General features: G+C 59.0%; 46 protein-coding genes and 1 pseudogene (1 of these 47 cut by a window edge). 29 read left to right on the forward strand and 18 right to left on the reverse strand.

The features are described 5' to 3' along the window. A protein-coding gene (locus EXE44_RS06880; protein WP_137716524.1) for an ABC transporter ATP-binding protein crosses the window boundary here: on the forward strand, positions 1-263 show its end. The gene continues 904 nt to the left of window position 1, outside the view; 263 of the gene's 1,167 nt are visible here — the last part of the coding sequence; its start codon lies off the left edge, out of view; the stop codon is at positions 261-263. A 58-nt stretch (positions 264-321) separates the two neighbouring features. Here EXE44_RS06880 and EXE44_RS20690 read toward each other — a convergent pair whose 3' ends face one another. Continuing rightward, positions 322-471 carry a hypothetical protein gene (locus tag EXE44_RS20690; protein ID WP_199241188.1) on the reverse strand — a complete coding sequence of 50 codons (150 nt, stop codon included), beginning with the start codon at positions 469-471 and terminating at the stop codon, positions 322-324. A 242-nt stretch (positions 472-713) separates the two neighbouring features. On the opposite strand from EXE44_RS20690, the gene EXE44_RS06885 reads away from it, so the two are divergent. Further along, the gene (locus tag EXE44_RS06885; protein WP_137716525.1) at positions 714-2,426 is read left to right on the forward strand and encodes an L-lactate permease; all 1,713 of its coding nucleotides are present in this window, start codon (positions 714-716) and stop codon (positions 2,424-2,426) included. A gap of 188 nt (positions 2,427-2,614) precedes the next feature. After that, on the forward strand, positions 2,615-3,211 hold the full coding sequence (locus EXE44_RS06890; RefSeq protein ID WP_137716526.1) for a hypothetical protein: 597 nt from the start codon (positions 2,615-2,617) through the stop codon (positions 3,209-3,211). A gap of 394 nt (positions 3,212-3,605) precedes the next feature. Here the strand turns inward: EXE44_RS06890 and EXE44_RS06895 are convergent, their stop codons facing one another. After that, positions 3,606-4,745, reverse strand: coding sequence for a DUF1616 domain-containing protein (locus EXE44_RS06895; protein ID WP_137716527.1), 1,140 nt, complete (start codon positions 4,743-4,745; stop codon positions 3,606-3,608). A 298-nt stretch (positions 4,746-5,043) separates the two neighbouring features. Between EXE44_RS06895 and EXE44_RS06900 the strand changes: the two genes are divergently transcribed. Next, positions 5,044-5,514, forward strand: coding sequence for a hypothetical protein (locus EXE44_RS06900; RefSeq protein WP_137716528.1), 471 nt, complete (start codon positions 5,044-5,046; stop codon positions 5,512-5,514). Positions 5,515-5,623: 109 nt separating this feature from the next. Then, complete coding sequence (locus EXE44_RS06905; RefSeq protein ID WP_137707032.1) at positions 5,624-5,851, forward strand: hypothetical protein; 228 nt, start codon at positions 5,624-5,626, stop codon at positions 5,849-5,851. A gap of 160 nt (positions 5,852-6,011) precedes the next feature. On the opposite strand, the gene EXE44_RS06910 is transcribed toward EXE44_RS06905, so the two are convergent. The 5 genes from EXE44_RS06910 to EXE44_RS06930 form a co-directional block, all read right to left on the reverse strand. Beyond that, a complete protein-coding gene (locus EXE44_RS06910; RefSeq protein ID WP_241991804.1) occupies positions 6,012-6,245 on the reverse strand; it encodes an AbrB/MazE/SpoVT family DNA-binding domain-containing protein in 234 nt (77 codons plus the stop codon). A gap of 141 nt (positions 6,246-6,386) precedes the next feature. Then, positions 6,387-7,286, reverse strand: coding sequence for a replication factor A (locus EXE44_RS06915; protein ID WP_137716531.1), 900 nt, complete (start codon positions 7,284-7,286; stop codon positions 6,387-6,389). A 548-nt stretch (positions 7,287-7,834) separates the two neighbouring features. Next, positions 7,835-7,972: a hypothetical protein gene (locus EXE44_RS20695; RefSeq protein WP_173228622.1), complete on the reverse strand. Its 138-nt coding sequence runs from the start codon at positions 7,970-7,972 to the stop codon at positions 7,835-7,837. 61 nt (positions 7,973-8,033) lie between these two features. Further along, positions 8,034-8,612 (reverse strand): hypothetical protein, encoded by a 579-nt coding sequence (locus EXE44_RS06925; protein ID WP_137716532.1) that lies wholly within the window; start codon positions 8,610-8,612, stop codon positions 8,034-8,036. A 386-nt stretch (positions 8,613-8,998) separates the two neighbouring features. Continuing rightward, positions 8,999-10,603 carry a sensor histidine kinase gene (locus EXE44_RS06930; RefSeq protein WP_137716533.1) on the reverse strand — a complete coding sequence of 535 codons (1,605 nt, stop codon included), beginning with the start codon at positions 10,601-10,603 and terminating at the stop codon, positions 8,999-9,001. Positions 10,604-10,855: 252 nt separating this feature from the next. Here EXE44_RS06930 and EXE44_RS06935 point away from each other — a divergent pair, with 252 nt between their 5' ends. Beyond that, on the forward strand, positions 10,856-11,131 hold the full coding sequence (locus EXE44_RS06935) for a type II toxin-antitoxin system HicB family antitoxin (protein ID WP_137706972.1): 276 nt from the start codon (positions 10,856-10,858) through the stop codon (positions 11,129-11,131). Positions 11,132-11,133: 2 nt separating this feature from the next. Further along, positions 11,134-11,391: a type II toxin-antitoxin system HicA family toxin gene (locus tag EXE44_RS06940; protein ID WP_137716534.1), complete on the forward strand. Its 258-nt coding sequence runs from the start codon at positions 11,134-11,136 to the stop codon at positions 11,389-11,391. 63 nt (positions 11,392-11,454) lie between these two features. On the opposite strand, the gene EXE44_RS06945 is transcribed toward EXE44_RS06940, so the two are convergent. Together EXE44_RS06945 and EXE44_RS06950 are read right to left on the reverse strand one after the other, a co-directional pair. Then, entirely contained in the window at positions 11,455-11,736 is a 282-nt protein-coding gene (locus tag EXE44_RS06945) for a hypothetical protein (RefSeq protein ID WP_137716535.1), read from the reverse strand. Positions 11,737-11,823: 87 nt separating this feature from the next. Continuing rightward, positions 11,824-12,765, reverse strand: coding sequence for a DUF955 domain-containing protein (locus EXE44_RS06950; RefSeq protein WP_137716536.1), 942 nt, complete (start codon positions 12,763-12,765; stop codon positions 11,824-11,826). 148 nt (positions 12,766-12,913) lie between these two features. On the opposite strand from EXE44_RS06950, the gene EXE44_RS22055 reads away from it, so the two are divergent. The 3 genes from EXE44_RS22055 to EXE44_RS06965 all read left to right on the forward strand — a co-directional run bounded on the left by EXE44_RS22055 (position 12,914) and on the right by EXE44_RS06965 (position 17,280). Next, positions 12,914-13,177 (forward strand): AbrB/MazE/SpoVT family DNA-binding domain-containing protein, encoded by a 264-nt coding sequence (locus tag EXE44_RS22055; protein ID WP_137706978.1) that lies wholly within the window; start codon positions 12,914-12,916, stop codon positions 13,175-13,177. Next, the gene (locus EXE44_RS06960; RefSeq protein ID WP_137716537.1) at positions 13,178-13,624 is read left to right on the forward strand and encodes a type II toxin-antitoxin system VapC family toxin; all 447 of its coding nucleotides are present in this window, start codon (positions 13,178-13,180) and stop codon (positions 13,622-13,624) included. It abuts the gene before it with no gap. 131 nt (positions 13,625-13,755) lie between these two features. Further along, complete coding sequence (locus EXE44_RS06965; protein WP_137716538.1) at positions 13,756-17,280, forward strand: type IV secretory system conjugative DNA transfer family protein; 3,525 nt, start codon at positions 13,756-13,758, stop codon at positions 17,278-17,280. A 5-nt stretch (positions 17,281-17,285) separates the two neighbouring features. On the opposite strand, the gene EXE44_RS06970 is transcribed toward EXE44_RS06965, so the two are convergent. Continuing rightward, a complete protein-coding gene (locus EXE44_RS06970; RefSeq protein WP_137716539.1) occupies positions 17,286-18,566 on the reverse strand; it encodes a hypothetical protein in 1,281 nt (426 codons plus the stop codon). Between the two features lie 981 nt (positions 18,567-19,547). On the opposite strand from EXE44_RS06970, the gene EXE44_RS06975 reads away from it, so the two are divergent. The 8 genes from EXE44_RS06975 (at position 19,548) to EXE44_RS20700 (ending at position 29,053) form a co-directional block, all read left to right on the forward strand. Then, entirely contained in the window at positions 19,548-19,949 is a 402-nt protein-coding gene (locus EXE44_RS06975; protein ID WP_394348224.1) for a hypothetical protein, read from the forward strand. A 270-nt stretch (positions 19,950-20,219) separates the two neighbouring features. Then, on the forward strand, positions 20,220-21,611 hold the full coding sequence (locus EXE44_RS06980; RefSeq protein ID WP_241991806.1) for a hypothetical protein: 1,392 nt from the start codon (positions 20,220-20,222) through the stop codon (positions 21,609-21,611). Beyond that, entirely contained in the window at positions 21,608-22,420 is an 813-nt protein-coding gene (locus tag EXE44_RS06985) for a hypothetical protein (protein ID WP_137716541.1), read from the forward strand. Before EXE44_RS06980 ends, EXE44_RS06985 begins: the two co-directional genes overlap by 4 nt. Then, positions 22,417-23,523 carry a hypothetical protein gene (locus tag EXE44_RS06990; protein WP_137716542.1) on the forward strand — a complete coding sequence of 369 codons (1,107 nt, stop codon included), beginning with the start codon at positions 22,417-22,419 and terminating at the stop codon, positions 23,521-23,523. Before EXE44_RS06985 ends, EXE44_RS06990 begins: the two co-directional genes overlap by 4 nt. Continuing rightward, the gene (locus tag EXE44_RS06995) at positions 23,520-24,599 is read left to right on the forward strand and encodes a hypothetical protein (RefSeq protein ID WP_137716543.1); all 1,080 of its coding nucleotides are present in this window, start codon (positions 23,520-23,522) and stop codon (positions 24,597-24,599) included. Before EXE44_RS06990 ends, EXE44_RS06995 begins: the two co-directional genes overlap by 4 nt. Then, the gene (locus tag EXE44_RS07000; RefSeq protein ID WP_137716544.1) at positions 24,592-26,604 is read left to right on the forward strand and encodes a VirB4 family type IV secretion system protein; all 2,013 of its coding nucleotides are present in this window, start codon (positions 24,592-24,594) and stop codon (positions 26,602-26,604) included. The genes EXE44_RS06995 and EXE44_RS07000 overlap by 8 nt, the downstream gene beginning before the upstream one ends. 428 nt (positions 26,605-27,032) lie before the next feature. After that, positions 27,033-28,115: a geranylgeranyl reductase family protein gene (locus EXE44_RS07005; RefSeq protein WP_137716545.1), complete on the forward strand. Its 1,083-nt coding sequence runs from the start codon at positions 27,033-27,035 to the stop codon at positions 28,113-28,115. 98 nt (positions 28,116-28,213) lie between these two features. Beyond that, on the forward strand, positions 28,214-29,053 hold the full coding sequence (locus EXE44_RS20700; protein WP_199241189.1) for a hypothetical protein: 840 nt from the start codon (positions 28,214-28,216) through the stop codon (positions 29,051-29,053). 33 nt (positions 29,054-29,086) lie between these two features. Here the strand turns inward: EXE44_RS20700 and EXE44_RS07015 are convergent, their stop codons facing one another. Both EXE44_RS07015 and EXE44_RS07020 read right to left on the reverse strand, forming a co-directional pair. Continuing rightward, the gene (locus tag EXE44_RS07015) at positions 29,087-29,923 is read right to left on the reverse strand and encodes a hypothetical protein (RefSeq protein ID WP_137716546.1); all 837 of its coding nucleotides are present in this window, start codon (positions 29,921-29,923) and stop codon (positions 29,087-29,089) included. 281 nt (positions 29,924-30,204) lie between these two features. Further along, positions 30,205-31,254 carry a hypothetical protein gene (locus EXE44_RS07020; RefSeq protein WP_137716547.1) on the reverse strand — a complete coding sequence of 350 codons (1,050 nt, stop codon included), beginning with the start codon at positions 31,252-31,254 and terminating at the stop codon, positions 30,205-30,207. A gap of 841 nt (positions 31,255-32,095) precedes the next feature. Here EXE44_RS07020 and EXE44_RS07025 point away from each other — a divergent pair. Continuing rightward, positions 32,096-33,349 (forward strand): RNA-guided endonuclease TnpB family protein, encoded by a 1,254-nt coding sequence (locus EXE44_RS07025; RefSeq protein WP_137716548.1) that lies wholly within the window; start codon positions 32,096-32,098, stop codon positions 33,347-33,349. Positions 33,350-33,695: 346 nt separating this feature from the next. Here EXE44_RS07025 and EXE44_RS07030 read toward each other — a convergent pair whose 3' ends face one another. Both EXE44_RS07030 and EXE44_RS07035 read right to left on the reverse strand, forming a co-directional pair. Continuing rightward, positions 33,696-35,039 carry an alkaline phosphatase family protein gene (locus EXE44_RS07030; protein ID WP_137716549.1) on the reverse strand — a complete coding sequence of 448 codons (1,344 nt, stop codon included), beginning with the start codon at positions 35,037-35,039 and terminating at the stop codon, positions 33,696-33,698. Positions 35,040-35,449: 410 nt separating this feature from the next. Further along, a complete protein-coding gene (locus EXE44_RS07035; protein ID WP_137716550.1) occupies positions 35,450-35,887 on the reverse strand; it encodes an NUDIX domain-containing protein in 438 nt (145 codons plus the stop codon). Positions 35,888-36,032: 145 nt separating this feature from the next. Here EXE44_RS07035 and EXE44_RS07040 point away from each other — a divergent pair, with 145 nt between their 5' ends. The 7 genes from EXE44_RS07040 to EXE44_RS07070 all read left to right on the forward strand — a co-directional run bounded on the left by EXE44_RS07040 (position 36,033) and on the right by EXE44_RS07070 (position 46,398). Next, complete coding sequence (locus EXE44_RS07040) at positions 36,033-37,004, forward strand: phosphoadenosine phosphosulfate reductase family protein (protein WP_137716551.1); 972 nt, start codon at positions 36,033-36,035, stop codon at positions 37,002-37,004. Positions 37,005-38,445: 1,441 nt separating this feature from the next. Then, a complete protein-coding gene (locus EXE44_RS07045; RefSeq protein ID WP_137716552.1) occupies positions 38,446-39,477 on the forward strand; it encodes a DUF2304 family protein in 1,032 nt (343 codons plus the stop codon). 19 nt (positions 39,478-39,496) lie between these two features. After that, on the forward strand, positions 39,497-40,663 hold the full coding sequence (locus EXE44_RS07050; RefSeq protein ID WP_137716553.1) for a glycosyltransferase family 4 protein: 1,167 nt from the start codon (positions 39,497-39,499) through the stop codon (positions 40,661-40,663). 56 nt (positions 40,664-40,719) lie between these two features. Beyond that, positions 40,720-42,057 carry a sulfatase gene (locus tag EXE44_RS07055; RefSeq protein ID WP_137716554.1) on the forward strand — a complete coding sequence of 446 codons (1,338 nt, stop codon included), beginning with the start codon at positions 40,720-40,722 and terminating at the stop codon, positions 42,055-42,057. A gap of 10 nt (positions 42,058-42,067) precedes the next feature. Then, entirely contained in the window at positions 42,068-43,219 is a 1,152-nt protein-coding gene (locus EXE44_RS07060; protein WP_241988395.1) for a glycosyltransferase family 4 protein, read from the forward strand. Further along, positions 43,220-45,115, forward strand: coding sequence for a hypothetical protein (locus tag EXE44_RS07065; RefSeq protein WP_137716555.1), 1,896 nt, complete (start codon positions 43,220-43,222; stop codon positions 45,113-45,115). A 146-nt stretch (positions 45,116-45,261) separates the two neighbouring features. Further along, positions 45,262-46,398, forward strand: coding sequence for a glycosyltransferase family 4 protein (locus EXE44_RS07070; RefSeq protein WP_137694911.1), 1,137 nt, complete (start codon positions 45,262-45,264; stop codon positions 46,396-46,398). Positions 46,399-46,555: 157 nt separating this feature from the next. Here the strand turns inward: EXE44_RS07070 and EXE44_RS07075 are convergent, their stop codons facing one another. Next, on the reverse strand, positions 46,556-47,455 hold the full coding sequence (locus EXE44_RS07075) for a glycosyltransferase family 2 protein (RefSeq protein ID WP_137694910.1): 900 nt from the start codon (positions 47,453-47,455) through the stop codon (positions 46,556-46,558). A 267-nt stretch (positions 47,456-47,722) separates the two neighbouring features. Between EXE44_RS07075 and EXE44_RS21355 the strand changes: the two are divergent. After that, positions 47,723-47,974: pseudogene (locus tag EXE44_RS21355) on the forward strand (IS6 family transposase); the annotation flags it as partial. Between the two features lie 303 nt (positions 47,975-48,277). On the opposite strand, the gene EXE44_RS07080 reads toward EXE44_RS21355, so the two are convergent. Genes EXE44_RS07080 through EXE44_RS07090 form a run of 3 tightly spaced genes read right to left on the reverse strand, consistent with a single transcriptional unit; the run spans position 48,278 to position 50,804 of the window. Beyond that, a complete protein-coding gene (locus tag EXE44_RS07080) occupies positions 48,278-49,258 on the reverse strand; it encodes a lysylphosphatidylglycerol synthase transmembrane domain-containing protein (protein WP_137694909.1) in 981 nt (326 codons plus the stop codon). Beyond that, positions 49,258-49,896, reverse strand: coding sequence for a PHP domain-containing protein (locus EXE44_RS07085; RefSeq protein ID WP_137716556.1), 639 nt, complete (start codon positions 49,894-49,896; stop codon positions 49,258-49,260). Before EXE44_RS07085 ends, EXE44_RS07080 begins: the two co-directional genes overlap by 1 nt. Then, positions 49,893-50,804, reverse strand: coding sequence for a decaprenyl-phosphate phosphoribosyltransferase (locus tag EXE44_RS07090; RefSeq protein WP_137694955.1), 912 nt, complete (start codon positions 50,802-50,804; stop codon positions 49,893-49,895). The genes EXE44_RS07085 and EXE44_RS07090 overlap by 4 nt, the downstream gene beginning before the upstream one ends. Before the next feature lie 601 nt (positions 50,805-51,405). Here EXE44_RS07090 and EXE44_RS07095 point away from each other — a divergent pair. Continuing rightward, positions 51,406-52,497: an NAD(P)-dependent oxidoreductase gene (locus EXE44_RS07095; RefSeq protein WP_137716557.1), complete on the forward strand. Its 1,092-nt coding sequence runs from the start codon at positions 51,406-51,408 to the stop codon at positions 52,495-52,497. A 2-nt stretch (positions 52,498-52,499) separates the two neighbouring features. Further along, entirely contained in the window at positions 52,500-54,158 is a 1,659-nt protein-coding gene (locus EXE44_RS07100; RefSeq protein WP_137706852.1) for a glycosyltransferase family 39 protein, read from the forward strand. Positions 54,159-54,383 lie beyond the last annotated feature (225 nt).

The raw sequence follows: 54,383 nt of genomic DNA on the forward strand, positions 1-54,383 counted from the left end.
GGTACGACACCGTCTACGACGGGGCGCCCGTCGACGTCTTGGTCCGCCCCGACGACCTCCGCGCGACGCCGGCGAGCCCGGAGCTCGCCGACGGCGTCGTCACCTCCCGGCAGTACGTCGGCCCCTCGTTCGTCTACCGGGTCGAGCTCGACTCCGGCGAGGCGGTCCACTGCCTCCACAACCACGTCGAGGAGTTCGACCTCGACGAGCCGGTCTCCCTGGAGCTCACCGCGGACCACCCGCTCGCCTGGTACCCGCGCTGAGCGCGCCGCTGGCGGCGATTTCCTGTCGATAGCTGTGCCCGGAGAGCGCCGGCGGCGCTCAGAAGGTGGCGAGGAACGGCACGGCGTACGCGATCAGCAGGCCGATCAGGGTGACGGCCGCGCCGATGCCGACCTCACGGCTCCCGAACTCCTGCATTGGGGCGGTCACGCGCGCGTCCGGGTCGGGCTCGTGCGAGTGGTCGTCCATGCCCGCGACTCCGGTCGGGGGATACATAAGCCCACCTGAAGCCGACGGCGTCGGCCCGCCCCGAGCCGGGCGCACCGGGCGTCCCAAGCGTCCCTCCCATGCGGTTTCTCGACACGATATGTAACGCGCGTTCGGCCGCGGAGGACGCTCCCGTGCCCCGATCAGTTCGGGAAGTATCGTCAGAAAAGAAACTTACATATGGTTCGTTGTAGGACGCCAAGGTACGGGCAACTGACACAACTATGACAACAGTCCTCACGCTAGCGTTCGTCGGCGTCATTCCGATCGCCGTCGCGTTCGTCCTGCTCGCCGGACTGCGGTGGTCGGCCGCCCGCGCGATGGGCGTCGGGTGGCTGCTCGCGGGCGGGATCGGACTGACGTACTGGGGCATGGAGCTCGACTGGCTGGTCGCGTCGGCCGTCTACGGCGCGCTCCAGGCGGTCGACATCATCCTCATCGTCTTCGGCGCCATCCTCCTGATGAACTACCTCGAGGGGAGCGGCGCCATCGCCACCATCCGCTGGTACTTCGGCCAGATCGAAGAGGACAGACGCATCCAGGTGCTGCTCATCGGCCTCGGCTTCATGACGATCATCGAGGGCGCGGCCGGGTTCGGCACCCCCGGCGCGCTCGCCGCGCCGCTTTTCATCGGGCTCGGCTTCCCGCCGCTTGCGGCCGCGGTGTTCGGCCTGTTCTTCAACGCGCCGAACCCGCCGTTCGGCGCGGCCGGAACCCCGGTCATCGGCGGCACCGGCGCCGTCATCGAGCCGGCGCTGTCGGGCTCGATGAGCGTCGGCGAGTTCCTCTCGATGGTCTCCGCGTGGTCCGGCGTCGTCACGGGGGTGACCTACGTGTTCTGGGGGCTGCTCGGCGTGTTCTTCCTGACGTACTGGTTCGGCGACGCCGACGGCGGGCGGAGCGTCGGCGGCGCCGTCCGCGACACGCTCCCGATCGCGCCGTTCGCCCTCCTGCTCGGCGCCGTCACGGGCGGAACGCAGCTGGCCATCGCGTGGGTCGTCGGGCCCGCGCTCCCCGACATCGCGGCCGGGTTCGTCGTCCTCGGCGTCGGGCTCTTGCTCGCGAACAACGACATCTTCGTCCCCGACCGCGAATGGGACTTCCCCGACGACGCGGCGTGGAGCGACAGCTGGCTCGGCGGGCTGGACCTCGACGAGATCTCCCGCGACCAGCCGAACAAGGAGATGTCGGTGCTGCTGGCGTGGACGCCGTACCTGCTCGTCGCGCTCGCGCTGCTCGTCACGCGGTGGCCCGACCTCACCCTCGCCGGGACCGAGGTGCTCGCGTGGATCCAGGGCTTCACCGTCGGCATCGACTCGATCCTCGGCACGGAGCTCGGGTACACGCTTCAGTACCTCTACCTCCCGGGGACGATGCCGTTCATTCCCATCGCCGTCCTCACCGGCCTCATCCACGGGATGGACATCGACGAGATGGGTGCCGCGTGGCGGCGCTCGGTCGAGCAGGTCGCCCCCGCCGCGCTCACGCTGATCATCGCGGTGTCGATGACGCAGGTGATGATCCAGTCACAGACGAACACCGCGGACCTCCTCGGCATGATGGAGGCGCTCAGCCGGGCGCTCGCGATCGGCGCGGGCGGCCTGCTCCCGATGATCTCGCCGTGGATCGGCGCCATCGGCTCCTTCATGACCGGGAGTAACACCTCCTCGAACATCCTCTTCAGCGTGCTCCAGTACAACGCCGCCGAGACGGTCGAGCTCTCCCGAACGATCGTCGTCAGCCTCCAGAACGTCGGCGGCGGCCTCGGCAACATGGTCTCGGTGCTGAACGTCGCCGCGATCTGCGGCGTCGTCGGCATCACCGGCCGCGAGGGCGACCTGCTCCGCAAGGCCATCGTCCCGATGGCGTTGTTCGCGCTGTTCGCCGGGCTGTTCGGGATGCTCCTGAGCTACGTCCTCGTGCCCGGGCTGTTCTGAGCCCGCGGCGGGTCGGTTCGGGCCCGGGCGCTTCGGTTCCGACCTGCCGACACCCTCTCTGGGCGACTGGGTCAAACCGCTCACGAGGAGTTACCCGGGCCTACTCATCGGGGTGGAGAATCCCGGAAGACTCTCAGATAAATTTATTGGATAAATTTAATTATATGGTTGTCAATCACTACTTGTTGATGGACCTACCCGTTCGTGACGGCGGCACGACGTTGATAACCGGTCCGACCTTATCCGGGCGCCGACGGCTGATCCACCAAACGCTGCGCGAGTCACCCGGCCAGCCAGCTATCGTAGCGACGCGAGAACCGGCAACATCCGTTCGATCGAGGTATCAGCGGCTGACGGCGGGTTCCGAGTCTGAGCCCGTTATTGTCGACTGTGTCACAAATACTTTTGAACAACCACCGGATGACACGGCGTCGACAAAGTACGCCCAAGGCCCAGAGAATCTCACGTCTATCGGGATGAAATTCTCCGACATTCTCGAACAACGCAGGACAGATCAGCTCTCGGTCGGGCTCACGAATCTCTCGCCACTGTTAGTGTACACGTCACCTTCGGACGTATTCCAGTTCGTTAATATTCTCGTACAGAAGTCGGTCGGCACGGGCTGGCCGGTGTTCGTGACAATTGACCCCAGCGTACATGACGCCTCGACCGTCGAGCAGTTCGTTCCGCTGTTCGACGACGTGATCGAGACGCGGCGTACCGACGATGGAGATCAAGAGCTGCGGGTCCGAAAGCCGGAACCGACGAACTGGGCGGCGTTTTGACCGTGCCACGGTAGCCACCCTGCGGAACAATGAAGCTGGAATAGTCCGGACTGACCGAGTTTTTCCCGTCTCACCGGAGAGTGGCTTCCGTCTCTGTCCGCAACTGTCACTCGCCCGTGTCAGGGCTCTCACTCGGGCCGACCGCAGTGGCAACATTGGCGCCGTGGGTAGTCACGCGTGCGGTCCCTCCAACGAACACCTGAACAGTGGTCGCCAACCAACCGTTGAGGAGCACGAGGCTGGCCGCGCTCATCCACCAATGATCCACCCGAACGAGACCGTAGCCCACACCGTGAGTGCGCTACTACATAGTTGACCGAGCAGCTAGTAAGCACCACGAACTTTCTCCTTGCTTATACTCTCGCTTTGTCCGGCGCTCGCTGGGAACAGGGGCTCAGCGCCTACGTTCAGCTAACTGATTGGCCTCACTTGGACTGACAACATCAACCCAAATGTGTAGATCTCGATACGCGTTTTCTTGTGTGGGTACCTCAGGCGCACTTCCTTTGTACAGCAGATACTTCACACGGAGATTCTCTCCTGGTTGTGGCGCCTGGAATGTGTGGGGTTCGTGATGCGTAGCGTTGTGTTCAACGGTTGCTTGAAATCGGTCAATTTCTTCCCGCTCACGTACCGTTGTAGTGTTCCCCTCCTGTTCGACGGTCTGTAGCTGGATAACAACCGTATACGTCGTGCGTTCATACTCGTTATTACCGATCCCGACAACCAACTGGCTCTGTTCACCAACTGCCAGTTCATCCGGATAGCCGTCCGCTACTAATTCTCCATCATCGGATTCACTTAGCAAATAAAACTCCGTGAATTGTTCTCCCTGCGGTGGAACAGCAACGGCATACCCCACGCTACCAACAGCAAGCAACACTGAGAGCACAAGTGCGATATTAAGCGCCGCATCTGTCCGGCTGTTTGGCTCAAAGAGTTCGGCTTTCCCGGCTGCGATCCACGCCCTGTACGGAACCCGAAACTGGTCTTCAGCAGGCAACTCGTGGCGTCGCCTTGCTGCGATACTCACACAGGCAAGCGTGAATACCGTAACTGAGAGGACAACCGGCGCCAGTCGAATCCCCCACGGCGTGAAATTCAATACTAATCCAATAAGCGGAACAATAGCAATAGACAATCCGAAGGATAACGCAACCCGCTCGATTCCATCGATCCCTTGCGACTGTAGATGCTCACCAGGTGGTTGTGACCTTTCTGTCTCTGCTGCGTCAGTCCCCGGAACTGGGTTGGGTTTACCCTCCGATTCAGAGTCGGCTACTGTCTGTGCCTGACCGTCGTCTGCTGAGACTTCTCGACTGCTTTCAGGAAACAACGCCGCAATGAACGCATATCCGGGGAGAAACAAGACAAATCCAAGTCCAAAGAGTACACGTAGTGGTGTCTCATTTATCCCCGGAATAAATACGCTTCCTACGGTGAGCAACGTCAGAACAACAACTGCTGCTAGGTCGGCAGGCAGCCGCCGGACCGGTCGTGGAAGGAGTAACCACGCTGTCCGCCGATCACTCATAGGTGGTACTCGTATACCACAGTCAAAAGCCATACGATGCGATGTCATCCTGACAATTCTGCGGCTCCGATCACGTTTTCGGTCTGTAGTCACGCTAGCTACACACTCACCGACCTGAGGCCCAAGCTGTCTCCCCAAACCGACGAGTGGGCCAGCTACCATTGTCGGTGTTGCTGATACATGGCGTATTAGGTATGCGTTGGCTCCACAACCAGGCGGCGGAGCCGCTCGCGAAGGGGGCGTTAAACCGGTAAGTGAAGTAACTTTTTTATACAGCCATACAGTTCTCCTAGTTGAAATGAGGCAACTAGTGACACAGAGTTTTCGGGGGTACTGCGCGCTCGCGGTGATCGTCGCGGGCTTCACTGGGCTGTGGGCGGTCGGCGTGATTTCGGTAGAGCTCCCCGTCGTGGGATACGCGTGGTTCGCGGTCGCCGGGGTCGGAACGCTCGTCGCGGCCGGCATGGCCGCACGGCCGGAGGAGGTGATCGAGCCCGACGCGACCGATGAACGGCTCGAAGAGTTCGAAGAGACGACGGTCACTGGCGCGCCACTCAATCTCTACGCCGCCGCGCTCGCCGCGTGGGCGTGCGTCTCGTTCGGATGGGTGCTGGGTGGCATGAGCGCGGCCGGACTGACCGTCGTCGGGTACGGGTGGCTGGCAATCGCCGGGTACGGCGCGCTCGTGGCGGCCGGACTCGTCGCGACGCACAGCGAGGAGGTCACGACCGCAATTGACCCGTCCGAGACCCTCGAAACTGACGGCTGAGTCCGTACCACACGCATTCTCTTCGCTGATAATTTGCGGAGTGGGTTTATTATTGGTCACCAACAGTTTGCGATCAATGAGTGTTGACTCACGGGCAAGCGAGGCAAGTATGGCATTCGGTGTCGCCATCCTGGCGGTGGCCGTTGCCGTCTGGGCGTTTCAATTCACCCTGGGGGTGTTCAACGGATGGGGGTGGGCGCTGATCGTCGGGAGCGCATGGACGATCCTGGGTCTGCTCCTGCTATTTTCCGATGTGCGGGTGTACGTGGGGGCGCAGTCACCGGCCGAGCGGTACTACGCGACTGAGACCGGGTACGACGTACCGTCTGACGACTGACGGCCAAGTAATCGGGCGATAGCAGAACGGTCTGGTCTGTTGAATCCAGTGCTGGCCCGCTCATTTTGATCGCTGAAGGGCAGTCATTCACTGTCAGCGTGGGCAACGGGGTGGCCGAGCCACTCTCGGGTGTCTCGCTCTGAAGCGGTCGTTAGTTGTCTCACTTGAGGCGTTGACTTCGCTGTTTGTCGCCCTTCTGCTCTTCACCAAGGATGGCCGTTCCCCGCTCTGCCGTAGTTGCGGCTTCACGGAACGCTTCGAGACTGGGGAGCGGTTCAACGACGATTGCTCCCTGCTCGGTTTCGTGGATGTGAACCCTGCGTCCCGGGTCAATTCCATGCTTCCCCCGGAGTTCTTTTGGAATCGTCGGCTGGCCTTTCTGACGCAGGTTCACGATACTTCATAGACACCAGCACACTTGCTCACGGTTGTGGCTGCGCGCGCAGCGACCGGAGGGAGCGAGCACGGAGCGGAGGGTGGGGCGGTGGGGCCTGGGCCGGTCCGGCGAGAAGAAAAATACGGGTCCATCACGTGGCTAGACGTCCCACCAGCGGTCGCGCTCGGGGAAGTGGATGGTGCTCCAGCCGGTGACGGCCAAGGAGACGCGCCCCTCGTACCAGTTCCGGGCCGCCCCGTGAATACGAACGCGTTCACCCTCGGCAATCCACGGCGCTTCTGAGGCTTTCCAGATGGTGACTCGGGTGTGCCCACTCTCGTCAGCGATGAGTCCCACTTGCGCGATGCTTGGATGCGAGGGGTCCCAGAGGGTCTTGACGCGACCGTCGATACTCACCTCCTTGCGATCGACGGCGTCGAGTTTCCCGATGGGAACCACTTGGCCAGGCGCCGTCTGTAGCTCCTCAAACACCCCCACGACCGCACTCGTCAGGTCCCGGCCGTTGACGACCGCGTCGGCTAGTCGTCGACTGATCGCCGCACGTGACCAGCCATCTAACCGCGTCGCGAGTCTGTTTGCTTCCGTGTTCACTGTCGCCAGCTCATCCTGTGAGAGCTCCGTTCGGGGATCATCTCGGTCGGGATCAACTCTCGGGTTCACGCTTGCGGCCCGCTTTTTGAACTTCCGCCGGCGCTGCTTGCTCCCGTGTGCGGCGACCTCGCGCGTGCGCTGCTCGCGACCGTCCTGCGTGCCCAGTTCCGCTTGAGCACTGATGTGCTCCAGTTCGGCCTCCCGCGCCCGAATGCGTTCCTCCTGTTCGAGGGTGACACCGTGAATCCGCTCGGTGCTCGTGTCCGCGATCCCGTCCGGGTGGTTCGCATCCACTTTCGCCTGCGTCTCCTGCTCGACCGCCGCCTCGAACTCCGGCGTCTCGTCGACGACCGGGAAGCCGTCTTCATCGACTGCTTCGCTTTCCGTTTGTTCGAATGCCTGTTCATCCACCGTAACGACCTTGCGACTCGAGTTGGTACTGGACATTGGAACTCACACGTTCCTGAAGGCGCTCACGCGCCACCACCGCGATGCGCTTTCATCGCGGACTTTCAACGACTACGACGACTGACAGCACCAGCTGCGCGCTCTCGCTCGCGCCTTCGCGAGCGCCTCCTGGGCGCGAGCGAGAGCGCGCTCGAGTGCGGCGACCCCAACCAGCACCGCGCGCCGACCCGTCCGGAGCGAGCGGCCAGCGCATTCCCCGTTCGCCGCGACGCAACCACGTCCGTCGCGGGCGGCGCAGCCGCGGTCCGCAGGACCCGAACGGGTGAAGCGCTGGCGTCGAGGGCACATTCACTTTAGCCCGGAACGCCGAGCTTGCTCGGCGCAGCCCGGAATGGTCGGTCGCGAGCGACGCGGAGGGCGGCAGCGGCGAGCGGGGCGGGCCGGTACGTATCACTGGCCAACTGGCGATATCGCTTGGCGAACGATCAACCGCTCTAGTCGGACTTAGAAAAGGCGAGCGGCTACAGCTTCCAGAGGTAGGTCACCGATGTTAAGAGCGTGAGTGCTGAGAGACGACTTTCTTCAGTTTATTCCGTGGCGAGTTCAGTGTAGATCTCCTTATGCTCGTCGAGGTCCTGACGGCCAAGGAACTTAATGAGGTACTGCCGTGCCTCCTCGGACGACATCTGAGCGGGTATCTTGGGCTGTTCGCTTTCAGCGGCCATTCTTACTCCTCACTATGCGTATCGTCGTCAAAGTCGTTCGGTTCGTGAGCAGCCGGGCTCGTTAGCGAGTCTCCGCGAACTTCCGGTACGCCGCTGTGAGTGATCCTTCAAACTGCCACGTCGACGCGCTGAACGCCGCGTCCGTCTGCGCGTCCCACCGCGGAAACCCGCAAGGCTCGCTCACGGCCACCTCCCACGTCGGCGGCTCGACCTGCTCCAGCGAATATTCCGGAATCGCCACCACATACAGGTACTCTTCGTCGCCGTGGATCCCAACGCGAGGATCCTCGACGCCGTGGCCGAGCAGAAACAGCGGCTGCGAGAGGTGGGACATTCGTGCGGGATCACACACATCGGCCGGCGAGGCGGCATCGAGCCGCCGCTCGGGGCCACGGTCCGGATCGAGATACAGTGAGATCGAGGTCAGCTTCTCGAGGAAGAGGTACTGGGCAGCGGCGTAAGCGGGCCCGCGCACGCTGCGGGTCGCCTCCAGCAGCTGTTTGAGCTGGTGGAGCCGCCCCAGAACTCCTTCGGGATACCCGTCGGAGTGGGTGTACACCTGTGCGACTGGCTCGGTCGGATCGGCCGTCCGGCCCTCCTCGAGGGTCCGGACGAACCGGAGTTGACACCGGGTCGACATCGAATCACGCCGGCGCTTGGTGCGCCGGCACCCATTCCGGCGCCAACAACCCCACGAGATGGATCACCGAACATCCGGATCGGGCGGCGCGACACGGTGCCCACAGGGCCGACAGATCGCGGTCTCCGGCCCACGAATAACCACCACGGCGACGGGTGCGCCACAGCGTGGACAGCGGTCGTACGTCGCCATCAGCGATACCCCGCAGATTCGTGCCGAGGCCGGTCACACAGTCGGGCGCTACGGAGTAGGGAGCGCGGCCGACGGCGGTGCGGTCGCACACACGACCCGCAACCGCAGCGGACACCTCCGGGACCGATGCGACTGGTGGTTACCGGGAGAAGGCTGGAAGTCATGGCTCGCACCCCTGCCGAGCCCGACACACCCTACCGGAGCGACACTCCACGTTCCTGGAACACCGTCTCGAACCCGCGGTCGGCGATCGCCGTCACGAGCCCGGTGTATTCCGCCCGCACGGTCGGGTCTTCGACGAGCTCGCGGAACCGACTCTCGAAGCGCCGCCCGTGGGCCGTCCGGCGTTTGTCTGACCGATCGTGGGCCGCCTCGTGACAGCACACGAGAAAGAGATCGTGGGTCCACACCGGCCACTTGGAGCTCGTCACCGCCGAGTCCGTCACCACGATCCGGCTGTGGCCGTCCGTCCACGCGTCCGGCGTGGCCTCACCCCACTCAATTGTGCGGTCAACGCCGATGGCGTCCGCCAGCGCTCGGGCGAACAGCAGGTACCGCCCTTGGGGCGTCGACAGCTCGGAATCAGCAAGGCGGGAGTACCCTTGCCAGACGCCCGCCTCCTCCGCCCGGGTTGCGACATCGAAGGCGTCCGGCAGCGCCACGGCCGGGTCGTCACCGCGCGCCGCGGTCACGAGCTGGTCGGTCGCCGAATCGTTGGTATCCAGAATGACGGCGCCCCGCTCAACGAGGGCGTCCGCGCCGTGGCTCGCGTCGTCCTGCCACGCGATCTGCGGGGCCGCCTGAATCCGGGCGAGACTCACCGGCGTCTCGGTGACGAGCTGGAAGAGATCGCGGTCGTGCCACCGTTCACGGAGGTCGTCGTCGCTAGTGAGCAGCTCAACCATAACCGCCCGCGTCTGGTCGGTGAGCGCATCATCGGCTAGCTGGTCGTACAGCTCAACGCGGGCGTCATCGAGCGCGTCTTGGATGCGCGCCCACCGCGCACACCCCGACTGGATGTCCGTCCGCGCGAAGTTGAGGGTGAGATTCCCCTTCGAGACGACAACGCCACCCACACCCGCATTCTGGTCGGTGGTGACGTACAGCCCGTTGCTGTAGACGGCGAGCCCCTGGGCGGGCGTATGTTCGAGCGCGAGGTACGCGTCCGGCGTCTCACGGGTGACCGTCACCCGCCCCTCCTCGACCGCGTCGAACGGATGGCCGCGGTCGACGGGGTCGCCGTTGACGACGACCGCGACACCGGTCCGGAAACGAAGGTACGCGAACCGCTTGCGGAGGCGCTCGACGATCCGAGGCCACCGGTAGCTGTCCGGATCGGGCACCTCGCTCGCGTAGTGGTCGATCGTCACGCAGACGCCGTCGAACGCGTGGGGCGTCTCGACGACGGCCCCCTCTCGGCCGCTGGCGGCTGCGAACGGGCCGGCCTCGCGCTCGTTCTGGTAATCGAAACACAGCGCGTGGGTGCCGCTCCAGATGCGGACCGCCCCCTTCGCGATGATCGCGCCGGTGCCGATCCCCCACTCGCCGAGGGTGGCGTCGTCGTCACGGGATTTCGTGCCCGCGCCGAGGACGGAGAGATCCCGCATCCCAGTCTGGCTTCCAAGGTCCACACCCGCACCATCATCACAGACGACCGTCTGATCCGGCGTGACGCTCACGAGCACGCGGGAGGCGCCCGGACTGTCGACGCCGTTTTGGACGGCTTCGCGGATTGCGTCCGTCAGGTCCGCCATCTGGTCTTCGATCAGGTACTGCGCGACCTGATCAGTTGTGGTCATCTCAACCGTGTCGGTGCTCCTGTCGTCGGTCCCGGCTGAATCCGGGGTAGTGGCCTCATTGGACATGGTGGCCACCCCCTCGGGGCACCAGAGAAACTGAACACAGTAGCACACTAAGCGGCCGTTAGATTCTCCGCTCCGGGATCAAAATCCGCCAGAAAACAAGCACGGTGGCTGGAACTATACAATTCCAGATGGGTAGGATGGTAGGTCTCCCGAAGCGTTTTTGCTCTCGGTGAAATACCAATTAGTATGGCACGAGCCGATTCTGGTAATTCGGACTCCCCTGAACGGGAAATCCGCTTAGTGAAGAACCCAGATGGCCAGTGGACGGCTCGTGATCTCCGTGTTGGAGTGACTGCGCAAGCGAAAAGTCGGGACGAAGCACTTGATACTCTTGATGCCGTCATTGCGGCGGTCGAAGGCGATGGCGGGCGCTCTCCAACCGACGAGGAAATACGTGACCTCGGTGTTGATCCTGAAGTCGCTCGGTCACAGAGCGATAATCTTCCCGATGTCTTACAGTAGCGATGGTAACGCGGGACTTTTCGGGTGAAGACGTGTACAAAGTGTTGGTAAACGTTGGTGGGTTCCAGCACGTTCGTACCACGGGGGATCACCTAATTCTTCGCTGGGATCCGCCAGAAGGCCATGAGAACACAGAGATACGTACCGTGACGGTCCCGGCCCACGACTCAATCAGTATTGGAACGCTTCGTAATATCGCTGACGACGCCGGCGCAGAGAACTTCGAGGCATTCTGCGAGTGGATCGACGAGAATCGGTGATGGTTTCCGTCCCGCTTGTGAGGGCGAGACGAGAGTTTTGGAACCCGTGAAACTACTAGCCAGCTACGAGTCGTCCAGTGAGGTCGACTCGCCAGCAGCGTCGTTCTCACGCGCGGCACGAATCTCGGCCGCGACGTCTGCGACGTGTTGCTGATGGGCTGCTGAGGTCGCAACGTGCTGGGCAGCGGTGAGTTGGCCGTTGACAACGGCATTCTGCTGGGGGCCCCACACCTCCGGCGGCTCAGACTGAATATACGCGACCCACCGCTTGACTGGCGTGATGCGCTGCTCACGGGTACGGTTATGTTTCGCGTCGAGGTGATCAGACCTGTCTGAGTCGATCATACTCGGGCTCGACGTCAGGTTGCTGTACCCACGCTTCGAGCCGGGGCATTCTAAGCGTTTCCACAAAGAAGGGTCTATAGCAATAGTCTAGATACTCGCGGGACAGTCACCGTGTTCGGCAACCGCGTCGATGACGGTCTGACCCGTCTCCCGAATCCGTTCACACCGGGTGAGGAGCCGATCAGGATCGTCATCACTCCACGCCGCGAGATACCGCGCTGACCCGTCCATCTCGAGTCCGAAGTGTCGCCCAACAATGTACGCGACCGCCTCGGCCTCCAGTTCACGGGCAGTCTGGTCGGCCGCGTCGGCTGCGTCATGGAGTAGTGCGTGGGCGTACTCGTGGACACACGTCCCAACCATCGCCGCGGGGTCGTCGTGACGCACCTCGATGTGGGGCACCTCGTCGTCGTGGCGACACACACCGGCAGCGTCGCCGTGCGGCCACGCAGTCGCCGCAATAATCTCAACGGTCACGCCAAGATCGGCTGCGGCATCGACGACAGCCGGGAACAGGTCCCCGGCCGCGCCGCTGGCGGCCGTCTCCAACTCGGGAAGCGGCTCGCCCTCAGTCTGGGAGACGTCGAACACGGGCACGGGCTTGAAGCCGACCACACCCTCGTCCCACTCCTCCGAGGGCGTCTCGTTGTACTCACAGTCGCTGTCAGCATGGTAGGAGGGACTATTTCCACAGGCGGGACACTGCGGCGAGATCAGCGGCGCCCAGATCCAGATGGCGGATTCGCCTTCTGTCACGTGGCGGTTGAACTCGCGCTGCCAGGTTCGGTACCCGGCGACCTTCGTCGCGTCCGGACACTGGAGCGCAATCAGCAGTGTGTTGCGGTGCGAGTAGTCGTGAAAGCGGCTCTGGACGTCGAGCCACCGCTGGAACTGGTCGCTCGCACGGGCCTTGTCGACGGCGTCGACGAGTTCAGCGAGCCACTGGTCGATCGCTTGGTGCATCTGGTCGGCACGGGCGTCGGCGTCGTCGAAGACGACGTGCCCGTTCGTCGGGTCGAGCGAGTCCATGGGACGCTCCCGCCCCTCCGGAGCGCGAAAAATGTGGCAGACGAATGACAGTCAGGTCCACGGCGTCAGCTGTGGGAAAAATCGACCCCTCGCACCAACACAGAAGTTATGATGATCAAACAATGTTGATCAGATACTGGTGATCAATATGAGTGGATCCACAGATGAGGGAGACACGGAATACGGGGAAGCAGAAATTAACGATCGCGGGCGACTCACCATTCCGAAGGCGCTCCGCGAGGACCTCAATATCGAGGGGGGAACGACGTTTACCGTTGTGCGACAGGGGAATACGATCCAGTTAGTGAGACAGCTTCCCGGGCTCCACACAGTGTCCACGGGGCGAGACCGGGATGAGTGGGGCACAGAGGCGTTCCGGGACGCAGGACGCGCGACATTTGGGGGAGAATGAATGCGCATTCTGCCCGACGTCAACGCGCTCGCGATTCAATTGATCGATGACCACCCTGGCCACCCGTATGTGGCCGAGCAGTTGGTGCCAGCGTTAGAGGGGGAAGAAACGCTCCTCGTGTTCGGCTATCTACCGCTTCGGGTTCAGTGGGTGCTCGAGGATCTGGGGGTGACAACGGTTGAAGCGCGAAACGCAGTCCGATCGTTGGTACAGTACCCGATCGAGTTTGTTGACGTGACACCTGAGACGATCCTTACTGCGTACGACGTAAGCGTCGACAAGAACCACGACGTGTACGATTGCTTCTACGTGGCGCTTGCGCGAGAGGCAGGTGCTGATCAGCTTGTCACAACTGATCGAGACTTCGAGACGCTCTGTCGTGACGAGTCGTTCACGTACACAAATCCCGTTCCTGAGGAGATTTTAACCGAATTTCACGCCGAGTGAACCGCCTCGGGGCCAAGCCCCGAGACACTCGCTTTGGCTATGTGTACATTTTATACAACCGACTCATTTTTTGAGACAACAGCAACGCCGACAGAAGATATTTGACAGATCATGTCAACAACTGTCACAATATGGGGCGCTCCGATGACCCCACCCCGCCCGAGGACGCGACGCACCTCCGCATCAAGCCGACCGAGGCGCCGCTCACCGCCGACGCCGTCGAGCAGGGGTTCCGACAGCTCCACAGTCACACGACCGAGACGGACCCGGGCTGGCGCGAGCGGCTGCTCGGCGACGCGTCGACGCCGACGATCGAGTGGCGGCTCCACCAGCCGGCAGGTGACGGCGAGCTCGGGATCTACGTTGGGGTGACCGACGCCACGCTCGACACGCTCCGGGGCGCGTTGCGGACAGCGTGTCCGAACGAGTACGAGCTCACGCCGGCGACGCCACCGCCAGTGCCAACGACGGAACACACAGAAGTGGACGCCGCCCAGCCGGCCGCCAATAGAGGCCGCGCGGAGCCGTCGACCGTCGCCGTCGAGTGGGTGGGTGACCCCGACCGTCGCGACGACTGGCAAACCCACCTCACGCCGATGGCGTCGTTTACCGACGAGGACGGCCGGCTGCCGCTGGCGCCCGTCGTCGAAACACTGGCCGAGACGGACGCCGCGGTCACGTATCAGGTGGTGTGTGAGCCGTTTCCGGATTTTCGAAGTGAGATCCGCGATCGGAAACTCAAGATCGAGGAGGGCATGGACACGCCCGTAGACTGGCTGCTCAGGTTCCTGTTCGGACTCGAGCCTGACCGCGAGACCCCACCGGATATTGTCCCCGAGCGGAAGGCGGCGCTTGACGCGACGGATCCACAACACGCCTTCGTTGTCAACGCCCGGTGTGTGGTTCGCGGCGCCGACGCCGAGGTCACAGCCGAGCAGCTGGCCGGCACGCTCGAGGCGTTATCCGGACCGTTTTACCGGGTTGACGCGAAGCTCAGCAGCGACGATCCCAACCGGGTAGCGACCGCTATCCGCGAGCAAACCGTCCACCACCCGATCCACGACACGCTCAGATACAAGCTGCTGGGGACGAGCAATCGCAGCCGCGCGATTATCGCGGACGGCACCAGCCTCCCCGGGTTCACGCTCGTTGACGGAGCGACGCTCACCGCCGCGGGGAGCCGCGCGGTTGCGCCCACTGAGCCGGACCGCACCGCCGAGTCGCGACCCCCCGCCGACCAGCTTGAGCGCTATCAGACGACCGGCCTCACCGTTGGCCACCCCCGCGACCAAGATGGTGATCCTGTCACCGAGCCGGTCGCGGTGCCGCCCAAGCTCCAGCCGTTCCACGTGGCGTGGTTCGGAAAAACCGGCTCGGGGAAATCCACGAGTCTCATCACGGGACTGCTCGCCAACCACGCGGCGACCGACGGCGCCGACATCCTCATTACGCCGAAAGGCGACGCGGCCGCCGAGACGTATCTGCGCGCCCACTACGCCGAATACGGAACGCTCGAAAACGTCTACTACTTTGATTGCGCAGAGACGCTCCCCGCGCTGTCGTTTTTCGACATTCGCGACCAGCTGGCCGCGGGGATCGACCGCTCGACGGCGGTCGCAAACGTCACTGACCACTACATCGAAATTCTCGAAGGTGTCATGGGCCCTGAGCAGTTCCACCAGGCGGTGCGGTCGCCCGACATCATTCGCCAGCTGGTGAAGGCGCTGTTCGATCCCGTCCACGGGGGCGACGCCTTTCCCCACCGGGATCTCCAGCGTGCGGCCGCCCGCTTCCATGAGACGGGCGAGCCGCCCGCGGTCACCGACGATGAGCTTCAATCGATGTTGTACAGCGTCGCTGCCAACAGCCAGCAGACGTTCGACGAGCTGCTTCAGGGGGTTCACAATCGGATCGAGAAGATTCCGATCGATGACCGGCTCACCCAGCTGTTCAATCACGTGCCCGACAGTGATGACCCACACCTCGATTTCCGCCAGGTGATCGACGAGGACGCGGTCATCATCATCGACACCGGTGCCTTACACTCAGCCAGCCAGCAGGCGCTCACCCGGACCGTTCTCTCGAAGCTGTGGACCGCGCTCCAGCGGCGCGCCCGGACAACTGATTCGGATGAGCGGCCCCTCGTTAATCTGTATCTCGAGGAGGCCGCTCAACTGGTTACCTCCGGCATTGTTGACGAGCTGCTGTCGCAGTCCCGCTCCTTTGGGTGTAGCGTCACGCTCGCCACCCAGTTCCCCGATCAGCTCCGGCTGCGGGATGAGGCGGCGTACGTAGAGTTGCTCAACAACGTCTCGACGATCATCACGGGGAGCGTTCCCGTCGACGACGCGCTCACCAAGCGGCTCGCCACAGCCGACCAAGAGCCGGCGGCCGTCGCGAATCGCCTGCGAGCACTGAGCCGCGGCGAGTGGCTGGTGCGGCTGCCCGCCCCGTTCAAGGCCGCCGCCCCACCGCCGTTTCTGGTCGAAAGCGCGCCGCTCCCGCCGGGGCATCCCGACAGCGACGGGTTTCGGCCCGCCCGGGAGACCGCCGTCGCCGCCCGAATCGACGCGTGTCGCGACCGCACCCGGCTCACAGCAGGGGTGGACGTGCGGGCCGCACAGCCGACAACCGGCGACGACACGGGCGCTGATGAGGCCACACCCCCCGCGGAGGCGGCGGCCGCACGCGTCGACTCGGCGCTGCCGTACACCGAGCGGCTGCCCGACCCGGTCGCGTACGACGACGAGCGACACGCACTCGTCTGCGTGGGGTGTGAGAGTCCCTACGATCCCTCGCCGGACGGGCTGCGGGCGGCGATCAGCTGCTGTCACGACCCTGCCGACGTCGACCGCGACGACTGTCCCATCTGTGAGCTGCCGTTGAAGCTCACCTATACGGAGCGCCAGGAGAGCCCGATCACCGACGCGGGCCTGCGCTTTCTTCAGGCGGTGTACTCCGCCCACCAAGGCCAGTACGACCCTGAGTTGGAGTACGACATCACCCGCGACAGCATGCGCCGGCTCCAAGAGTATGTCGGCATCGACGACGCGGAGCTCGATGAGCTCCGTGAAGCCGGGCTGGTGAGACGGGACTGCCGGTACCCACACATTCTGTACACGGTCACCGCGGAGGGCCGCGACGCCATCGGGGTGCGACATCGGGAGGGCGTCGCCCACGGCGCGGGCGCCGGCGATCTCGGGGAGTCGAGTCTTCACGTGGCGATGGTCGAGGCCGGGACGGCGCTCCTCGAGGCCGAGTACGTCGCCGATCCGGACTCGCCGGCCACCCGCGTCGAGCAGTACTACGAGGTGCCCGAGGGCCGCCTCGACGCGGCCGCCGTCGATGAAGCGGGCACGGTGGTCGCGGGGCTTGAGGCCGAGCGGATGAACAACGACCTCGCACAAGCGGTGCCCGACGACTATGATAAGCTCGCCGCCCAAGATCCGAACGCGGCCGTCTGGATCGTCAAGAATCGTGAGGCCGCCCACGAGATCCTCACGGCGTTGAACACACCACCCGATGGCGACACACGCGTCGAGAAGACGTACGGCGCCCAGACGGCACCGACCTCGTTCACTATCGACCAGCCCGGACTCACGGACGTCTGTACGTTCCAGTCAGTGCGTGACACCTACGTCACGCCGGACGAATAAGGGAGTTACTCGTTTCCGAACGGCCACCAGCCGCTCGCGGACTCTTCGGCTGTGGACTCGAGCTCGCGGCGACGCTGCCGCTCCGTTTCGAGTTCCGCGCGGAGCCGTTCGTTTTCCGCAATCAGTTCCTCGATACGGTTGGAGAGGGTGACGATCCGGTCATGACGGGCCCGAGCGCGGTCCGGGTGGGTCGGCGGTAACTCGGTCAGGTCGTCGGCTGGTGGCACAGCATCGACCGCGTCAACAGGTGTATCGGGTGTCTCTGTCGGCGCCGACGCGGGATCCGTCGTGTCGGACTGCGATGAGTCTGCTGCGGTACCCGCTGTAGCGTTCGCATCGGACGAGGTATCGGTTGCCTCCGGCGGCGTGTACGTCTCGTCGGTCGCGCGCACCGCCCGCTCGACCGTCTTTTCGCCGTAGGTGCTGCCGTCGGCGTAGTGGACGGCGTCCCACTTGTCGCGGTGGAGATCGGAGCGGCGAAACAGCCGGTCGACGCGTGTCGCGTCGCCGCCGGTCCAGAACGCGAGCATCCGACAGAGCGCGAGATCCGCTTCGGAGTGGCTCTCGTAGCCGCTCGTCGACCCGCTCCACAAGCGCGCAAACTTGTCACCGTTAGCCGCATTTTGTGCCCGCTCAAGCAGCTCCTCATCAGGGACGGGAACCGCGGCATCCGATGACGGCGACTCGGTAGCGGTTGCCTGTGTGGCCGCGTCAGAGGTCGACGCCGCTGTGGCGGAGTCCGTGTCGTCTGAGCTGAGTTCCTCCGCAACTACTGTCGCAAGCGCGTCCGAGCGGGCCGTGACGCTCTCGGGTGTGGCCGGGACGTGGGCCCCAGTGACGGTGAAAAACCGCGACCGGTCGTACACTTCGAGATTGCCCGCGCGATTGCGTCCCTCGGGACGCTCGCCGCGAACGATCACGTGATACCCCGTCCCAGAAGGACTCACCTCGCTGTAGGAGTCGAGTGTGTCAAGGAGTTCAGCGGCCCACGCGGTCGGCGTGTCGGCGTCCGGATCCCGGCAGTCATCGAGATCAATGCCGACGAGCGGGTCCTCCGCGGTGAACACAAACCCTACCCCGTCGACAGGGGTGGTTGTGGCCGCCTCTCGGGCCTCAGAGAACGCGGTCCACGTCTCAGGAGATGTCGTCGACGCGAACTGCGTCGTGCCCGGAATGATCGGCACCTTCGTGGGTTTGCCGTCGCGCTCCTGCGTGCGCCAGCACACCCACTGGTCACGGTCAACGAGCGCCGCTGGGAGGGCGTCAGCTGACGGCGGCGTCGACATGCGATCGTGTGGAGAGATCACATACCAGATCAAAAATAGCTGTCGGCGACCGCGAGTCCTCAACGCCCCCGCCACTGCCCACCCAAGGTTCAGTGTGGGGTGTGGTGGCTCAGGGTTGGCCGCTACGAGAGAGTACGACCCCGCTTGTGGGTGTGGGAGTCGTTGGATAGAGATTTTTCCCGCGAAAATCGCTCACACGCACGAATTCCGCGGAATTTCAGGGAGCGGGCCCCGCCGCAGTAGGACCGTGTCCAACGAGTGTAACAGATCGGCACGCGGCACCGGTAGCCCGACACCTGGGGTGGATGACACACGCACATTCATCGCGAGCGGTGCGGCTCCACAAAATCGCGTGCCAGGAGCCGGATAGTCGATGCCACGCAGCGCTCGCTCGCTCAGTTCGTGGCGCTGTGTTCCGGCGATATATCGAGCAGGTGAAAGACCAGATCCGTCAGAACACCCCCAGTGGTCCCGGGGTGTTCCGGGAGAACAGAAATAATACGTCACCCAGCAAAGAGTGGTGATCGCTGCCGACACCGGCTACGGTCACCCTGTTGAGGTGGCACAGACACGGGGCTCTACCGCTGTGGCGACGAATTTCAGTCTCGTGGGGGCAACTGGAACGGACTCATCGAAGAACGCGTTCGAAGGGAAACAGTGGTGTGACACGCGTTTCAGCAGGGGTTGACTGCGGCAGGACCAACGGGTGTGACGGTCCGCAGTCGTGGCCGGCTTGAACGGGCGCGCCCACCATCGGCCGGCGGTACTGGAAGATGTGTGTAGGAGAACCGCGCCGCGATTGCCGGTTGTAGTGTGATTAACCAACGATCCCGGAGAGGTTTCCGGGATCTGTTGGTTAAGCCGCAGTCGAGCAGGATTGTCTGATTACACAGCACTGTAGCGGCACAAAATTTATCAAGAATTGTGCGCACGGATCCCGTGTCCCGTGCTACCACGACACGCAATATAACCCATCAACCAATGTCCGCGATTGTCCCTCCGTCCCTGTCCGTTCGTGTGCCGCTTCGCGCGGCGTGTCGCCGCGTAGTCCTGAGCGGTTTCATCCTCACCGTCGTCGCTGTCGATCCGGTCGCCGCCCAAGACAGCGCCGTCTGTGAGGCTGAACGGCTCCCCGAGATGATTTCGGGCTTTTTCCAGCTCACCACCGCGATTGGGCTTATGGGGTTGGTCGTGGTGTGGCAGGCGGACTCGCTCATTGAGCTGTTTACGATGCGGCGCGAACAGCGGGAAGGGCTGAAACGCCACAAGCGGACTGCCCTCCGTTCGACGGTGATTCTGCTGGTGTTGGGCCCGCTGTACACCGTCGCTGGCAGCGTGATGAATCTCCCACTCGCAGAGTGTGTGGATCTCGTTCCGTGGTGATCCGCGATGCGGTCGGCTGGGTTCGGGTGTGTGCGGTTGTGTCTGGGCCTGCTCATCGGCGTGGCGCTGGTGGCGAGTGGCCAGGCGGCTGCCCAGCCACCGTCGCCGCCACCCGCCAACGAGACACGCACTGTCGACGCCCGGGATGTAGACCCGTGTCTGTCTCCCGGGGAGTACAACGCGACGTACGGGCATACGCCGTCTCCAACCCAGCAGGTGGCGACGTGTACCGACCTGACCTACGCGGCACCGCCGGCCCACGCGGCCACCATGACGGCCGGGTCGTTTGCGGCGCTGACGCCGGGGAATGCCACCACCTCCGTGTTTCCGCCGGGGGCAAACCGCACGACGCGCGGGCTCATCGCTGACGCCCACGCCACGCTGTACGCGGTCCACCCCGCCACCCGGGTGCATCTCACGCCAACCGAGAGTCGGCAGTACATCGCGCCGACCGGCACAGTGCGGGCGCTGATCGATTATCGGGTGCGAGCGCCGACTGGCAACCGGTCCGTCGTAGGGCACGAGGTGCAGGCGGTGCGTGTCTCAATCGGCGGCGAGCAGGTTGGGACCGCGACGGACACCCAGACCCCAGTTATCACCTACTCGACGACGGCAGCCCGCGAGCAGCCACTGACGGTCACTGCCGAGATTGCGGTGACAGTTGGCGGCAACACCAGCAACAGCACCACCCAGACGGTCACCGTCAGCGACACCCGCACTGTGTGGATCTACCGGCTGCGGCCAGAGGCGTATACCGCGACGTATCCCGATGGCGACACCGGCCTGGCAGTGTATCAGGGCGCGCCCTGGCACGGCGTGACGCTCACCCGTGACGAGCGCCAGCGTGTGCGTGGCGTCTGGCGCTACTACACCGCCCGTGCGACGGTGTGGGACCGGCTCGTCGTCAGCCGGGCTGCGGGCACGATGCGGCGGGCAACACCCGGGCAGCCGCTGAATGTCGTGGCGTTTCCCGCGCAGATCGGCCCACGGGCAGAGCCGGTGCGTGGTGGCCCCACGCTGACGGCTGTGTGGGGCGTCGACCGGGCGTCACCCGCACCCCAGTTACACCCCAACGTGTCTGTCGGGCTGGTCCGGGGCTCGTACACTCGGTCGTTCGGGGTAGCGCTCCGGAACGCGAGTGTCGCTCCAGAGCAGGTTCGGGTCCACGGCATTGTTCGGGGGATGTCGGCCCCGTTACAGTCTGTCACGCCTACCGAGCGTGCGATTCGGCGGCCAAACCTCACCGTCGAGCGGGTGGCAACGTCGGCGTCGGCAGCCACAATCCGAATCACACTGCGGGATTCACAGACCGGCGAACCAATCCCGCTTGATGGGGCATCCCCCTCACCAATCGAGGATGACGGCCCGGCCGGCATGCTTCGGCTAAACGGAGAGTCGGTTGATCTGAACGCCTCCGGCATGACGACGGTCACCGTCGCTGAACCGGAGTTGTACACCGTTGAGTTTGTGCCCGCCTCGTGGCGCACGACCTCCCCTGCGTACGTCGCCGCCAGCGAGAGCGTGCGCTGGCACCCGCTTGGGACTGTTGGTGGCTGGCTCCAGCTCGTCGAAACCCTGCTCTGGGGGGCGATTCCCCTGCTCGCCGCGTGGATCGCCGGCCGTCAGCTTGGGAAGTTGCTCTCCGCCGACTCAAGCCCATGACTCACCACACACCCTCCACGACGCGACGCACCGTGTTGACAACGATTGCGGCCGGCAGTCTCACAGTCGCCGGCTGTACGGACAGCGGGTCGACCAGTTCGCCCGGCGCGGGCGACATCTCGCGTGTCGACGTCGACGGCACCGAGCTCGTCGTCGAGTACGACGCGGACACGAGTGCCACCGGCCTCGCCGTGATCGCGCCCTCGGGCGAGGCCTTTGCCGAACGCCAGCTCACGCCGGGGGCCAGTCAGGAGACGATCCCGATCGGGACGGCGTACCCACCCGGGATGTACACTGTTCAGTTGATCGAAGAGGACTCGGTGGTGGCCGCGGTTGAGCAGTCGTTGCGGCCGGATGTCGTTATTCGGGACTTGAAACTCGGCCGGAATCACCCTGAGGAGATGTTCGAAGGTGCGGGGAGTCTCACGGTTACTGGCGAGACAATTGTGACTGTCGAGAACGTGGGGACCGGGCCTGAGAAGCTTACCAAACTCCACTTTGATGGTGATGTTCCCCGGCCAACGCCAGATAACCTTTCTGAGAGTGGAATCGCGGCAGTTGATCAACCGATCACGTATATGGAGCCGGTCATCGACACAGGGGAGACACGCACGATTTACTCTATGACGCTGCCGTTTGGAGCAAGCAGTGATGTTGTCAGCTGTACTCCAGACGGGACAAGCGGACAGTTTGAGGTTAGTATCTCCGGAGCGGTTGGTGGTGAATTGGCTGAACAGGAGTACAGTGTGAGCTATCAGGGCCAGAATCTGTCTGACTGTCAGATCACAATAGAGAGGGTCGAGACATGAGTGGGGTTTCGCTTACGGATGTTGGTTTTCAGTGGTTTATCGAGATCCTGAATCAGATTGTTGAGTGGTTTACCGAGGGAATTAGGGTGGGGTACCGTGCGATTACGGAAGCACTCTTCGGCACACCGGTCCCTGAAACGCCGAACGGGATTCCAGTAGGCGAACCACAGAACCAGCCGTGGACACAGCTGTACGATGCCCTCGTCGCAGGAGAGATAACCCTGATCGCATTTCTGGTCCTCATCATCTGTGTCCAAGGCCGGCATACGCTTCGTATTTTCAACCTCAGTGATCCGATCCGCGACCGGCAGGTGCGTCGCTCTGCGTGGACAGGAGGGCTAATAATTGCGACTTGGTACTGGATTGCTGTCACCGCATTATACCTTGTCGACGGCTTTTCCATCGCACTGGTGCCTTCGATCGATGCGGTAGCATCACCGTTGACCAACTTCTTCGATCTGACGCTGTCGAACCCGCTACTCGGGCTCTTGCTCACGTTCGTGGGCGCGGTGGCGATGTGGACGCTTCAGGCGCTGTTGTACCTCCGTGAACTCCTGCTGTACGTGTTCGTGTACGCGATGCCGATTGGGGTCGCCGTCGCGTACGGGGGGATCCCCGTCCTCTCGGGGATCGCGGCTCGCGTCGCGGTGAAATTCATCCCGTTGGCGGTGATGCCGCTGCCGGTGGCGCTGCTGTTCCGTGGGTACGACCTCCTCATCGGTGGCGAGGCGGGCACGATGGCGCCAGAAAGCCCGTTCTTCGGCTATCTCATCGCTGTGTCGCTGCCGGTGGTGAGCGTGTGGGTTATCTGGAAGCTGTTCGCGTACACGACGCCGCGGCTGGTACGGACGGTTAGCCGGGTGACCGGGCTCACCGTCACCGCAGGTGCGGTCGCTGGCGCAGCGACGGTTGCCGGGCCGTGGGCTGGCGCCACGGCTGCGCGGTGGGGACCGAAGGCAGCGGCCGGACAGGCGGTTGCCCAGCGGGTCGGCCGTGATCACGAGGAAACCGACACCACGACGGACTCGCCGTCCCCGGTTGTGCGCAGTAACGAGACAGGCGCGCCCTCCTACCGGCGCACCGAAAACGAACCCCGCCCATGAGCGACGCAGACTCCGCCGCGAATCGCCGCGTGATGGACACGCTCGGCGCCGACCGGAAGCTGCCGATCATCGGCATCGACGAGCGGGATCTGTACGTGTTGGTGAGCTTCCCGATTGCGGGGCTGGTCGGTGGCGCCGCGCTCGGCGTGGACGCGCTTGTGTTCCCCTTGGCCTGTGTCGGGCTCGCGGTCGGGGTGGCCGTCATATACGCCGCGCCGCGGCAACTCCCGGCGAGTGCGTGGCTCGCAGACGTCGCGCACTTCTATCTGCGCCGGCCGAAGAAGACGCTTCACGCGGCCGTCGCGGACGAGGCTACTGAGACCGACGGCGTCCCCCGGCCGTTCGTCGTCGACGAACAGACCCAAGAGCTGACCGCGCTCAAGCGGGCGTGGCCCGGCCACGGCGCCATCGAGCGGACGGACGGGACGATGGAAGCGTACGTTGAGCTCACGGCCGGCAATATGGACTTCGCGATGGCCGATGACTGGGCGTCTCGCCAAGCGGTGGGCGAGGCGTTCGCGGACCAGGAGCTCAACTTCAAGCTCACGCTGTACACGACGACCGACCCGTATCCGGCTGCGACACTCGTCGACCAGCTGGACGCAAGACTGTCAGATCCGGACGTGGCCGCGACCGAATCGCTGCGTGCGCTCATCGCCGCCTACCGTGACCAGCGGCCCGCTGAGCTGGCGGACACCCATCGGGTGCGCTACTTCCTCGGCGTCGAGGTGACGCCAATCGAAGTGTACGAACGCCACCCCGAGGAGCGGACGCCTGCCGAGCGACTCTCGACGCTGCCCGTTGTCGGGTTGTTGGCGACGCCGTTCGTGACGCGGCGGGACCGACTCACGGAGGCCGAACTGCGCGGCGCTCAACTCGAGAAGCTGCGTGAGCGGGTCCGAACCGTCGAAACCGAGTTCGTGGGGAAGCTGAGCGACTGTACGGCACGGCGGCTCTCAACGGCGGAGCTGCTGGGGCTGGCCACCCAGTTTTGGAACGGCACTGACACGGCGACGCCACCGGTCGCCACACAGGCCGGCGTCAATCACCAACGCCGGGAGGAGGCGGATGGGTAACCTCGTAGCCGTGCTGGCTGGCGTTGAGTCGGTGACCCCGTCGACACTCGTGATTGGGTTGGCCGTCGGCGGCGGAACACTCGTGGTCGGGCTCCTTGTTGGCGTGTGGCTTCAGGCGCGGCGACCCCAGCGGGATCCCGAGGTGGATCTGTCTGCCTTCATCAAGCCGCCAGACGACCCGCCAACGCCGGACCCGGAGGTAGCCACCCCACCGGAGCGCCACCAAGACGCCGTCGCGCCAGCAGCCGTCGAGTGGGAGAGTCGGTGTGCGCGCGTGGACGACGAGTGGACCAGAACGTTGTACATCGCCGACTGGCCGGACCACCCGAGCGACGGCTATCTCAGCGAGCTCTTCACGCTGACTGACGTCCGGTTTCACCTCACTGCCCGGCTCACTCCGCGTGACCACGAGCGGGCGCTCGATCAGCTCCAAACCGCCGCGGACGACCTGAAGGTGGACGCTGATCTGGAGTCGAGCGTGCGGAGCACGTATCTCCACGATCGGGCCAACGAGGCCGCCGCGACGTATCGCGCGGTCGAGGCCGGCACCCAGGTGTTCGCACAGGGCGTGTACGTCACCGTGCGGGCGGACACCCGGGAGGAGCTCCGGACGGCCACCCGCCGGGTGAAACGCGTGTTGCGCGAACAGCCGGCCCAGCTCGCGCCGAAGACCGCGATCTGCGCCCAACAGCGCGCCCTGCGGAGTGCGGCGCCGTTTGGCGGGGCGCCACTTGATCGGGATACGATCGGGTTGAGCGGCGCGGTGGGCGCGCTGTTGGCGTCGCCACATCGCCCGACATTGTTAGAGCCGGACGGGGTCGAACTTGGAGTTCACCGCCACACGGACACACCGGTCGTCGTCGATCCGTTTGCTCGCGAAAACGGGTATGCGACGTTTACCGTGGGGGATCCGGGTTCCGGGAAGAGTTTCAGCGCGAAACAGCGGTTCATTCGGTCGGTGGCCCACCACGAGGACCGGATCGGCGTTATCCTCGAGCCGCTCAACGATTGGGCCGGCGTGGCTGAAGCGTTGGACGCCCAGCGGATCACGGTGGGTGGGACGCTCGGCATTAACCCGCTTGAGATCACACCGCCCACCGACCAGGCCCGCGAGCAGTTGGGTACTGATGCCAGCCCACTCACCGAAAAACAAGAGCGCGTCAGCAGCTTCCTCGCGAACTTCTTTGCGCAGCGCGGAATCTCCTTGGGTGACCGGCGGACGACGCTTGAGGTGGCCATCGAGGTGGCCTACCGAAATGCCGGCATTACCGAGGACGTGACCACCCACGACCGTGAGAGTCCTACGCTGCGAGACGTGATCGATGTCCTCGAGGCGGTGGTCGACGACCCGGACGCGTTCACGCTGCGGACGGCGGCAGAAGCCGAGAAGCTTCAGGCGGACGCTACGTGGCTGATTGATCAGTTGCGGCCGTTCGGGCCGGATGGGCAGTTCGCGCATCTCGGCCGACAGAGCGAGGTTGATTTCGCGGCTGCGGATCGCATCTATCTGGATTTAGCCCAACAGGAGGGGCGTGTCGGCGGGCGGACGACACTCGTGATGCAGCTGCTCATCTCGCTGGTGTACGAACGCGCCAAACAGACGGACAAGGAGGTGGTCTTTGTGATTGATGAGGCTCGCTACGTGTTGCGTGATGCCGCGAATCTGACCTTTCTCGAGACGATCTTTCGGCACCACCGGCACCACGATCTCTCGATTCAGCTGGTCACCCAGACCGTCGATGAGTTCTTCGAGCGGGCGGAAGCGGAGATGATCCTCGATCAGTGTGCGATCAAGCAGTTCCACCGGCTTGATGGGATGGATGACCACTGGGCGGCAGAGTTCGGCTTGAACGACGCCCAAAAGCGGTTCGTCCAAGAGGCGGTGCCGGGCAACGAAGCGTTGGGATACGCGGAGGCGCTGGTGGGTGTCGATGGCGAGTGGCGCGGCATTGAAGTGCGCGCACTGGATGCCGAACGGCAGGTCATTGAGGCCGACACCATGTAGGCGGCGGTCAATCTAGGGTGGGCAACCGCACACTCGGCGTTCAAGAGACGGTTCGAACGCCGGGACCACCCACAATAGTTTCTCTTAAATATCATGTTGGATACGTACCAGTATGTCCGTGCCGCTGCTGGCCGTCCTTGTGGACACCTCACTACTAACAGTCCTCGCTGTGGTGAGTGCTCTCAGCCTTGGCGTGACAATCGCGTGGGCCGTTCAGCGAGCCACTGCTGGCCCCCAGCCGCGAGACCAAGCTGTTCGTTAACGTGTATTGGCGGTGCCTGTCGCTTCTATACTATCAGCTTGGAGGGCCGAGCGCCTCAGGGAGAACGCCTGGGCGCGGCTTCTGAAGCACATACTGTACAACCCGATCTGTGCCTTCTGTGGACCCACCAATACAGCTATTTGAGTCCCAGAGTGTACCTGTGTCCATGTACGATTTCATCGTTGTTGGTGCCGGCCCACCAGGATCCCGGTTTGCGTATCACGCAGCGACCGAGGGGTACGACGTCGCACTCCTCGAAAAAGGCGAAGTTGGACAACCGCTCGCGTGTTCCGGGCATGTCTCGACGGATCTTTGGGAGTATCTCCCCGCAGAGGCCGCGGACGAGCTGCTTCAGAATCGAATTTCGGGCGCCCGCTTTCACGTTGGGGGACCAGATTCGAAGGCGTATCCGTTCTATAAATCGGAGAGTATCTCGCATGTGATCGACCGTGTCGAGTTGGACAAAACACTCGCACGCCGCGCTGCCGACGCCGGCACAGACCTTCGTGAGCAGCATACGGTCGTCGATCTCGACGAACAAAGAGACCGCGTCGTCGTGACGGTCGCGAGGCCGGATGGCACGCACACAACGATGGAGGCGCAGATGGTGGCTGGCTGTGACGGGCCGACCTCGCGGGTCCGTGATCGTGTTGGGATCGACGCCCCTGAAGAGCTTCTTCACGGGGTCTTGGCGTTTACTGACGCGCCTGATGCTGGCGATCGTGTTGATGTTCACCTGACTGCGCCAACCTTTTTCGCCTGGCGGATTCCCCGTGGGGCGGCTGGCGTCGAATACGGGCTTGCGGCGCCACCGGGCGCTGCGGTGAAGTCGTTGTTCGATGAGTTGACAGAGGCGTATGGTGTCGAGCCCTCGCGACGGTGTTCCGGTGCGATCCCAATCGGACCACCCGACTCGGTCACGACTGACCGGGTCTTCCTTATTGGGGACGCGGCCGCCCAGACAAAGCCGTTCACCGGTGGGGGGATTTTGTACAGTATGACAGCTGCCGATATTGCTGCGTCCACGATTGATCCGTCGGTGCCGTCCACACTCGACGCGTATGAGCACGCGTGGCGCGATACGCTTGCGACAGAGATCCGGCTTGGATCGCTGCTGCGGCGGTGTTACTCGCTGCCCGAACCGATCCAACGTCTCGGCTTGCGCGCGCTCGATGGCGAAATTGGTGTTCATATGGACCGGCCGACCACGCTCTTCTCGCGGGCACAGTTGCGGCGGCTGTTTTCCTGAGTGGTTTACTCGTCTGTGGCCTGTTCTTTATGTTGTGAACCTGTTTTGACACCACAGTTACCCGCGGATTTTTCTCTCTTCTCTCTCACATCGTCTGTATGGCCCCCGCAATCGCGCACTTCCTGCTTGGCGCCGCCTGCGTGCTCACCGCAGCGGTGCCAGTTGTCCTCCGATACGAGTTCGACCGTGAGCACGCACTGTGGTTAATCCCACTTGGTGGCGTCTGGGGCCTCATCCCCGACGCCCATCATATTGCGCCCGTCTTCGTTGAGCCGTTGTACGCGTTCCACAGCTCTCTCTGGGTCGAGTTGTTTGGCTTTCATTATACGCTCGATCGGCCAGCTGTGCGGGCGCAGTACGAGGCAAGTGTGTTTGGCGCCATTACTGTCTTTTTGATTGCTATTGCTGGGTTCTGGGTTGCGGGTCGCATTCGGCGTGTCGGTCCTGTTGCCCGTCGCCCGCGTGAACACGCAGTCGCGATCTTGCTCGCAACCGGGCTTGCCAGCGGCCTCGCAACGCTCGCCCTCTGGATCGGTGTCAGTGTCCAGGATGGCTTTCCTCTCGCAGCCAGTCTTGTCGGCAGCTCTAGTGTGCTCGTGGGTGGGCTGTTGACGCTGCTTGCTGGGGGAACGCTCGGTGTACTCTGTGCGGGACTGCTCGAGTTTAGCCTGTCTGAACCACTACGGATTAACCCTGCCTCAACTGCGGGTGTCGGGCTCGCCTTCGGTGTTGGTGTCTGGCTACTCGCCGTCCCCGTGCCGCTTGCCGTCATTACCGGGAGCAATGTCCCACTCCTTCATTTCGGGAGTCTGGCTGCGGTGGCCGGTTACGGTGTCGTTTGTGGAACTGTTTACGCGCTTGTACGTGGTGCGTTCAGTCCGCGGGCGCCGGTCCGGCCTGGCTCTACTGTGAGACGCCCCTCTCACGAATCGAACTGAGACGTTTGTGCGTGGCGTAGCCGTTGATTAGGATCACTCCGTCGTCGGTGTGTCGGGAACCTCGTAGGGGGCGAGGTGCGCTGTGACTTCGGTGAGTGTTCCCTGTGCAATTCCGTCGCCACCGGTGAGATCCCAGGCGAGTCGAAGGGGAAATGTGTCCGCGTAATCAGCGCGAATGAGCGTCTCTGGCGGGACCGCTTCGACGAGCGCGCGAAGGTTGGCAGTCGGCAACGCCGTGCGCACTGACTCAGATGGGACCGAGCTCGCTTGCTGTTCGCGCGGGCAGCGATACCGGGTCGTCGCTTCCGAGGGAGCCTCTCCCGTTGTGATCTCCTCGAGGTAACACTCTGTTTCTGCGGCATCGTATCCGAATGCCACGACAGCCGCATGCTCTGTGAAGTATTGGAGCCCGTGTGCGAGGTCATCACGCATATGGTACGTTGTCACACGGTCCGGTGTCCCATCGATGTCTGGTTTCTCTACCGCGACGTCGATCGAAACTGTTTGCCTATGGACAAAGGAAGACAGGGTGAGTCGCAGCGTTGACGCTTTGGGATCGTAACGAAGCTGTGCGAGCTCGTCGCCGTCACGCTCGGCAGCAAGGACATCCAACAATTCCTTTGGATCGACTGTCATGCTCCCCGGTGTCGCTTCGAAGTACCGACAGTCGCTTTTGTGGAGGGTCGCCTCGACAGCAGTGACTTGCGGGTCGTCCACACTGGTCGCCACAAGCGCATCACCGCCGATGGTGAGTGTTGTTTGGCCGTCAACGGCGACGACTGGTTCGAGCAATTGCCGGAGATGTGCCCGTGGTACGTCCACCTCAAGGTGTGGTGGGCTCGGTGATGACGTCGGGAGCCACGAGCGCATTACCACAACAAGTTAGTTATCACACATATACTTTGAGATTCAGCGTGGTATTTGCCCAGAGTCACCTGCGGCCCTCACAGCGAAATGAGGGTCTCTACCGCAAACTAATGGCTGTGCCAGATTGAGGGAGGATCTGGCCAAACGTCTACCCTGTGACGGTCGAGGTGGCACTATCGGCGTCTTGTTGACTGTTGTTGGGTTTGCTACGGTCGCATTCTCTCTGAACTGTGGACGACCTCGTAGGGTGTCACGTCGGATGCCATCGGTGAGATACGACCGTCTTATATCGCTGTCTGAACCGTGAGCTGGAGCAGTTGTGGAAGCAATACGCTGATCGCAATTTGGCTCCACATTGTGAACGTTGCTGGATAGACACGTGTGTCTCGAACTTCTTTGAGGCGGCGCCGCGCATCGTCTAACTTGTCTTGATCGACAACTTTTGAGTTGTTAATATCGTACGGGTTTTCGATTGCCTGATGGAGTTCAGCCTCTAGTTCCCGGATTCGTCGCTCCTTCTGTGCCGACATGAGCTGGTGGATGGTGTACATCGAGTACGCAATCGAGAGCAGCCCAACGAACCACGCAGCCGAAAAGAAGACCAGCTCAAACAGACCAGGCACGTACCCATCTACCGAAAGCAGGACGGGCCCATAGACGAGCAGGAAAAACAAGAGCAGCCCAGCCGTGTAAATATAGTACGACCGCTTCAGGAGGTGACCGACCGCGGCAAAGCCGCCCATGTTGCGCGGGTCATAGAAGAACAAGTTGAACTCGGTCTTCTTGATCCGCCGTGGTAACAGAAAGTGAATCCCGCAGTAGGTGAAGGCGAATTCAACCATGACTGGGAGGAACACAAACTCCCACGTGAAGAGCAGATTGAATGCTGTCACTCGGTTCGGCACGCCGACGTTCAGAATCGTATTCGCATAGAGAACGACAACAGCAAGAACGTAGACGACGACCTTCGTTCGCCAGCTGAATATCTGGTGAAACTGGCTGATCTCGGCCGCATCTACACGGTCTTGAGCTCGGAGTGCGGCAAGCGCCTCCTCGTACCCATTCGACATGTACCGGACGCCATACACCCCCAGGATGAGTGCCGCATACCCGGCTGCGGTGTTTGGGGTGTCAAGGAGGATGTGGGTCCCACCAGTCAGATGTACGTACACTTGGAGCACTGCGAGATCGAGAACACTGAACGCTCCTACAAACAGATACGGCGGATACATATTTTGACCAGGGAGAGCCGATGAGAGACGCGAAAAGCCACACAGTGTTGCGATATACTCGATGAGATTTCGCTCATTTTTCGCATCAAAATTGCTTGGCATGGTCAGGTCGTGCGGTACATCCGGCTTAGTTTTGTCCCCGACAGAAACACCTCGGGCGTAGTCCCGTCACGTTCGCTCAGGGTAGAGGCATGCTCGAGGTTTCAATGGTGGCGCGGCATCAAGCAGGCGCGGACTTCCGAGGCGGCTGCGAACAGCTCTAATTACATCTAATTAGTTTTATTAGGTTGGATTAGATACATTTTGTTATGAGTCGGTGGGAAGCCACCTCTCCCCGGATGGGCCCCGTTGTAGATGTTGAGCGTGGTGTGACCAGTTCTAGCAAAACGGTCACCAGCCACGCTGCTGTGCGAGGGGTACGCGCCCTCAACAGATTTAGCGCTGAGAGCTCGCCTTTTCACACAGTCACTTTGCGATGCGGGCATCACGGAGTAACTGATCTGAGAGGCGAACTCGCATGATTGACAGCGGCACGTACCCGGATTTCGTACTAGCATTCATCCCGGTGACGTTGTCTGCTGCTTACGGGGTTGGGACTGTTCTTGGCACGCGTCTCGCTGCCGTCGTGGCCGCAGTTGGCATTTGTTACCTGCTCATGGTCGACGGCCTGTTCTGGCATGGTCCTATAGACGAACGCTAGCGGCCACCGAGATACGCAAACGCGGATTGTCGTTGTGCGGCCTGTCGCAGTAGGGTCTCTGCGACGGCGCAGCGTCATCTATTAGGGTCGTCTGTGGCACTTGTGACAGTGTTCAACTGAAGCGGTAGCGCGGAGTCCCCTTCCTCAAGGAGCGACCGGAGGGAGCGAGTAGGGAGGGGAGGAGCGCGTTTGTGTTGGTCGCAAACACCAATCAATAAGTAGCCTATTGATCACATTGAACACGTGGCAGACGACTACGTGCGTCGGACGGCAATCACTCGTCTCGAAGTTACGGACGAGCAACGCGACCTCCTCGAAGAGACGATCTCCGAGTGGAAGCGTGGATGCCAACTCGCCACGGACATGGCGTGGGGCAAATACAACGCGAAAAGCGACGTACAGCCCCTCGCATACGACGACGTGCGCGAACACACCGACCTCGGAAGTCAGCACGCGATTCTCGCCACCCACCAAGCCGCACAAGCCATCACCGGCTGTATCGAACGGAAGGCGAAGGACAAGAAAGTGAGTAAGCCCACCTTCACCGCACCCACGGTGAAATACGACACCCGGACCATGACGGTATTTGATGATGATACGGTGTCGCTCTCCACCACAGAGAGTCGCGTCCGGTGCGACCTTGCCCTCCCTGACGCCGACGATGGCTACCAACGGCAGTACCTCGGCTCCGACAACTGGAGCGTCACGGAAAGCACACTCACCGCTCGTAACGGCGGCTACTTTTTACACATCGGCTTCCGCCGACCCAAGACCGACACCGAACGGAACACCGCCGAGGACGGGACGGTCCTCGGGGTTGATCTCGGTATCGAAAACCTCGCCGTCACAAGCACCGCCTCCTTCTTCAGCGGGCGGGAGTTAACCCACGATCTCCACGAGTTCGAGAAGGTACGCGCCGGACTCCAACAGACCGGGACGAGGAGTGCTCATCGGACGCTCGAACGATCGAGCGGCCGTGAACTTCGCTACGTTCGAGATGTACTCCACCGAGCATCCAACGCCATCGTCTCGGAAGCGCTCGGGTACGAGTGCGACGTGATCGCGTTTGAGGATCTAACCAATATCCGCGACCGTACGGGAGCGTCGTGGGGACACAAGTGGGCGTTCCGAACGCTCTACGAACAGGTGGAATATAAAGCCGAAGCGGAAGGAATCTCGGTGAAGCAAGTCGGGTCGGCGTACACATCGAAGCGGTGCGCCGAGTGTGGGTTCACGGCAGACGAAAATCGCCCGACTCGCACCGATTTCCGGTGCGTGAAGTGCGAGTCGGAGGCGAACGCAGATTACAACGCGGCGAAGAACATCGGGATGCGGTATGTCCGTCGAGGCCAACAGTCGTCTCAGCGGACGGGCGACAGTCAACTCGCCCTAAAGTCTGGAACGGTGACGCCAAGTGGCGGATTCACCGCCTACCCGGACGGGTTCGAGGCCGAGTTCATGGACAAGCCCCACCCTCAAAACGCCGAAGGCGTTTAGGGTGGGGTAGTTGACTCGTAATCCGTGTCTCAGGCCACGCACTCCGCATCAACTCTCAGACACCCTGACGATTGGGCTCAGGTTCGTCGCACTCGGCAGACTCACACACCTGCTACGTGCCTCAGCATCTGTGTTATTCAGTCTACAAAGCTCTGCCAGTTGAGATGGTATTATCGTTGAGTGACAGATTGTTGCTGGATCTGCTATCCTCAGATTCTGCTTGGACTCAAGGAGTTAACCTGTGTGTAATAATTTCCTGGCGGTACTGATCCGAAGAGGCACTGACGGGTGCTTCACACTCCCTTCGCCGGTCAAAAGACGCTGGTTACGCTACGAGCAAGGCCAATTAGGCGAGACTGTTCCCATCAAACTGCTGTGCGTTATACTCGACGTCCAGCAGGTCGAGGACGGTGGGCGTCACGTCGAAGAGGTTCGCGTCGGACAGGTCGAGGTCCGGCTCCGTCGAGTACAGCAGCGAGTTCTCGAACTTGTGCATCCCGTTGCGCGGGCCCTCGGTGAAGACGGCCTCCTTGCCGGAGAACCCGGACTTGAGGTCGAACCCGTCGGCGGGGATGACGACGAGGTCGGGCGCGATGCCGTCGTGGTCGCCGTCGAAGACGGTCTCGCCTTTCACGATCCGACGGCACACCTTCCGGCCGTCGGGGCCGGTGAGCGATTCGAGGTCGTCGATGAGCGCCTCGCGGGTCGCCTCGTACTCGGACTCGGGGACGACGCCGTTCGGCTCGCGGCCCTCTACGTTGAGGTAGAAGCGACCGGGGATGAGCGAGTACGCGCGCGTCTCGTCGTCGATGTCGGTGAGCGCGTCGTGGTCGTCGTCCGCGTAGGAGAGCCACCCCTCGTCGGCGAGGAACTGGTTACAGTTCACCTCCCACTCCAGTCGGGTGAACCCGTGGTCGGAGGCGACGATCAGGGTGGTGTCGTCGTCGAGCGAGTCGCGGATCTCCCCGATGTAGCCGTCGAGCTTGCGGTAGAACTCGAGGAACTCGTCGGCGTACTCGCCGTCGGTCGCGTAGTCGCCGAAGAGGAAGTGGTTCACCCGGTCGGTGCTCATGAACACGCCGAAGAAGAGGTCCCAGTCGTCCTGGTCGAGGTAGTGGGAGAAGGCGTCGTAGCGGGCGTCGAGCGTCGCGTGCGCGTTCTCGATGAACTCCGTCTTGTCGTCGTCGTGGCCCAGTTTGGCGTTGACGTCGATCCGGTAGTCGAAGTCGTCGAGCGTCTCGCGGAGCTCTTCGTCGCTCGTCGCGGCATCGAGATCCGGCGAGAGGAACCCGGAGGCCATCCGCTGGACCCGCGTCGACGGCGGGAACGTGACGGGGACGTTGAGGACGGTCGCGTCGCGCCCGGCGTCGGTGACGCGGTCCCACAGCCGGGTCGCCTTCACGTGGCGCCCGAGCGGGACGTACGTCTCGTAGGAGTCGACCTCGCGGTCCTGGAAGCCGTACACGCCCGTCGCTCCGGGGTTCTTCCCGGTCGTGAGGCTCGGCCAGCACGCGCTCGACTCGGGCGGGACGATGCTCTCTAAGCGCCCCCAGGAACCGGTCTCGGCGATGTCGGTCAGGTTCTCGAAGACATCGGGGTGGTCCTCGACGAGATCGAGTGGGACGCCATCAATGCCGAGGAAGACAACACGGTCGTCATCATCGTCACGCAGCCGGTCAAACAGACCCATGTACATGGCGTGTAGACGATCTAACATACTCCTTACGCTCTTGCGCGCTAGGGGGCGCTACCGAGTACTAGTTCCAGTTGGAGCAGATATCGTGATGGCCTCTTCGCATACGATAGTAAGCGGTTGCCGAAATCGAATATCGCGAGACGATCGACAAAATGATGGCCTGAATCGATAGACGGTGCCGGCACCACAGTAGCGGTACAGATCTCTACTGAGAACCCGGTGATGTGTTTCTCGTGGAGATCCCATCTCTCAGAGGACCAGAGAGGAAGTCCACGGCTTCAGTCGTGGGTCACTGACGGCGCTGCTGGCTCACGGCAACGCGTGTTCCGGCGACATCGCCCCCTGACCGGAACGGCGGTACGACGGACCCCGAACGCACCGCGCGTCCGTGAGGTCGCCGAGCGTCAGTCCTGCGGCAGTGACTGGTCGGCGGGCTGGCCAGTCGCCGGTCGGTTCGAGACCGCTTGGACGGCCGCGGTCTGCGGCTCGTTCAGGACGCGACGCGCACGCTCGGGAAGCATCCACGCCGAGTCGACGTGCTCGTCGCTAATATCGATGGTTCGCTGAGAGGTGTAACACTTGTAGTGGACGGCAAACCGGCCCTCTTCGTCATCGTTAACCCACGCGTTCGTCGCTACGGGCGTGTGAACCTCGACGGAGATCCCCGTCTCTTCGGTTATCTCTCTGCGGAGGCCGCGACGGACTGGCTCTCCGGGGGCGAGCCGTCCCCCAGGTAGCTCCCACTCCCCGTCGGTCGCGCGCTGGAGGATGAGATTCTGCCCACGGGAGTCGAGGATGACGCCGCGAACACTCACCGTCGCGCGGAGCAGTTCGTCGGTCATTGCCGCAACTGATGTTTAAGTAACAATAAATCTATGGGCCGGCACGTGTTCTGATTCGAGTTGCGTCTCGGAGCGGAATCTACGATCTCTGTTGCCCGATTTCGAACCGAAATATCCTTTTAACAACAACTACATGTCAATTTATATGCCCGACGACTTCCCGGCGAGCGTCGACGTCGATTACACCGACGGCGAGGGGGAAACTCCGGACGACTACCCGTCGATCCAGCACAAAATCGAGAAGGCGGTCGAGGTCACCCGCCGCGGGCTCGAACAGTACGACACCCCCGCAGTGATGTGGACCGGCGGGAAAGACTCCACGCTGACGCTGTACTTCATCAACCAGGTCGCCGAGGAGTACGGCTACGAGAAGCCGACCGCCGTGTTCATCGACCACTTCCAGCACTTCGATTCGATCACCGATTTCGTCGAACACTGGGCCGACGAGTGGGAGATCGACCACGTGTACGCCCGCAACGAGGACGTGGGCGCCTACGTCGAGGAACACGGCCTCGAACCGGGCGACGACATCCCCGTCGACGCCCTCTCGGAGCACAACCAGCACCACATCCGAAACATTCTGGAGTTCGAAGAGGACTCGTTCCCCTTCCTGCTCGACACGTACGTCGGCAACCACCTGCTGAAGACGGTCGCGCTCAACGACGCGCTCGAAGAACACGACATCGACGGCGTCATCTCCGGCGTCCGCTGGGACGAACAGGAGGCCCGCGCCGACGAGACGTTCTTCTCGCCGCGGCACGACCCCGACCTGTTCCCGCCGCACGACCGTATCCAGCCTATCCTCCAGTTCGCCGAGGCCGACGTGTGGAATGCGTTCTGGAACTTCGTCGTGCCGGACACGGTGGAGGCGTTCCCCGACGAGGGGTACATCCCGCAGGCCGACGACGACCTCCCCGAGGGCGTTACCCAGGAGGACATCCCGATCTCGCCGAAGTACTTCGCCGGGTTCCGCTCGCTCGGCAGCGAGGTCTCGACCGAGAAGACGACCGAGGAGCCAGCGTGGCTCCAGAATCTCGAGGACACGACCGAACGCGCCGGCCGCGCCCAGGACAAGGAGGACCTGATGGAGCGCCTGCGCGACCTCGGCTACATGTGAAACCCACGGTGTCGACTGGTACCCTGTTGCCGATGATCGCTCGGGTCGAACTGTAGTGTGAGTCCTATCACATTATTGCCGAAGAGTCCATCACTGAGGACCTCGTGATCCACTGTGTCTTCCAGCGTTCCGGTGTTCGTACCGCCAGTAACGGCCGTGCTGGCATCGATGACACAGTTCGTCGCGACAGCACCGAGGTTGAGGATTATATCCGTGAAAATAAGCGGGATTCTCACAATAACGGCTCGGTTTGAGCAGTTCCGCTGTTCATAACGCCGCACCAGACCGACGCGTTCGGGCGGGTGATGTGCCCAGCGAGCAGGGCGTTATCGGCGACCACGGCCGGGGCGCGACCGTGGCCGTGTCGCGAGAGTTGGTCCGCGTATTCGCGAGGATCACGGTTAACCGGGAGGGAGAGAGAGAGCCTCATGATTTTACGACATCGAGCCCTGGCATCGACACCGAACAACGCGTCCCCGTCGTCGCGAGCAACTCGGAAAGCGTGCTGGTGAGCGTGTTCACCGTTGTGGATCGGTCCTGCGGGGCGCGGCGAAGACCTCGGGCAAAAACGCGTAGACTTACACGTTGGTTTACTCGGTGATGATCAAACCGGAATAAAGTGCGCTCTTCGATCCCCACGAGTTCGTCAACGGCGAAGTCGATCACACCGCACCTGTCTAGGTGCTGGGCGAAGGCGATTGCGACGGTCGGATCATCGGTCTGGCAGTGGCGTTCTAAACGTCATCAGCCGTGGCGGGGTCGACGAGGTGGTCGCTGTTGCGGACGACAGACGAGACCTCGATATATGATTCGGCTTGGCAGAAAGTGTGGTTGGTTCCGAGCTGCGGCTCGTGGGTGACGGGTGTGATGGCGAGTTCCCGGCCGCAACCGTCCCCAAAACAGGACTGGACGCGTTGGCTGTCCGAGCCGACGACAATAGCAGCATCCGTGTTCGCCGCCTCAACTGTGTCGACGATGTAATCGAGAACTGGACGGTTCTCCCATGGGTGACATCGGCCGAGAGCGATTCTCGGTAAGTGGCCAGAGATGCTGTCCGTTTTCAGCAGTGAGACGAATATATCTCAGTACCTCACCCCGTCAGTCTCCGTGATATAATTTGGCACCCACCGAGAGCACAACGCTCATTCAGCTGTTTCTAACGTGGACTCGGTGGCTGTCTCTATGAAGAAAGGACGGTATCATCCAGACATGACATTGATTATACATGGTGTTTTTGCGTGTAATGACAGGTTAGAGTATATTTCGGCTCGATAGACTACTAGGTTTAGAAACAATTATAGTGGCACCATCATAATGCCTGCTTAGCCCAACAAATGTTATCTGGTAGCAACCGGGGGAGACTTATGAACTCAGAAACTCACACTCAGTCGGTGCTACGAGGAGAAGCGTTCCACGGGTCACCCCGTCTCAGGGTGGGATCATGAACACACCGTTGACTGGATTGTTCGTGTTCGGCGGGCTCGCCGCGATCATGTGGGGGGGCGAACGATACCGCTCTCACTTCGCGAAACGAGACCTTATTATCGGTGTCGGCGTCGGAACCGGCTTCCTCTTGCTCGCTGTCGCACCAACGTTTTACGACGCTCTCGGGGCGCTTCTCAGTCTCGACAGCCGCTTTGTCACCACCTCGCTGTTCGGAAACCTCTTTTTGATCGTGATGGTATTCTATCTGTACACGACGCTCCGAGACACCCGGCGCGATATTTCGGATCTCTCGCGGAGTTTGTCCGTTACGGAGACGATGACCGAGCCACGAACAGACGGGGGCAATCATCCGATCGCGATCGTGATACCCGCGTACAACGAGGCCGCCAGTATTGAATCAGTCCTCGACGCGCTTCCGGACCACATTCGTGGCTATCCCATTGAGGCGATCGTCGTCTCGGACGGTTCCGACGACGACACCGCGACCCGTGCCGCGGAGGCCGGCGCGAACGTCGCCGAACACCCCATTAATCAGGGACAGGGCGGGGCGCTCCGAACGGGCTTTCTCGTCGCCGAAAAGAAGAACGCGGAAGTCGTCGTCACTATGGACGCTGACGGACAACATCCTGTCGACGAGCTCGAAAACCTCGTCGCCCCCGTGCTTGACGGTGACGCCGATTACGTGATGGGATCGCGGTATCGCGGCGTCGATCACTCCGGGAACGGAGTCGTTCGGCAGTCGGGGATCAAGTTCTTTACATGGCTCATCAATCGGCTCACGAAATCTGAGATCACTGACTGTACGAACGGTTACCGCGCTATTCGAGGATCAGAGATAGGAAAATTAACCCTCACCGAAGAGCGATTCAGTGCGCCTGAGCTGATCATCGAAGCGCGGAAGAACGGGATGCAAATTGAAGAGATTCCTATCGTCATTCAGGAGCGTGAGGCCGGCGAAACAAAGAAGCCGCAGATTAGATATGCGCTCGGACTGACACGGACAGTACTTACGACATGGATTCGGTAACTGATCGGAGCGGTCACGAATGAGTCAGACGCTGCTGTACGTGAACAACACCGACCCGGAGGACGGCGGTGGCGGCGATCGTCGGTTGTTCGAGGAGGCAGCAACGCTTCACGAAAGGGGCGCGGATGTCCAGGTCGTGGCCAGTCGCACCGATCCCGAACTCAAGCAGCGGCGTGTCTCCAGCGGAGTTCGGATTCGGACCGTCAAATGTGTCCCAGACTTCCTCCAGCGTGCCCCAACCCTACATTTCTACCTTGCCCGGTCGTTGTTTCCATTCGTGTCGCTCCCGGTACTGCTCGCGACGCTTTTCCGCGACGACATCGATGTCATCATCGACAACCACACGCCGCATCCGAGTCTCGTCGCGTTCCTCGGGCCACTATTCTCTGTGCCGGTGGTTGCGCTCGTCCACGAGTATCACGACTGGAGCGCGATCGAAAAATACCCGCTCCCAGTCGGTGTTATTCAACTGCTCGCCCAGAACTTCTTGCGTATTGGGCTGTATGCGGCCGTGATTGTTCCGCGCGAAGAGACGAGAGAGGCGCTACGCGAGTATGGAACATCGATACCGATACACGTCGTGCCGAACGGGCTCGACGTCGACACGTACTTAGAGCCACCTGCGGCGGTGGAGGCGGAGTCGTTCGACTTCGTCGTCGTTTCGCGACTCGTTCACCGAAAGGGCATTGACCAACTGCTGGGAGCGATGGCACTCGTCGCCGCGGAATACCCGTCGGTTCAATTGGGGATTGCCGGCTCGGGACCGGAACGGAATCGGTTAGCGCGACAGGCAGCTGAGTTAGGCATCTCGGAACACGTAACATTTCTTGGCTTCGTCTCAGAAGAGCGGAAGCGGGCACTGCTCCACGAGTCGTCGGTCTTCGTGTTGCCCTCGCGCCAGGAAGGGTTCGGCATCGCCGTGTTGGAGGCGATGGCGACGGGGACTCCAATCGTGGCGAACGATCTGGACATCATTCGACGTCTGGTACCGGAGGGACCGAACCGACTCGCCGATGCCAGCGAACCGGATACGTTCGCGACAGCGATGATGGACGTGCTGAACGAGGAACGAGACGCTGAGCAGGTTTCGACGCCCGAAAATCGGGAGGAGGCCGAACGATACAGCCTCGATCGCGTCGGCGAACAGGCGACATCTGTGTACAATCAAGTGCGTGCGCACACCTGATATGACAGTGACTAATACGATGAGGCAGCGTAGGACGAATCGATTGGGTATCCACTATGACTGATCGCCCGAACACCATTCTCCTCTCGATCGACGCGCTCCGTGCGGATCACCTCGGAGCGCACGGCTACAATCGGGAGACGAGTCCGTTCCTCGACGAACTCGCGGACAGAGAGCTCGAATTCACGACGGCGATCTCCGCGAGTTCACACACCCGAGAGGCCGTCCCGGCGCTGTTGAGCGGGCGCTATCCCGACGTGTTCGCTGCGAACGGGTACAGATACGTGCCGAAGACGGTCGCTGATCGACTCTCGGAAGCAAGGTTCCGAACCGCCGGGTTCCATTCGAATCCCTACGTCTCGCGGGCGTACGGCTACGACAGCGGGTTCGATACCTTCGACGACGACCTCGTCCTCGGGCAGAATCGGTTCGTCGCGCTCGCGCAGCGAGCGCTGAACAAGTTTGTCTTGAATAAAGGAGAGTACCACGCTCGTGCCGCGGAAATCAACGACCGATCGCTCTCTTGGTTGGATTCAATCGGCGACGATCGGCCCTTCTTCCTGTGGAACCACTATATGGATCCTCACGGGCCATACAATCCGCCTGCGGGCTACACGTACGCCGACCGCGAACTGTCGAACGACGAGGCGCAGACGCTCTACCAGAAGACGATCGACAGCCCCGACGAGATCGTGGACGAGGAGCGGCAGTTGTTAATTGATGCCTACGACGGGGAGATCCGATATCTGGACGATCAGCTCCGCGCGTTCTTCGACTCGCTCGACGATCGCGGGCTGCTCGAAGAGAGTCTGATTGTCGTGACGGCCGACCACGGGGATGCGTTCGGCGAACACGGGTACTACACGCACCCGCGATATCTCCACGAGTCGTTGCTACACGTTCCGCTGATCGTTTCGTTGCCGGGTGAACGTGGGAACGAAACGGTGACAACTCCGGTGAGTACGCTGGATATCGTTCCGATGATACTGGAATACGCTGGTGAGCCCGAGTCGGAGTTGCCGAGGGAGCCACTCGTGAATAGAGACGGACAGTTAGTGTTCGATGACAGTGTCGTCTTCGCAAGTGCGACCGGCGAGGACGAACACGAGGGGATCAGGCGCTTTGCCGCTCGCGGCGAGCGGTGGAAGGCGGTACTGGAGCGGGAGATCGATTCGGGAGAGATCGTTTCTGAGGGAGTGTACGATCTTGTGGAGGATCCCAGAGAGCAGTCAGAGCTAAACCCGAAGCAGGCCGATTCAATAGAATTCCTAGAAGAGCTACGCTCATTCAGCGCATCCCGAGTTGACTCGGTTGACGGCTCAGAACAGGAGGAAGGGACACAAGACCAGTCCGCAGAGATCGACGAGCGGCTCGAAGCCCTCGGGTATAAATGAGGAGCTTATAATGGACATCTGCCTCGTATCAAAAATGTTCCCGCCGGATGTTGGGGGAGCTGAGACGTACGCCTACGAGCTGTCGAACACATTGGGACGTGCGGGACACAACGTCGATGTGTTTACTATGGAAGCGGCGACAGACGGTGAAATCGATGTCCACGAGAATGTCTCGGTAACCCGTCTGATGAAACGTCGTCGGCTCGTAACCGTGGATACAGTCCTCTTTAGTATCGTGGCACGGCGCAAGATCGACTTTGACGCGTACGATGTCGTCCACGGCACGCTGATGCCAGCGTCGACAGTCGCGTTCACTCCTGGGTTCGGAATGGCTGACGTACCGCTTGTCGTGACGAGTCATGGTACATCGGTCGGCGAAATGCGGTCGAGTGACCCGCACACGTACGAGGATTACCTGATGAAGTACGTGTTCCATCCGATGAACATCGTCTTGGATTCGATCGCAGGGCGATTCGCCGATCGAATTATCGCTATCAGCGATCACACACAGGAGCAACTGGTGGATACGTACCGCTTCGACAGCGATCGAGTTTCGATGATTCCTCACGGGGTGGATAACGAGCGATTCCATCCCGATGCCGGCCCACATCCTGCGCCCGATTCAGAGAAATTCACGTTACTGTACGTGGGCCGGCTAGGACCCCGAAAGGGAGTCGATTTGGCGATCGAGAGCTTTGCAGCCCTTGACCGCCCTGACGTGGAGTTGTTGATCGCCGGGACGGGCCGACATGAGGATCGGTTGCGGAACCTCGCATCAGAGTTGGGCGTTTCAAATCGTGTCCGGTTCCTCGGGTTCGTTCCAGATGACGAGCTGCCGGCACTGTATGCGAGTTCAGACCTATTTGTCCTCCTGTCGAGTTACGAGGGCTACGGTCTTGTGTTACTGGAGTCGATGGCCTGTGGAACGCCGGTAGTGGCATCCCGGGCCGGCGGAATCACGACCGTCGTCGACGGTAAGTCCGGTGCGTTGGTTTCACGTGAGATTGGGGATATTATCGACTCGATTGACTCCTTTATCGAAGATAATGACCACCACCTAGAGGCTACTTCGGCAGCTCAAACCCGAGCTACAGAACTTGACTGGAACGAAGTAGCAGACAGAGTTATTGATGAATACGTACACACTGAGGTAGGTCAATAGATGAGCGTGACCGTCCCGAAGGTATCAAATGGATCAATTGAGGCGGTCCTTGGACTGGTGCGTGACTATTTCAGCTATTTGATCCTCCTCGGTGGTATCGGAGCACTATCTGTAGTCGTTCTTCTTGATCTCTGGGCATTTCTCGCGCCAGCTGTCGGTATTCTACTCGGTGGAATTGTTGGCATTTTCGTTCGCGATTATCGGATAGAAAGTGAGCAGGATCCGCTAGATTGGCGCTTTGGCATCATCGCCACGTCGCTGTTTATTGTCGGTCTCTTTGTGATCTACCGCCCTGTAATCGGTGCTCGTCCACCGCTTCACTATGTACTTCACGGAGCAATGGCAGCCGTCATCGGGTATCAGATATTCCGAGGAGGTTCTTGGAATGTCATTACGGCCGAAATAGCCATTTTTGCGTTCTTCACATTCTGGAGTTCGCAACTAGCCTTTCCGGCAGGAATGTACTCTCCGGACACCTTCGCGTTTATTCCGACCGCGAAATCGATCGTTGTATCCGGGGGCCTCGAACAGGTTGGAACGTATAGTCACACACCGGGACATATGGTATTCGTCGCGGAATTCGCTCAGGTCACCGGATTAAATGTGGATATCAGCTATCGATTTGGTGCAACAGCGGCGATCGCTGGGACGGTTCTTATCCTCGCGTACGCTGACCGTGCGATTCCGGGTCTATCCCGACGGACTGCCTTGCTCGCGGCGCTGATCTTCGTACTGATGTCGTATTCTATCGCAAAAGGCACTCGTCCGACGAAGTTGAATTTCTTTTATCCATTGATTCCGTTGATCGTTCTCTCCGTATTCAAAATCGAGTGTGGTCTCGGCGATTCGAAGCGATATCTTCCTCCTCTGTTCCTAGTGATGGTGTACTTGATCTTTGGACACACATACAGCGGCGGGGCCGCGCTAATAGTGACCGGCGTAATCTGGCTATATCTCAGCGGAATTCCGGTGTTAAATGGTCTCGATTATTCTGAGCGTATCCCCGTCCGCACGACGATCGCGTTTGGAATTCTATGTATAATGTATCTAGGGTATGCCGGTCTGGTAACGGGGGAGATGACAGGCCGAATCGCCGATGTCGTTCTCTCTTTAGTTGAATTGCTTTTCGGGGAGGGTGCAAGTGGTGGTGGTTCAGGTGGGGGACGGTACTCACAGTTGTCACTCTCACTCCTTTTCGTTTCCACTAGCGGTCAGTTGGTCATGTTTGCAACATCAATGCTCGGTTTCGCCACTATTGTCCGTCGACAGGAATGGGGCCTTGACGCGGTTGCATTCTGGATCGTAGTCGGCTTTGGAATAATCGGCTTCAGTATATTTGGCAATGCTACAGACATCCCCCCACAGAGAATTTACTCTCTTCTCGCATTATTCGGCCTAAATCTCGCGTGTGCAATCGGGATCATAGCATTCCATTCATATACACGTTCGAATGTCGTTGCTTCGAGCGTTGTCGTCGTACTTGCAATCTTAGCATTGAGTTCACCAGTGGCGGGGGTTTCTCTATCGCCACACAGTGACGAGATACCGACTTACAAACGGTATGAAACGGCATCAAACAATGCAGTTCAAATATGGACTGATTCTCGTATCACTGGTAATGAGGTGTTCACAACGGCAGGAACAAGCAGTAATATACCAGTACAACGACTTGAAGACGGGGAAGTGTCTACAACTGTTAATCGAAGTGCAATCACTAATGGAACTATCTATATACACTCTAAACACGCCGAAAAAACAGGCTTAATGATAGATTCGGGAGGGGTCACCCTCGGCTCGCGAGAATACGCATTCGTTTATCTACCAAATAGTAATTCAAATGATAATACGGTCTATTCTAATGGAGTAGGAGAAGTATTTATAAAGAAAGCTGACTGACAGTCGACGACAACCGATGAAATCCAATATACAAAATCAAGAGTATTTTAGACTGCGAAAGGGTCAACTTACAAAATTTCACCTCAATAGAGTGCCACAGTTTCGAATCATCCAATTGTTCAGACATCGCCCGCACATTTCATAAAATGACAGACATTTGCCTTGTCACACCTAGATATCCGCCAACGCATGCTGGCGGGGGTGAAGTTAGTGCCCAATTACTTGCAGAACAATTAAAAAGAAGTGAAGAAATTGGGAACATAACAGTAGTCTCATTCGATGGCAAGAATACGGAGATTATAAACGATGTCAAAGTTGCTCGTCTAGCTGATCTCCCAACTTATCCGTACACTATTCCTAACGAAATTGCATATCGGAGACTCATTGATTATGAACTTGAGTGTGATGTTATTCATGCATATAACATGGATTTACATCCAGCAGTTGGTCGAATTTCTGAGAGATTACAGATACCCTCAGTAGCGACATTAAATTCATATTCATTAATGAATAGACAGGCCGTAAATATTAGTCCGTCAATTGAGCGTAAATTGTATGAACTAACACTTCTCCGAGCTGAACGACCTAGATTGAAGAGACAAATGCGTAAAATCGACATGTTTCTCCCACTGAGTCGGCCTGTCAAAGAAAAATATCAAGAATGGGGGCTTTCAGACTGTGAGTTTGAGGTCATTCCAAACATGATTGATCCAAACTTTGCTTCGTCAATGAAGAGGACCTCGTCTGAGAGAGGTAACCTTGTGTATGTGGGCCATTTGCGCCCGTCAAAGGGTGTAAAGTATCTCGTTGATGCTATGAATCATCTACCAACAAACTATTCACTGACAGTTGTTGGTGGTGGTCCTGAGAAAGAACATTTAGAAGCCCGTGCATCTTCCAGTTCAGCGTCAGAACGAATCTCGTTTACCGGAAAAATTCCCTATGAGAAAATCTCACAGGTATTTGATGATTCAGATGTGTTTGTTCATCCCGGTGTGTGGCCAGAACCATTTGGTAGGACGATCCTTGAAGCAATGCAATCTGGCCTCCCAGTTGTTGCAACTAATACTGGAGGGCCATCGGAAATAGTCCCACAACCAGATTTATTATGTAGTCCATCAGATCCAAGTAGTCTTAGTAAGGCGATAAAATATGCATATAAAAATCAGGATCAAATAGGCCAAGAAAATATAGAATATGTAAAAGATTGTTTTCACCCAGATAATATTCTAACTGATATTATAAAAATATATTCTAATATTAGTAAAAAAAGGGCAGTGTAGTTATGATTGTTTGGAAAATGAGATGGTCATAAAGATAATTCAGTTACAGTAATAATCGTCCTTATTTGCCCACAATATCATAAAACAACGTGACCTTGTAACTGCGCCTCCAAGGTTAGGTAAATCACTGTGCCTACGAAATTACAGCGTTGATCGATTAGTCGGTGAGGTACCTAGTTCGTCCAGTCCGTCCAAGAACACCATCGACAAAACCTTCGAACCACGGTTTCAGTAGCGTCCATTCTTGATTCCTCGTGATTACATACAACAAAATCCCAACTGATGAGAGAAAGAGAAGCTGCCCCACTCCCGAGAATCGGCGACGAGCAAGCTGGAACAGATTTCGTGTTCTATAGTAGACTTGGTACGGATTGGTATGTACAAACCCAGTCTCTTCGTGATTGTGTTCGACAACACTCTCAGGATCGAATGCGACCTGATATCCGTGTTCTCGTGCCCGAAAACAGTATTCGATTTCCTCCACGTAGAGGAAAAACGACGGATCAAGCAATCCAATATCCTCAATCATATCTGCCGAAATCATCATCGAGCAGCCGACGACCTGTGTTCGGGGGACAAGTTCATCATCGCGGGACCCGACTGATGGCAGATAGCCGAACCGATGCATAAGCCGTACAGCCGCTGTATCTCGGTGTTGCTGTGAGGGCGGATCATCACCCACAGCGGGCGCAAGAATACCGACCTCGGGATTCACAAGGATTTTTCTCGCTAGCCGCGATACTACTTCGATATCTGGAAGATTAGTATCTGGATTGATTATGAAATAGCAATCACATTCCTCTGAAAGATGTTGTATTCCAAGATTGTTCCCCGCAGCATAACCAACATTGCCGTCACTCTCAAGATATGACACCCTCTCTGTGCTCCTTGCCAGCTGATCCAGTGTCGCCGAAGGCGAACTATTATCTACGATAACGAGTTCATCAACGCCTTCATAGAGTTCGGCCGTCAGACGATGAGTTTCCTCTTCTGAGCGATAATTAACGATAACCGCCCCCACCGTTGGATTGCTTTCAACCACCGAGCCACCTGTCATGTGTGATGCCTTTCTCTTCTGGCTTAATTTACTTAACCATCATATAGACAACAGTTGTTCCGAAGTTTATCTGTATCGCATATATCGGATCATCGCACACAGTTTTGTGCTGCGCCGCGTTTAGGATGGGATCTGCCGTTTCGACGTACCCACTAATATTGATAATCTGAGAGGACGGCACTTCACGGATGAATACATTAACTGTATTCGTTCCAGTGGTGTTCAGACAAGAATGAAGATTGAGGCGGTGTCTTTTCTGGGTAATTCATGCCCGAACGCATACGCGTCATTGGAAGTGTCGACAAGATCAAATTAGGTTTTATGAGGCGAAAGGAGACACCGAGGTGTAATGAATCTCGGTATTCAGTTCCATCTCGCTGGATTATCACTTTCAAATATATTCTCGATGATATATTCGGCGTCGAACGTACTCGATTATCCGTTCATAATTGGGTTCACAAAGTCGATCTACAGCCTGAAGCTGGTCAGTGCCCGGATCACATTGTGGTTACCGAGACATCTGGGAGCGAACTTCGAGGAATGGTTGCCGCTCAACTGTTACCAGCTCCCGCAGAGAGTGTCTCTATTGGGGCTGGCTTGGCCGTTATCTCCAGCTGAAACTTCGCGATCGGGATTATCATTGGTGAACTACCCTGGGATATTTTTTACATCACTATCGGACAATCTCTCCGGAGCTTCTCATCGAGCTTAGTTCAGACGGTCAATATCGTGTTTCTGCTGATCGTCAGTTGTATTACAGTGTATCTGTTAGCACGACCAGTCTACCAACATATTCCAAACTGAGTAGCGAACCAGCTTGAATCAGTTGCTCGGGCTTGTGACTTGGCCCTGATCTCTCACAAACCGGTAGACGACGAAGACACACGTTCCCAGGATTGCTCCGTACCAGAGCGTTCCGACCCGGATAATCACTGTCGCACTTACCGCAATTGTCTGGGTGTATCCCAAGATGACGAGCATTCCGACCATACTGGCTTCTGCGGCCGCTAACCCCCCAGGAAGGAGGCTGGCCGCACCCACGACCGATCCCAACCCGAACACGAACAACGCAGCGAGGAGGGTCGCTTCCGAACTGAAACCACTTAGCACCACCCACAGCGCAACTCCCTCTAAGCCCCACGCCACGAGGCTAATGAGGAACGCGGTACTGAGTGGCCACACTTGGAACAGCGTATACGTACTCTCATAGAACTCCTCTAACTCGGTTACATACGACCCGACGATCGGAAGCGTCTCTAGCCATCCTAAGACACGTAGACAAAACGTTCGCCACTGAAGCAGACTGATGCCGAGCAAGAACAGGAGAATCACGCCGATCAACACGACCGATGACCGCTGATAAATGAGTAACCCGAGAAACGCAAAGGCCGACAGTGCGATCAGATCAGTTACTCGTTCAGCACCGACCACGGACGCTGTCTGACTGACTGGTACATCACGGAGGTCACGAAGGAACCAGGCCTTCCAGACTTCACCTGCTTTCCCAGGAGTCACGACCATCATCAAACCGCTGAAAAACACGATCAGACTTGTCTTGAGTGGGATGTCAATGTCTAAGTGGCGAAGATAGTATTCCCACTTGAGAAACCGGACAGCATAGCTAATCGTAGCGAGGAGGAACACGACACCAACCCGCCAGCGATCAACCGCAAGCAGTGCCGAAACGACTTGCGAGGCGTCACCGACGACGAACAGCCCAAAGAACACGGCAACCGTCAAGAGTGCTGTGACCCAGAGCCCGTGTTGGCGAATCGCTCGTTGAACTGTTGAGAGGACACCCATTAGAGATTCACCATCCTGAGTGCGTCATTTAGTTTCGTCGCAGTATGACCCGAGAGATACCCCCCTCGTCCGGCTATCTGCGTTGATGTGGATTTGATAGCCTCACGGAATGGCGAGTCACACACTGTTATAGACCGGCCCACCTCCATCGGAAAGTGCGCATCGCTTCCGCCCGTGATCGCTAAGTCGTGCTGGGTAGCATACTCCCGAGCGCGACGGTTGAAGCGAGAGAGTAGACAGCGTGAATTTTGAGCCTCGACGCCGTCAACTTGTGAGGCAATTGCGTCGAGATCTGTGTTGTAATACTCTCGGAACCGATCAAACGGATGCGAGAGGATCGCAATCCCATCTTGCTCGTGGACGTGTTCAATAACGGTTACTGGGTCGGACTGCGGGGGCTCATCGTTGATGTACAATGCCAGAAGATGCCCCTGTGTCGTCGTCACTTCTACCCCAGGAATCACGGTTAGGCCAGCAGGTGCGAGGTCGGAGACCTCATCGTACCCCGCCAGCGTATCGTGATTCGTGATAGCAATTCCATCTAATCCCGCATCAACAGCCGCATCAACAATGTCAGCGGGAGAGGCTCGTGAACACGGAGAGGCGTCGGTATGAACTTGGAGGTCGTATCGCTTCATTGAATCACCCCAACAGCCATCTCTGGGACGTTGTAGAGGACGGCAACAACAACGATACCCCAGAGGATAAGATTCACTACTGAGGATCGATCCGTGAGGAGATATTCGGGCTGACCTGCGATGTTCGTCGTATGGACGAGGTGATGATAGCGAAACACACCAAAGAACGCAAACGGGAGGGTCACCATCATCGTCGGGTCCGTTCGTGAGAACGTGTAGAGTGAGTACGACATCAGCAGGGTTGCCATCACCATCACTAGGAGTTGGTCAATATTGTTCTCCGAATATTCGCCTAAGACATCGCGTGTTTGCTGTGGGTTGGCCGCTACCTCCAGTTCATTCCTGCGCTTTCCAAACGCGAGCACCAACGCAAGAAGGAATGTACTCACGATCAACCACGGGCTCAAGAACACGTCGATAGCGATGACTCCCGCGATAGCGCGGAGCACGAACCCGATAGCGACGATCAGCACATCGACGAAGACGAACTGCTTTAGAACAAGTGAATACAGGGCGTTCTGTGCGAGATAGGCGAGAAGGATAGCGAGAAAGAGGGGGCCGAGACTGTAGGCGGCTCCGAGTCCGATACCAGCTAAGATGAGGCCGAAAACCGCGGCAACCGAGACAGACACTTGTCCACTTGCAATCGGGCGGTGCTGTTTTTGCGGGTGATTGCGATCTTCTTCAAGATCGCTAATATCATTGAAAATGTATGTTGCGCTGGCAACTGTTGTGAACGACACAATCCCGATCAAGAGGCTCAGCCAAACACCCCAATTGAGAAGATTTTGCGAAAAGACGATTCCCAAGAGCATTACGCCCTGCTTGTACCATTGCCACGGGCGAATCTCTCGAACCAGTCCAGTGACTGTGGTTACTGGGTTAATGATCTGCGATGACCTATCCATTCAATATCTAGTCTACTGACCAACAAGACAATAAAGATATTGTTGATCTGTATAATTGCGCCACGCGAAGCTACTCTCGTTGGCTGAGATAGGCGTCTCTGGTCCGTATATCCGAGTAGAGATCCGCAATAACGTGCGTATAGATGGTAAGCGGCCGTCATGAAGGCCAAACATCCAATAATAATCCATATTAATACGGGAAAGAACGCCGCCAATGAGAAGATGAGTAAATAACCGGTGATCTCGCCATATATCACTTCGCTCGAATATCGATGGTTGATCTACAAATACCCGCGACGGGTTCCAAGACAACGGGCGAGGTTAGACCAATCACCACGATTAATCCGTCCAATTGCGAAGTGATCCAAGCCAGGCGCAGTAACGGCTAGTGGGAAACCTACTACAGCAGAAATAATCGCGTGGCTCCGCGAGTACATCGTACAATCATAGTGCTCATAGGGACTCGTGGGTTTACCGCTCTTCTGGTCTCCGCCGACTTGAAGCAAATTCGCTTGATCAGTCGGGCCGAAAACAGGTGTTGGGGCTCATCGGTATGCGGCAATAGTAAGTATAAAGACATTACGCTAATTTTATCGACATAATGAGTACGACTGAGCAGATGGACCCTACGGGCAGCCAGCATGATTCTGTCGTGGTCACGGGTGGAACTGGCTTTCTGGGACTTCACACGTGCCAGTACTTTGCTGATCAGGGCTGGGACGTAACCGCACTCGACCTCAAACCGTTCAACGAAGAAGACGATACAGAAGACATTGAATACATAGAGGCCGATGTGCGTGACGAGGAGAGAGTGTCCGAGGCAATTGAGAAAGCTGACGCGGATGTAATCGTCCACAGTGCGGCGGCACTCCCACTGTGGGACGCCGACGAGATTTGGGAGGTAACGGTTGAGGGGACGCGCTCGGTATTGTGGGCCGCGAAAGAGCACGGCGTTGAACGAGTGGTCTATATTTCGTCCACAGCCGTCTACGGCACTCATGATACGCATCCAATTACCGAGGAATCGCCGTTAGACGGTGTCGGTCCATACGGAGACGCAAAGATCGAAGCCGAAAACATCTGTCGAGACTTCCGTCGGATGGGGATGTGCGTCCCGATTATTCGACCAAAGACGTTCATCGGACCACAGCGGCTTGGCGTGTTTCAGGTCCTGTTCGACTGGATCGAGGGTGGGGCGAACATCCCGATGGTCGGGTGGGGAAACAACAAGTATCAATTACTCCACGTTCACGATCTCGTTCGGGCAATCGAGATGATGTTCACGTTGGACGAGAGCGAGGTGAATGACGAGTTCAATGTGGGTGCGACGGAATACGGAACGATGAAAGAAGACTTCCAAGCCCCGATTGACGAGGCGGGAACAGGGAAGCGAGTTGTCGGAACACCAGCAACGCTGACCCGCTTTGCTCTCCGAGTGTTGAACAAACTCGATCTGTCACCGCTCTATCCGTGGGTATATGAAACAGCTCACGAGGACTCGTACGTCTCCGTCGAAAAGTTGTGCGATATCGGATGGGAACCAGAATACTCCAATCAAAAGGCATTGGTTGATACATATCAATGGTATCTAGAGAATTATGAAGAAAGTGAGGATAAAACTGGAAAAGACCATCGTGTCGCGTGGGATCAGGGCGCTCTTAAAATAGTGAAAAAGGTATTCAAAAAAATATAGACATGGTCGATTTAGCGTCTTCAAAAAAAGATTCTTACTTCAATTATATCCATAGAGGTTCAATAGTATTTATTGTATTATATACATTGTTTCAGCTTTTAGTATCAGTTCCATATGGGATTCAACTCTCTGATGAGGGATTTCAATTCTATCTTGCGTGGGGGATAGGAAGCGAGAATTTGGTTCTCTATAAAGATATTTTCACTATGTATGCTCCTGGATACATTTGGGGTATAGCATCTTTCTTGGAGATATTTGGATATTCATTTTTTTCGTTCCGCATTTATGAAATTATTTTTACCCTCGCTCTTTTAGCTGGACTCTATCTTATTATTAAACGACTTACTACAAACAGATGGGTACCAATATATGCACTTACATTTATTGTACTGATTTGGATTCCTATTGGATTCAAATCAAGTAGAGTAATTATGTCACTTCCATATATATATTTGGGCGTCCTTTCTATACAATCGGGTTTAACACAGCGTCGAATTATCGGGCTATCGCTCGTTGTGACTATTGCAGGCCTTATGAGCCAGGAAGTCGGTGGGTTCTTATCAATTGGATTTCTCTCATTACTTCTAATATGCGAATACAACAGCCCTGCGCCTGTTAGCTACTGGAGAGGGGCTAAAAAGCTGACTCTATTCGTAGGAGTTGGTATCATTAGTGTAACACCAGTTCTCTATTATTACTTTATAAATGACGCTATATTCTATCTGATACATGATCTCTTTCTATCTCTCCCCGCATTTTCTGAGGCAATGGGTATCTCAGTAATTCGCCCAATTATGCGCCCCTTTTTAACTTTTGAACTATCATTAATGGGTATATTAAGATTTGGGTTTAGATCGGTGAATTCATTCCTTTTCTTTTTACCACCGATATTAGTAGCTATCACTGTAAAACATCTATTACAGACGTATAGAGAGACAGACGAAGTGTCTGGAGATAATTATTCTCTTGGTTGGATCGCTGTTGTCGCATCTCTCTTCTACTTCATCGCACTTGGCCGTAGCGATATGTCGCATCTCGCAAATGCAATTTTCCCCTCTGTCGTATTGTTATCGCTCTTACTAGATGAATACTACCCGGAGTTAAATGTACATCGTAGCAGCCGGCTGGGCCATTTACCCGAAATGAAAGAAATTACAATTCTCTGTCTGGTGCTTAGTACACTACTTATCCCAGCAGGAGCTGGACAGATGCGATTGTTATTAGGAAATCCTCTGTTAGGAGGCCAGAATTATGTTGATTCTGATATTCAAACAGCTGATCGCTTGCAAATTTCTGAGAAGGAATATGAGAACATTTCAACAACCGTGGAAACAGTCAAGAAAATACAAGAAGGATCCAATTCAAAGTATCACGTTGTGGCGTTACCCTATCTCCCGGGATATTACCCACTCACAGGATCTATACCTCCAACACGATATGCATCATTCTTACCGGGTGAGATGGATAACCGAGATATTGCAGACCTCATTAGTACTATGAATAATACAGACACAATTATTATTTATAATACAAATAGAACGATATATACTAATGAGGGAGATATATCTTTACAAGATTATTATCCTCGACTTCACAATTACATTATCAATAAGTGTAATTTAAAATCCACTAAGAATGACACAAAAGTATATACTTGTTAACTCTTAACACTCTTAATTAAATGAATTAGAGTGCTTTGTTGAATCCGATGATGGCGTGGGAATCACCGTTTGAGTGCTTGTTCGAGGTTGCAGACTGCGGCGGTCACCACGAGTTCGCGGAACTCGCGGTACCACGCGCGAGGGGGAGACAGGCGGGGCCGAACCGACGTTTGATGGCCGAAAAGGCAGTCTCGGCCATCCAGCGCTGGCCGTCTAATTCTCTGT

The organism is Halorubrum sp. SS7 (assembly GCF_005435055.1).
In the GTDB taxonomy this organism is placed as follows: domain Archaea; phylum Halobacteriota; class Halobacteria; order Halobacteriales; family Haloferacaceae; genus Halorubrum; species Halorubrum salinarum.

Bases quoted from the DNA above. Each gene is read 5' to 3' on its own strand.
- EXE44_RS07090 (WP_137694955.1), bottom strand. From the start codon at position 50,804: ATGGATAGGTCATCGCAGATCATTAACCCAGTAACCACAGTCACTGGA.
- EXE44_RS20700 (WP_199241189.1), top strand. From the start codon at position 28,214: ATGGCCCCCGCAATCGCGCACTTCCTGCTTGGCGCCGCCTGCGTGCTC.
- EXE44_RS06945 (WP_137716535.1), bottom strand. From the start codon at position 11,736: ATGATCGACTCAGACAGGTCTGATCACCTCGACGCGAAACATAACCGT.
- EXE44_RS07000 (WP_137716544.1), top strand. From the start codon at position 24,592: ATGGGTAACCTCGTAGCCGTGCTGGCTGGCGTTGAGTCGGTGACCCCG.
- EXE44_RS06980 (WP_241991806.1), top strand. From the start codon at position 20,220: ATGACGGCCGGGTCGTTTGCGGCGCTGACGCCGGGGAATGCCACCACC.
- EXE44_RS06975 (WP_394348224.1), top strand. From the start codon at position 19,548: ATGTCCGCGATTGTCCCTCCGTCCCTGTCCGTTCGTGTGCCGCTTCGC.
- EXE44_RS07070 (WP_137694911.1), top strand. From the start codon at position 45,262: ATGACAGACATTTGCCTTGTCACACCTAGATATCCGCCAACGCATGCT.
- EXE44_RS06990 (WP_137716542.1), top strand. From the start codon at position 22,417: ATGAGTGGGGTTTCGCTTACGGATGTTGGTTTTCAGTGGTTTATCGAG.
- EXE44_RS06985 (WP_137716541.1), top strand. From the start codon at position 21,608: ATGACTCACCACACACCCTCCACGACGCGACGCACCGTGTTGACAACG.
- EXE44_RS06890 (WP_137716526.1), top strand. From the start codon at position 2,615: ATGGACCTACCCGTTCGTGACGGCGGCACGACGTTGATAACCGGTCCG.
- EXE44_RS20690 (WP_199241188.1), bottom strand. From the start codon at position 471: ATGGACGACCACTCGCACGAGCCCGACCCGGACGCGCGCGTGACCGCC.
- EXE44_RS07060 (WP_241988395.1), top strand. From the start codon at position 42,068: ATGGACATCTGCCTCGTATCAAAAATGTTCCCGCCGGATGTTGGGGGA.
- EXE44_RS07030 (WP_137716549.1), bottom strand. From the start codon at position 35,039: ATGGGTCTGTTTGACCGGCTGCGTGACGATGATGACGACCGTGTTGTC.
- EXE44_RS06960 (WP_137716537.1), top strand. From the start codon at position 13,178: ATGCGCATTCTGCCCGACGTCAACGCGCTCGCGATTCAATTGATCGAT.
- EXE44_RS06925 (WP_137716532.1), bottom strand. From the start codon at position 8,612: ATGTCGACCCGGTGTCAACTCCGGTTCGTCCGGACCCTCGAGGAGGGC.
- EXE44_RS22055 (WP_137706978.1), top strand. From the start codon at position 12,914: ATGAGTGGATCCACAGATGAGGGAGACACGGAATACGGGGAAGCAGAA.
- EXE44_RS07080 (WP_137694909.1), bottom strand. From the start codon at position 49,258: ATGGGTGTCCTCTCAACAGTTCAACGAGCGATTCGCCAACACGGGCTC.
- EXE44_RS06935 (WP_137706972.1), top strand. From the start codon at position 10,856: ATGGCACGAGCCGATTCTGGTAATTCGGACTCCCCTGAACGGGAAATC.
- EXE44_RS06950 (WP_137716536.1), bottom strand. From the start codon at position 12,765: ATGGACTCGCTCGACCCGACGAACGGGCACGTCGTCTTCGACGACGCC.
- EXE44_RS07035 (WP_137716550.1), bottom strand. From the start codon at position 35,887: ATGACCGACGAACTGCTCCGCGCGACGGTGAGTGTTCGCGGCGTCATC.
- EXE44_RS07100 (WP_137706852.1), top strand. From the start codon at position 52,500: ATGGTCGATTTAGCGTCTTCAAAAAAAGATTCTTACTTCAATTATATC.
- EXE44_RS07020 (WP_137716547.1), bottom strand. From the start codon at position 31,254: ATGCCAAGCAATTTTGATGCGAAAAATGAGCGAAATCTCATCGAGTAT.
- EXE44_RS06940 (WP_137716534.1), top strand. From the start codon at position 11,134: ATGGTAACGCGGGACTTTTCGGGTGAAGACGTGTACAAAGTGTTGGTA.
- EXE44_RS20695 (WP_173228622.1), bottom strand. From the start codon at position 7,972: ATGGCCGCTGAAAGCGAACAGCCCAAGATACCCGCTCAGATGTCGTCC.
- EXE44_RS06885 (WP_137716525.1), top strand. From the start codon at position 714: ATGACAACAGTCCTCACGCTAGCGTTCGTCGGCGTCATTCCGATCGCC.
- EXE44_RS07040 (WP_137716551.1), top strand. From the start codon at position 36,033: ATGCCCGACGACTTCCCGGCGAGCGTCGACGTCGATTACACCGACGGC.
- EXE44_RS07050 (WP_137716553.1), top strand. From the start codon at position 39,497: ATGAGTCAGACGCTGCTGTACGTGAACAACACCGACCCGGAGGACGGC.
- EXE44_RS07055 (WP_137716554.1), top strand. From the start codon at position 40,720: ATGACTGATCGCCCGAACACCATTCTCCTCTCGATCGACGCGCTCCGT.
- EXE44_RS07095 (WP_137716557.1), top strand. From the start codon at position 51,406: ATGAGTACGACTGAGCAGATGGACCCTACGGGCAGCCAGCATGATTCT.
- EXE44_RS07045 (WP_137716552.1), top strand. From the start codon at position 38,446: ATGAACACACCGTTGACTGGATTGTTCGTGTTCGGCGGGCTCGCCGCG.
- EXE44_RS06895 (WP_137716527.1), bottom strand. From the start codon at position 4,745: ATGAGTGATCGGCGGACAGCGTGGTTACTCCTTCCACGACCGGTCCGG.
- EXE44_RS06900 (WP_137716528.1), top strand. From the start codon at position 5,044: ATGAGGCAACTAGTGACACAGAGTTTTCGGGGGTACTGCGCGCTCGCG.
- EXE44_RS07015 (WP_137716546.1), bottom strand. From the start codon at position 29,923: ATGCGCTCGTGGCTCCCGACGTCATCACCGAGCCCACCACACCTTGAG.
- EXE44_RS06915 (WP_137716531.1), bottom strand. From the start codon at position 7,286: ATGTCCAGTACCAACTCGAGTCGCAAGGTCGTTACGGTGGATGAACAG.
- EXE44_RS06965 (WP_137716538.1), top strand. From the start codon at position 13,756: ATGGGGCGCTCCGATGACCCCACCCCGCCCGAGGACGCGACGCACCTC.
- EXE44_RS07075 (WP_137694910.1), bottom strand. From the start codon at position 47,455: ATGACAGGTGGCTCGGTGGTTGAAAGCAATCCAACGGTGGGGGCGGTT.
- EXE44_RS06970 (WP_137716539.1), bottom strand. From the start codon at position 18,566: ATGTCGACGCCGCCGTCAGCTGACGCCCTCCCAGCGGCGCTCGTTGAC.
- EXE44_RS07065 (WP_137716555.1), top strand. From the start codon at position 43,220: ATGAGCGTGACCGTCCCGAAGGTATCAAATGGATCAATTGAGGCGGTC.
- EXE44_RS07085 (WP_137716556.1), bottom strand. From the start codon at position 49,896: ATGAAGCGATACGACCTCCAAGTTCATACCGACGCCTCTCCGTGTTCA.
- EXE44_RS06905 (WP_137707032.1), top strand. From the start codon at position 5,624: ATGGCATTCGGTGTCGCCATCCTGGCGGTGGCCGTTGCCGTCTGGGCG.
- EXE44_RS06930 (WP_137716533.1), bottom strand. From the start codon at position 10,603: ATGACCACAACTGATCAGGTCGCGCAGTACCTGATCGAAGACCAGATG.
- EXE44_RS07005 (WP_137716545.1), top strand. From the start codon at position 27,033: ATGTACGATTTCATCGTTGTTGGTGCCGGCCCACCAGGATCCCGGTTT.
- EXE44_RS06995 (WP_137716543.1), top strand. From the start codon at position 23,520: ATGAGCGACGCAGACTCCGCCGCGAATCGCCGCGTGATGGACACGCTC.